Genomic DNA, 57,671 nt, shown 5'->3' with positions numbered 1-57,671 from the left:
TCTCGGTCAGATATAACTCATCCTGATTCGGTCGCCTCGCGTCGGGATGATACATTACAAAAACGCCTAATACCTTACCGTTACTGGAAAAAATAGGCGTAGACCAACAGCTTTGTAGTTGATGGCTTAATGCCAAATCTCGGAAATCCGCCCAAAGGCGATCGCTCTCAATATCTGAGACAATCACGGGTTTACCGAAATACGCTGCCTTACTACAGCAACCAAAACCAGGACCAATCGCGATACCATCAATCGCCTGAGTGTAGCTTTCGGGAAGGCTAGGAGCGACTCCATGTCGTAACTTGTTCTCTTTTTCGTCAACTAGCAGAATCGAACAAAAGCCCTCACCGGATTGGGTCTCGATAAACCGAGCCAAAACATCCAGAACATCACCCAGTGCTGCGCCGGTGGCAATCATTTCGAGTACCTGTTTTTGCCCTGCGATCAGCGCCTCAGCTTGCTTGCGTAGCGTAGCGTGCCGCAGGCTTTCGCTGATGTCTATCATCGCGCCGATCATCCGCACTGGATTCCCCTTATCGTCATGGACGATAAATCCCCGATCGCTCGCTAAGGCATAAGAGTTATCGGCGCGACGGTAGCGGTATTCATCCGACCAGATTTGTCTTCCACTGTCAATTGCAGCATGAATCCCACTGACAACCCGCTCTCTGTCTTCTGGATGTATATTTTCGTACCACCACCTGGCATCAAAACCTACTTCAGTTTCCGCATAGCCGAAGAGTTTTTGCAGGGATTCGTTCCACTCTACGCGGTTTGTCAGTAAATCCCAGTCCCAGATTGCATCGTTGCTGGCTTTAGCGACGAGGCGGTAACGGGTTTCGCTTTCCCGCAGCGCTTCCAGAGCGCGATTGCGTAGCGTAGCGTGCCGCAGGCTTTCGCTAATATTGGCGAAGATGCCAATGCTGCCGCTCATCTTGCCATTGACATCTTGCAGCAGGGCTGTCCAAAGGCTAACGTCAATCAAGGTGCCGTCTTTCTTTTGGCTGCGGAATTCCCTGCCACCGCTACCACGATCTCCTCCGCCATGTAAGTCAGCCTGAAGCAAGGCATGAAACGCTTCCTGTTGATCCGGGGGGAAAATCGGCAGCGGATAGCCGACAACTTCTGCTGATTTCCACTCAAAAAGACGCTCAGCCTCTGGATTCCACAGGGTGACGTTCCGATTAACATCGAGCGTTACGATCGCTAACGGTGAAGTTTCAATCAGCGCTTGCAGCGTTTGATGTGTGGTTAACAGGGCTTCTTGTGCCTGTTTTTGCTCCGTAATGTCGCTCAGGGTGCCGGACGTACCGATAATTGTCCCGTCGGGAGCCAATGTTAATTTGGCGTGTCCTTCCAGCCAGCGATAGTCGCCGTTTGCACTCAGATATCTCGCCTGATACCGATAAAATTCTTGCTGGCGTTCAATGAGGGAGCGAAATTCTTCGCGGTGTTGTGGGCGATCGCTCGGATGAACAAAATCGATTAAATTCTTACCAATACTTTCTTCGAGGGCGAAGCCGGTAATTTCTTTCCAGGCGGGATTAAGAAATGTCCAATATCCGGCTTCATCAGTCTGGAATAGCACCTGTGGCAGGCTGTTCACCAATGAGCGATATTTTTTTTCTCGTTCTCGCAAAACAGTTTCTGCCGACTGGCGATCGCGCTCAGAACGTTCTAGCGACGCCGCCATCGTGTCAAAGGCACCAGCCAATTCCCTGACTCCAAAACCGTGAGACACCCCGCTACGAACGCTTAAATCGCCTTCTGAGAGCTGCTGCATTGCCTTCAGGAGCGCCTTCACCCGACGCAACATCAACACCTCGCTACCCACCCAAGTAGCAGCGATCGCTAACACGGCGACTAATCCCATGCCTGCTAAGTTGCGGTGCAACTGCCGATCGGCAGCAGTAAAGGCGACGGTTTTGGGGATGCCCACTGACACGTAGAGGTTGCAGCGATCGCCCTGATCTCTACAAGTGCCCTCCAAGGGCGCGATCGCATACAAGCTCGTTACACCATCCACTCCGGAAGCCTCCACCATGCCTGCCCTTTTTTGCGTCAGCATCGTTTTAACCAAAGGTGCTTCCGGTGAGGCTTGCGCGACCCAGGTTTCGGGGTTAGGATAGCGAGCTAAAATTATCCCTTGGCTGTTAATCAAGCGCTCTTGGTTAGCGGTAGCCAGCCTAGTTATTTGTAGCGCCTCTGCCTGAATTTGAGTTGTTTGGTGTCGGCGTTCCTCAAAGTTTGTGTATATCAACGCCAATACCAGAACGACAACCAGCAATACCAAGCCGATGAGGCGCGATCGCAGTGAAAATGCGTATGTTTTTGCTTTTCGCAAACCCGGTTCAACAGAGTTCGGTAATTTTGATTGCGATCGCTTAGGCCAGCCCATTCTTCAACAATTTCCTTTTATGCAGGAGCAAGGCTATACCCCAGTGAATGGCTGCCGCTTCGCTAAGGGCTTTTTAAAGAGTGGGGTGAGATGAAACCTAATATAGCAATCCTATTTTAGTTGTGAGATGCTAGTGTTTCAGCTATCCAGCTTTTTTAAAAAAGTCGGGAATCTCGCTTCACAAATTATTTAGGACAACACTATATCAAGCTCAAAAGCGATTCAAGCAATATTCTTTAGAAAAAAAAGCGATTGAGGCAAAGGGACCGAGAAAAGTAATATTTTCACAAGTCTGGGAAGGTGCTATCTTCCCATTCAATCCTTATTTTTGCCTTCTGGTAATCTGTATAGCACTAACCGGCGAATTAAGGGTTCTTTACTATGGCGTTGCCGCAATAAAATAACTTTTACTAATAGCTTCCATGCAGCAAAGGAAAATATAGCGGGGAATACTATTTGAGACGCGAGCGCTAATTTTCCTTGCCGAATCGCTAAAAATCCTGCACGCAGTTTGAAATAAGCTTGCCACTCTTGAAGGTTGGAAATAGTAGATTGGTGTTTTTCACTAACTAAAGCATAGATTTTTTCCATCACTAGAATATTTCTATCTAGTAAATGATTTTGGTTCTGGATCTTTTTGTTAAGAGATTGATGAAAATCCGTTATCCCAAAAAGCTTCCATCCAACTAGCGAAACGACACCATTTCCAGCCATTTTGATAGCGCTAAAAAATTCTCCTTGCTTGAAAGCAATCCGGCTACAGCGGAATTTTAGAGAAATGCGTAATTCTTGAAGTTGTTCTGTTTTAGACCAATTTTTTGGAACAATAGAGTTATGAATAGATTCCGAATAAGGAATCGATTTAGACAGCGAGTCATCGGTATCAGCTTGCTTTTGAGGCAAGAATAATTGCTGAGGATGCGATAGATTGTTAATTGCTAAAAGCTTCCATGCACTCAGTGAAAAAACTGCGGGAAATGCCATTTTGATTGCACTCAGGATTTTTCCTTGCTTAAGTGCCACCAGACTCCAATGTAGTTTAAGATAAGCTTGAATATTTTTAATGGGTGGAGTTTCAGCACGGTGAGTTTCACTCACCAAAGCATAGATTTTTTCCTTCATCAAAATATTAGTATCCATCCTCGTTTTAAGAGGAAACTTTTGATTGTAAGCTCCAGGCCAAATCGTACGATAAGCAAGGCACTGATTTACAAAAACAGCATCTCCAAACTGGGCAATTTTGATCCAAGAATCAATGTCATCAAAGTTCGCATCTAAGCTAGAATCCCAGCCGCCGGATTTCAGAAAAGCCCAACGAGCGAAGACAACTTGAATCGGAGTACCAAAAGGGATAAGTTCTAGTAGCATCCCAAAATGAAGGTCTTCTTGGGGAATAGAGAAAGCTTTGCCGGGACCAATTTGTCGGGTTCTGTAAAGTTCGACCTCGTTGACATCAACCTGCGCCGCCTGACAAGAGGCAATGACAGCGTTTGGACACAGCGCGATCGCCCGATTCATTTCCTCTAGAAAATTCGGTGCTAAATAGTCATCATCATCAACCGGCTTAATCCACTCGCCTTTAGCAAGCTGCACTCCAGCATTCATCGTCGCCGAGTGACCCAGGTTAATCTGATTGCGGTGATAAACGAGGCGTTCGTCACCTTTGGCACGAAGCGCTGCCACTAAATCGCTTACATAGGCTTGGGTGCCATCCGAGGAGCAGTCATCCGCAACAATGACTTCACAGGGGAATGTTTGGGCAAGAGAGGTGTCAATTGCCCGTTTTAGCAAGGAAAGGCGATTATAAGTCGTAATAACGATGCTGAATTTCATCCCAGCTCCGCTTGGGATACTTCAGCCAAAAGTAGCCTATCTTTGTGCAAAAGAGAAGGTGGAGATTACTAGGTTTGCAAAGCTTTATACTACAACGGTCAGCCAATTTTAGCTTTTAGAGGAGCGATCGCTCCTCCATAACCGCTTTAAAATCCAAAATTGGCTGACTAGATATCTAGTGGCTGGGCGCAAAGCAGTGGGACGTAAAGTTGCCATGCAACCCATAAGGGATATGATGCTTCAAGTGCAATCGCGCCACCGGGCCTCGATCGACGTGGGCGGCATCTAAAATAACGACATCAGAGCGGTGGTGAGTAGAGTCGTAAACTAACGTCAGCACCCAACCCTCATCTTCACGGGTAGCACCCGGACGAGGGACAAAGATCGGTTCGCTAACATAGCCTTGGGGTGCTGCACTCCAGAGTTGGCGACAATCTGATTCTAAATCCACCTTGAGGATAGCTTGGAGAGGCGCATTGCCTTGGGCAGCATGAGCTGCACCCAGATATAGATACTGATAAGGGCGTCCGACTCGTTCGGGATGAACGAAGGGAAACTCGCAGCAACGGCTTTCTAAAAGCCTCCGCCGTACCGTTTTATCTTTATCCTTTAAATTAAACTGGAACCGCCACATTTGTCCGGGGGATAGTGCCTGAAAGTCTACCTCCCGATAGTCTGATTCCGGCTCAACCTCTGGAAAAGACTCATAGCAAATTGAGTCAATACAAATTTCGTCCCCTTGCTCAAAGGCATTGGCATGGTGGAAAACAAAACCCGACTGAGTTTCAAAAATTTGCATTTTTTCCCCTGGTTGGGGGTTGCGGGGAATCACCACAATCCGAGTGAGTTGCTCCGGCTGGAACTTGACACACTCACCCGCACCGCGAAATCCCAGCAGGAAAGGCACCGGGTTGAAGGAAACCGGATTTTGGAAGAAGATGCAGTAATTGGGCGTAATCGCAAAATCGTGGATGAAGGCGAAGCCAGGAACGCTGTGAGAGTTCTGCTGCACAACTTTGCCAGCCGCGTCTAATTCATAGATGATGATGGTGCTGGAAAGACCCGGTTTAATGGCAAAGTTCACCAGGCAAGGGGCACCACCCTGGCGATCGCATCTAGGGTCAATGCGAGGATGAGCGGCAAAGGCGTCACCATTTTGCAAAACCCCATCCAAATATTCTTTCCCCAGGGTTTCCAAGGTGTTGGGGTCTAAAAGATGAGGTTCGGCAGCTTCCCAAAGCGCCAGGAGTTTGCCCCCCCAGTAAATGACGTTGGTGTTGGCAATATTTTTGAGTTTCACATCAAAAGCATTGGCTAGCCAACCACCGGGCTTCTGGGTGCCAAAGACGCCGCGATAGAGAATTTTACCGGCTTTCTGTTCTTCCACATAGCCCTGTGTGCGGACAAAGCGATTGCGAAAGTGGGCGCGACCTTCTGAAAAGGCGATCTTGGCAATCATGCCATCTCCATCAAATGGGTGATGGATGCGTTGACCCTTGACATCTAGCAACCCGGGGCCATTCCGAAACAGCGTTCCTTCTAGTTCTGCGGGAATCTCCCCTTCAATGTCATCAATCCAATAATCGAATTCTTGCGGCAAAGATTCATAGCCCTTTTGCCACTTTTTAATGTGGTAGGGAATTTGATCGGGCACCTCTGTGGGCACCGGAAAGCGTTCTGGTGTGGGTATTTGCATATTAAACAGTTCGGCTTAGAAAAACTCGTGACGCGATCGTGAACTAGGACAGACGTGTTAGCGCCGCTGCACGTTAAGTCGCACGGATGAATGATTTGTCGGATGGGATAGCGATCGCTACCCTATGCAGGTGTTGGGTTTCCTGGCGTCCCAACCGACGAAAATCTTCAATTTCATTGCATCCGCCTAGTGAGTGCAGCAGCTTTCTGATTTTCGTTTCCAGTCTGAAACGGGAAGCGGAATCAGCACTGCCTACTCTCGATCCTTCCTCTTTTAGTCGGCGGGTTCTTCTACTGTGGGGATGAGTTCTGGAAGAAAGTCAGGAACAAAAGACCGTTCCCGATGCTGAATGGGGGCTGACTGAATATGTATGGCTGATGACGGTTGCAAGCTTGGCATCTCCCCAGATGGCTCGGTTTCCGGTTTGCCTGCGGGTAGCCAACCAATCAGTGGCAGCGGCAAAAGGGTTGATAGATTCGTAATCACGACCAACTGCCAGAGATGGTCAAAATTCCTTTCGGTGATGCCCAGCCAATAGGTGAGGACGGCTCCCAGTTCGTGGGACAATAACCCTGCCATATTGGTCACCGACATCAGCAGCGCAAACAAAGTTGCTTCTACTCCAGGCGGACATAGCCGCGCCGCAAGTACCAACAAGGGCATATAAGCAATCTGCCCCATCACCGTCAGGATCAGACTGTCTCCCAGGCTGAACCAGCGATCGTCGATGCCTAAAGAGCGGTTGGTATGAGTCACCAGCAGCAGCGTGGTCATTCCGAGTCCCGCGGCGATGATCGTTGTCCAGGTGAAAATGGTGCGAAAGGGGACGGCTTTGAGAAATCGTTGAAAAATTGCAATTCCGAGCAGGGAGGCGAGACTGGTGACGAGACGTACCCGTCCCAAAAATTCTGGCTCAAACCCCAGTTCGTTGGTAGTGAAGTAGAAAAAGGCGCTATCTGCGGTCGGTGTGGCTTGCAAAAGGAACAGAAAGGCGGTTGGGAGCCAGATTGATTTTTGGCTAACCGCTTTTCCCAGTTGTTTGATCTGGTTGGCAACGGTGGAGACATCCGGGCGATCGCTAATTGGCTCTTCTGCAATTAACCAAGCAACCGCTGACACAATTAAGGGGAAACCAGCGGTAATGGCAAAAATAGTATGGCTCCCGAAGTGTTGCAAAAGGAAACCGCTAAAATACGCAGTTACTAAGCCTCCCAGCGATGAGGCACCCCAGGAGAGGGATTGCAGGGAACCGGCATCACTCTGAGACTCTGCCCTGGCTCGTTCTACCACCAGCGAGTCTACAATTACATCGCTAACCGCTACCGAGAGGGACGAAAGCGCGATCGCCACTGTCGCCGCCCAAGCTGTATGCACAATCGTTGCCAGACTAAACCAGGAAATCGCTCCCAATAGTCCAGATAAAATCAGATAGGGTCGCCGCCGGTAGCCAAACAACGGTAGACCATCTGACAGAAAACCAAATAACGGCTTTACCACCCAAGGAATGGCAGCAATGCCCATCAAAGCCGAAACTTGAGCCGGACTTAGCGACAGTTCATCTTTGAGAAAAAAGCTGACTGCTAGACGCGCTAAACCCAAGATTCCCTGCACCAAATAGACCGTTAGAATGGCGCATAACTCAGGAGTCGGCTCATGACCAAAGAACACCTTTTTGATCGCGGAGTTCTTGATTTCGGACATACCAGAGGGGGAAAACTGCATTGATAACTTTTTTTAAGAAATATCAACATTCACCCTATGATAACCTCCCACTTTGGATGTGTTGTCAGTCCAAAGCCGGGATGATTCAGTGGTTGGTAGTCCTTAATTCCTTCCTCTCAAGAGAGTACAGATTAGGCAGGATAGGAACTTCAGAGGCTTCTGGGGAGAATGTGGAAATAACTGCATTCGGTAATCTTGTTGTGGGAAAGAAGTCGTCTATAAACATTGACTTATATAGGGTTGGCGATATTTGTCAGTTGCTTTCCCCTCTCGATCGAACCTATTTCTAGAAATTAGCGATTTTTTCTTTTTCCATGATTCCTGACTGTTTACTAACAATGAGGGGTGTAGCCCATCATTATCTAAATGCCATAATGTGGTAATGCCAAATCAGCAGTCGGTAAATTTACCAGTTTTCAATTCCCGAAATTAGCCCAAAAGCTACAGTAGAAAATGCTATGGCTCTGTCTTTGCCTCTGTTTCTCCCCATGTTAGCTCCGCTAAGGCTAGGGCGATGATGAAAGGCTTTTTTAAGTCCCAGACATCCACGCTATTGGATCTAAGCGATCGCCTCAAGATTGCGTTGTCGGAATTCACGGGTGTGCGAGTGGTAGCGATCGCTAGTCTTGTTGTGAGCGGGTTCGTTTTAGGAGTGCGTCATTTGGGCGGTCTACAACCTCTAGAACTCGTCGCTTTAGACCAACTGGTGCGGTTACATTCCGATCCAGGTCCCGACCCTCGGCTCTTAGTTGTGGGCATTACAGAAGGCGACATTCGCACTCAGAAACAATGGCCTTTATCCGACCGGACAATGGCGCAGCTATTGGCAAAGTTGCAATCATTGCAGCCTCAAGTAATTGGCTTAGATGTGTATCGGGAAATCCCGCAACAACCAGGAAATGCCGAACTTAAGGTGCAACTCCGGGAAAAAAATATCTTTGCCATTAAGAAATTTGGCGATACGGAGCTGGAACTGGTGTCGCCGCCGCCGGGATTTCCAGAGGATCGAGTTGGTTTTAACGATTTGCTGCTCGATCCGGATGGCGTTGTCCGTCGCAATCTATTGTTTGTCTCGGATGATACAAGCACTTATTTCTCGTTTTCCCTGCGGCTAGCGATCGCCTATTTAGAAAGTGTGGGCATCACACCAGAGTCCAGCCAACAAAATTCCGATCATATTCAACTGGCAAAAGCCGTATTTGTCCCGCTCCAGCAAAACTCTGGCGGGTATCAAAATATGGATGCGCGGGGCTACCAAGTTCTGCTGAATTACCGCTCCTCAAACGTGGCGCGGCAAGTTACGCTCACCCAAGTTTTAAAGGGACAGATTGACCCGAACTGGGTGAAAAACAAGATTGTGCTGATTGGCACAACGGCACCCAGCGCCAAAGATACTTTCTCAACCCCCTACAGCCCAGCCGAGAAGGAAACCGCCAAGATGCCCGGCGTCTTGGTTCATGCCCAGATGGTCAGCCAATTCCTTGACGCTGCCACAGGGGAGCGACCCCTATTTTGGTTCTGGGATGAACGGATAGAGGTGTTATGGATTGTCGGATGGACACTGCTGGGTGCGATCGCGGCTTGGTGGTTGCGGCATCCCGTTGTCTTAATTTTGGGCTGCGGCGTTGGGTTGGGGGTTTTGTTGGGCACCTGCTTCTATCTGTTTACTCTGCAAGGATGGGTGCCTCTGTCGGCTCCCGTACTGGGATTTATCCTCACCAGCGGGGTAGTCATTACCTACCGCTCTTATGATGCACAGCAGCAGCAACAAATTATCATGAAGCTTTTGGGACAGAATACTTCACCGGAAGTTGCCAAAGCTCTCTGGAAAGGACGCGATCGCTTGATCAAATCTGGGAAATTACCAGGAATTAAGCTAATCGCAACCATGATGTTTGCAGATATCAAAGATTTCAGTACCATTGCCGAACAAATGCCTCCGGAAGCTTTGCTGGAATGGTTAAATGAAATGCTGGATGTCGTCACCCACGAAATCATCGGCCATGAAGGCATTATCAACAAGTTTACCGGGGATGGCTTCATGGCTGTGTTTGGCGTGCCGATGGATCGCATCCACAAGGAGGAAGTCGCTCTTGATGCCCAGCGCTCGATAGAATGCGCTCTAGCAATCGGCGAAATTCTGGAGGAATTGAACCAAAACTGGAAAACTCGTGGCTTGCCAGTCATCCAGATGCGAATTGGAATTTTTACGGGTCCCGTCGTCGTTGGCAGTTTAGGAGGCAAAGACCGCCTAGAATATGGCGTCATTGGGGACAGCGTTAATACTGCCGCTCGCTTGGAAAGTTGCGAGAAACACCGCCAACCAAGCAACTGCCGCGTCCTCATCGGCAAGGAAACCCTAGTTCATCTTGATAACCAGTTTCTGGTTGAATCTTGGGGACCATTGCCACTGAAGGGCAAACAGCAAATGGTTGATGTCTATCTTGTGGTGGGGCGTCAAAGGGAAAGAGCGTCAGAAGTTTGATGACTAGCAAATTTTCTAAGATACAGCGAGTGTAGATGCTCCTTTGACGTGTTCCGATTAATTAGGTTACAAAAATTAATGAATATTTTTTGCGCTTATTAAAGCAGTGTCATAAATCGTTAAAAATTAACGTCACTATCAGAAGTATGCTGAATGATGAAAAACTCACTTCCCAGATAAATCGGTTACTGTTGTTAGCAGTTATCACACTTTCATCAACATCTACTTCCCGATTCATTGGGTCAGAAAGCAATAAAAACAGAGCGATTTTTTCTGATAAAGAGGCATTTCGATGATTGAAAAAATTTTGTTAGCAGACTCTGGAACTGGACATTCTGAAGAGATGCTCAAGGCTTTGATAGAACTGCCTTCGATCCAACGGGCAGCGGTCACTATCTTGCACGTCGTTCCTTCTCAAATTACCACTGAGTCCATGACTTCAAAGTGGGAAGAGGGAGGCAGGATTCTCGCTACAGCCATCCAGACTCTGAACCTAGACCCAAATCACGTTAACACCATGCTGAGGCAGGGCGATCCGAAGGATACGGTTTGCCAGGTAGCAGAAGAAATAAATGCTGATTTGATCATTATGGGTTCGCGGGGCCTAAAGCGTCTGGAATCCATTTTAGAAAATTCGGTCAGCCAATATGTTTTCCAATTGTCTTCCCGCCCAATGTTGTTGGTGAAAGACGATATTTACGTCAAGAAAATCAACCGCATCATGGTTGCAATGGACGGCTCAGAATCGGCACAACAATGCTTAAATCTGGCTTTGTTTCTGTTGCGAGATAAAAAGGGTGGGCAGTTGGTTCTGGTTCACGTCAACAAAGCTCGGACAGGTTTTGAAGAAGCCGCTAACGCTGAAAAAGATCCTGTACTTGCTCCTGCGATCGCTGCCGCTAAAAAACAAGGCATTTCTTATAAGTGTGTCACCGGAAATGGTAAAGCAGGCCCAGAAATCTGTCGTTTGGCAGAGGAATCAAATGTTGATTTGTTAATGCTGGGTTCTCCCGATCGCCGTCCTTCGATTGCCAAAGGTTTACCAGATTTGGATCGCTTGCTGGGAACCTCGCTATCCGACTACGTGCGAGTTTATGCAAATTGTCCCGTTCTCTTAGGACGCACGGCGACTACCTAAGAAACGCCAAACCTAACCCTAAAAAAATTCCCCTCGCCAGAAGGACATGGCAAGAGCCTTGTCCATACTACAGCGGGGGGATTTTGTTCGATACAGATGATTAAGGATTCTTGTTGCTTTCGCGGCTAGCAGTTTGGATGTACAGAATCAACAAGAAAACTGTGGGAACCAGCACAAACAGGATGCTGGCGACAAAACCAAGATCGTTAACTTGCATTGAACCCAGCCTCTAATTAACTTTAAAGCACCACCCTTAAGCATATCATCCGGTGTCTGTCTTGAGGAGAGTGCGATCCCAAGAAGCCAAAATAGCGATCGCATTTTCCCATGCAAGCGCGATCGCTCTCCTGGAGCAGACATTGAGGCGATCGCGCTCTCACCAATATAAAAAGCGAACCGACAGGTCGGCCCTTCGCGATCGCGCTTTATTCTGAAAGGAAAGAGAAAAGCGATCGCATATTTTACGCAACAACCTTACTCAGACTCGTCACCCAAATAAGCTTGGCGACTGTGCCGAACATGAAGAACGGCTACGACATCTTGTTCGACCACAAATAGAATGGGATATTTCCTTGGTTTTCCGACCCACAATTGCCGAATTTCACGACCAATCATCGGCGCTTCTGGTGCTGCTGTGCATCGGTTGGGTAAAGTTCTGAAACGATGCGATGCGATCTCAAGATGTTCCCTTATTTTTAGGTACGACTTTTTAGGTACGACTGGGTATGCTCACATCTAACCGGGAAGATTCCAATTTATCAAAAGATCAACCAAGAATTTCTCAAGCTAGTGCCGCTAGGAGGATAGTTCTAGGCAGTAGAGCGAGAAAACTTAAACGCAGAGGATGCAAAGGAATCGCAGAGTCCGGCAGAGAATTTATCATTGCCTTTGCGTAACTTTGCGAAATCCTTGCGATCTTTGCGTTAATAAACCTTCAATTTTTTATCGCGGCTTTGTTTTCACACTTATTGGGCCATTTACAAGAGTTTGACAAGCTAAGCGATAGGTTTCTGGCTTTTTCTTCAGTTTGCGATTTTCCACCTCAGTGCGAGGCGAAAGATTTTCCATGCCTTCCACAATTTCCACAATGCAGGTACCGCATTGACCGTAGCCCCCGCAGTTCATCATCTTTCCCCTAAAGGTATAGATATCAATGCCGTTCTGGAGGGCTTTTTCTCTTAAGTTAGCTCCATCCGCTGCGATCGCTTCTTGATTTTCATTGACAAATGTAATATTAGCCATCCGCCTTTTAACTCACCTCGCTTCTATTAACAAATCTTAAGAAATTATACAAATTTAGCAAAGCCCATCTCTACTGAAATGCCAGTGGTGTTTTGAGACACCGTAGGATCGATTTACTTTGATCACCCTATTGGGGCTGATCGAAAAGTTGACTATCTGGGAGATTGCTGATCGCCCGTTCGAGAGCTGCCAGAGAGCGATTGTAATCCAGAACCGCTGTAAGACGGTTTACTCTAGCACGAGTTAGCTCGGTTTGAGCGCTAATGACATCTGTCTGGGTACCAACGCCAGATCTAAATCGTAACTCTGCCAGACGCAAGCTTTCTTCTGCCTGGGTAACGGCAAAAAAGGCAGTTTGAATATTCTCGGCATTCGACCTTAAGTTGAAATAAGCTTGTTCCACCTCCAAGCGAATTTGGTTGCGCTGGTCGGCAAATTGAGTTTCAGCGATCGCTATGTTCGTTTCTTCCTGACTGGCTCTCGCTCTGGCGGCTCCCCCATCGTAAAAATCCCATCGGAATTGCGCCCCCAGGGTTAAACCATCGGCTGGCCCGATATCGTCATTTAATACCCCTAAAACGCTGTAGTTGGCAACGAGGTTGACTTGCGGTCTGGTTGCCGCCAGGGCAATGCGTCTTTGCTCTTGGCTGATGTTCCGTCGAGCCAAGAGCTGTTCTAGCTCAGCGCGATTCTTCACGGCGAGGATAATACTCTGTTCTAGTGTTAGATTCCATTCACCAGCGACCTCAATTTCATCTGCTGCCGCCACCTCAACGGTTTCCCCTAGACTCAACAGCCTCGTTAATTGCCTGCGGGCAATGCTCTGCTGACTCCGGCTGCGAGTGAGATCCTGCACGGCATTTGCCAGCTGCACCTGCGCCCGCAGTACGTCAAATCGCGTTCCAAGTCCAGCTTGTTCTAGCAATTGAGCATCCCGGAGACTCCTGGCAGCATCTGTCACTGCTGCTTGGGAAATCTCAGTTTGGGAATCGGCTTCTTGCAGATCGTAGTAAGCATTGCTGACATCCAGGCGTAGTTGCTCGGACTGGCGTTCTACTTCTAACTGATCGAATCGCAGCTGTTCTTCTGCCGCCCGGATACGTGCCCCGCGCCGCCCGGAGGTGTAGAGTTCGTAACTCACTTGCAGGCCGGTGTCAAAGGATGTCGAAACAGTATTATCGTCGTCATTCCCCAAGAATGGGTTTAATGGCGATGACTGTTGTCGCCGATTTTGTAGCTCAGCATTCGGGGAATCTGACCTAGTAAAATTTGATTCTACGCCGATTGTTGGAAACTCAGCCGCCCGAAATTCTCGCACGGATGCCCGCGATCGCTCTAGGGTAAGAATCGCTACTTGTAAATCCCGATTGTTGCGCCGTGCTAGCTCCAGAGCTTGTTGTAGGGTAATTCGTTGGAAGTTTTGAATTTGCACTTCCTCAGATCTGGTCGGAAATTGTAGGGGATTAGCGCTGGGGTTGAGATATTCAGGGGGTAGGCTTTCCAGCGTGGCGGGTGCTTGTGGCGATTGTGCTGGAGCCGACTGGGAAACGTCTGTCTTGCCTCCCGTTGCATTTGGAGGCCTAGCTCCATCTCGGCTAACGGCTTCCTTTAGCGTCTGGGAAGAGATTGCGGGAAGCGCTGGGGTAGGGGCAACCGACGGGGTTCCCTTACTTTCAGCGGAAGTAGGATTTGGCTGAGTAAGCGGCGGCTTTTCTTGTGCAACACTGACTTTTGCACAGCTCATGGCGATCGCTGCACTCGCACCCACAGCCATGAAACCAGTTCCTACCCAGTGAAACGGATGACTAGAATTTGGCATAAGTTTTTGAATTTGGTCTGCGCTGTTAGAAAAACTTCTTTTCTTTAGCTCAAGCACCTTAAGAAGGATACTGGGTTGCGAATGTGCTTGGCAAACGAATTTTTGTGAATTGGGGCAAGAACCTGAAAATGCAGAACCCTAAGCCTGATATTGGTGCATTCTGCCAGAAATAATTGATTTCCTTAGCCCTAAAGCAGATAGCCTCTGTATTTCCCTTGACATGGCTTTGCCATTATTTGATTGCAGTATTCGATGTCTCTCAAGTGGCGATGATTCCCGCCTCTACCTTGCTTTGCCCCGGACTTCCCAGAGAGGGTTCGCTTCGTTCAGATGCCAGTCGTTCGTTCAACCATTCGATTTCGCTTTGAATCACTGCCTTACATCTGTGCCAAACTTCTGCCTGGTAGGGTTCTGCTGGCAGCGATTCTCTTTCTTGGCTTTCCAGGCGCAGCCGACAAACCATCAAGCGATGCTCCAGCAACTTAATCCGTTTGGCAGGTTCTAAGTGACCAAAAAAGAAAAACTTGATCGTGAAGCGAGAGCGAGCATTCACCCAGCTTTCATGGGGATATTCCATCATTTTGTGCATCCATCGCTCGCGCCCTCGATCCGTAATGCTGTAAATCTTGCGGATCGAACCCGCTTCTCCTTCCTCCTCTACCAGCACTGATATTGCACCCCGTTCTTCCAGGCGCTTCAAGAGCGGATAAATAGCTCCATAGTTGACGCTGATACAACCACTCATGAACAGCTCTAGTTGCTGTTTTAGGCGGTAGCCATGTAGCGGTTCGCGTTGTAGTAAACCTAAAGTAGCTAATTCCAGCATTTATATCAATCTGATACAATTAATAGTTGCATTTGATTTTAATATATGTAGATGTTATCTGCTGTCTCTCTTTCGCAATCATCCGGCTGAGGTGGGGTGGCGATGAGCGCAAGCCGATTAAGAAAACTATATAAGCCAATCACGACGTTGTTAAAAGTCGTTTAAGTACCGCTTTGTAAGCGTAGAGCGGTTTGCTATCAAACTTAAGTAAAAGGAGAGGAAACGACAATGCCCGATCCTGATTCCCCGTCTCCAGTTCCAATTGACGCAGAACCGTCTGCGATCGCAGACGATCGTCAGGCTCTAGAAAACGATGAGTCTGCGTATCAACCAAGGAAAAGACAGCGTTGGTCTGTGGCGCTGGGAATTATCCTTTTAATTGTCGGTGCAGGTTTTGGTTGGCGGTGGTGGCATAGCCGTGCTAATGATGCACCGAATGCGACTGCTGCGGCGGCGGGTCAACCTCAAGGAGTTCCTGTCAAGCTATCAACGATAGAGACAGCGACAATTCAGGAAAGTTCCGAGTTTGTCGGTGCTTTAGAAGCGCAACGTTCAGTGGTATTAAAGCCTGAAATTGACGGACGAGTCAGTCAGATTTTTGTTGCTGAAGGCGATCGCGTTCCGGCTGGGAAGCCCTTAGTCCAACTCAGCCGCGAAAAGAGACAAGCAGAATTAGCTGGCGTCCTCCAGGCTGTTAACGCCGCCCGCGCCACCCGTGCCAATGCCGCCTCGCAAATTAAAGCCTTAGAAGCAGAACGGGCTTCTCGTGTCGCTGAAGTGGAACTACAACAGGAAAACCTCCGCCGCACTTCCACCCTCGTACAGCAAGGCGCGTTGCCCAGAGCGCAACTAGACCAAGTTACCCGCGATATCCGCGCCGCCCAAGCCGCCTTAAATGCTAGCAACCAAGGCATTCAGGCAGCTCAAGCCAGCCTTTCCGAAGCGCAAGCAGGGGTACGGCAAGCTGAAGCCAACGCCAATCTTTCCAATGAAGAACTGAAAGATGCCACAATTATCGCCCCCATCGCTGGCGTTGTCGGACTTATCCCAGTCAAGTTAGGGGACTACGTTAAGAGTGGCGATACGATTGCCACGGTTACTCAAAACCAAGCGCTAGACCTGCGGTTATCTATCCCGCTAGAACGAGGGCCAGATTTACGCTTGGGGCAGAGAGTTGAAGGGAAGGATTCTCAAGGAAAGGTGCTAGGTACAGGTCAAATTAGCTTCATTTCGCCTAGAGTAACGAGCAATTCTCAAAGCATCCAAGCAAAAGCTAGCTTTGACAATTCACAAGGACAACTGCGGGATGGACAATTTATCAAAGCTAATCTGATTTGGCAAGAACGGCCGGGAGTTTTAATCCCAACTAGCGCTATTTCTCGCTTGGGTGGAGCAACTTTTGTTTTTGTGGCGCAAACACAACAACCTCAACCAGGACAACCAGAACAATCAGGACAACCCAAACTTGTGGCTAAGCAAAAGCCCGTGAAATTGGGTCAGATCCAGAAAAATAACTATCAAGTGCTAGAAGGATTAGAACCAGGAGAAAAAGTTATCATCTCAGGCCTTCAGAATTTGTCGGATGGCGCTCCCATTCTTCCGGAGTCTAAGTAATCAGTAATGGGTAATAGGTAATGGGTAGGATAATGGAGAATCTTCTCCAGAAATCTCTAATATCTAATACTTAATACCCACTAATTACCAATTACCAATTACCAACAATATGTTTGCCGATTTCTTCATTAAGCGACCAGTCTTTGCTACAGTCTGCGCCATAGTTATTTTGCTAGTGGGAGGAATTAGTATTCCTACTCTACCTATCGCCCAGTTTCCAGAAATTAGCCCGACTCAAATCAACGTTACGGCTAACTACAGCGGAGCTAGTGCTGAAGTCGTAGAAAACGCTGTGACCAACATTTTAGAAAGGCAAATTAATGGAGTCGAGGGATTAAAATATCTGAGTTCGAGCAGCAGTAACGATGGCACCAGTACAATTACAGCTACCTTTGACTCATCCCGGAACAAAGATATCGCCGCAGTCGATATTCAAAATAGAGTTTCCGTCGCCCAACCGCAGCTACCACAAGCCGTACAACAAACTGGGGTCACGGTAACAAAACAGTCCAGCAACATCCTCTTAGCAATTGGTTTGTACGCCGAAAATAAAGAGTACGACAACATATTTTTAAGCAATTACGCAGACCTCTATTTAACAGATTCTCTGAAAAGATTAAAGGGCGTTGGTGACGTGCAAATTTTCGGTGAACGCCGATATTCTATGCGTTTATGGCTAGACCCGAATCGGCTTGCTAGTCGTAGTTTAACGGCTCAAGATGTAGTCAACGCACTCCAAGAACAGAACTTACAAGTCGGTGCTGGGCGAATCGGTCAGGAACCTGCTCCAGAAGGGCAAATGTATCAAATTGACCTGCGTGCAGTCAGCCGGCTGACAGAAGCTTCTGAATTTGAGGAAATTGTCTTAAAAACGGATACTGACGGCACGCTTGTCAAACTTAAGGATGTGGGGAGAGCAGAATTAGGAGCGGAAAATTACAGCTCTTTTCTGCGATTTCGAGGCAATGATGCTGTAGGTTTGGGTATTTTTCAGCTTCCCGGTAGTAATGCTTTGGATGTTGCTAGAGCAGTGAAAGCAGAAATGGCAAAACTGGCTACCCGCTTTCCGCCTGGTTTGCAATATCGGGTGGCGTTTGACACAACTTTGTATGTTGAACAATCGCTCAAGGAAGTAGTTAAAACACTATTTGAAGCGATTGTTTTGGTCGTCTTAGTTATCTTTGTTTTTTTGCAAGATTGGCGAACAACTTTGATTCCAGCAGTGACAATTCCCATTTCCTTGATAGGAACTTTTGCTTTTATCAAGGTATTCGGGTTTTCGATTAATAGCTTGTCTCTGTTTGGTATTACATTAGCTACTGGCTTGGTGGTTGATGATGCGATCGTTGTAGTTGAGGATATCGATCGCTTGATCCAGCAAAAGGGGATGACTCCTCGTGCAGCTGCAAGTGAAGCGATGCGGGAACTTTTTAGCGCCTTAATTGCAACTTCACTGGTGCTAATGGCGGTGTTTGTTCCAGTTGCATTTTTTCCCGGAACAACGGGAGCGCTGTACAAGCAATTTGCATTAACAATTGCTTTTTCAGTTGCTATTTCTACCTTTATTGCTATTACATTGACTCCATCTCTTTCAGCTTTGTTATTGCGTCAGGGACAAAAGCCTGGAGGATGGCTTGGCTGGATTTTTGACCGAATTAATGGAGCGATCGACTGGACGCGGCGAGGATACAAGCGATCGCTTAACTTCCTGACACGCTTTCGAGGCTTCGTCGTCGGGTTGTTTATCGTTTCTTTGGGAATAACTGCTTGGCTTTATCTGAGCGTACCTACAGCGTTTCTTCCCGAAGAAGATCAGGGTTATTTCATCACGCTTGTCCAAGGGCCAGAAGGCGTTTCCCTGCAATATACAGGCGAAGTTATGGACAAGGTAGAAAAAGAAATTCTTAAAAACCCTGAAGTAGTCGGAACTTTCGTAGTAGGTGGCTTTAGTTTTAGCGGTAATACTTCTAACAATGGGATTATATTTACTACTCTCAAACCTTGGGAAGAACGCCATAAAAAAGAGCAGTCAGTGCAAGCGATTATTGGCAGTTTATTTGGTACGCTATCAGGTATCACCGAAGCAAGAGTCTTCCCCGTTAATCCTCCATCAATTCAAGGTTTGGGCAGTTTTGGCGGCTTCCAATATCAGTTGCAAGACCAACGCGGTAATAGTCCCTTAGAGTCTTTGGTTCAGTCAATGGGTCAACTATTAGGTCGTGCTAACCAGACACCTGGATTGCAACAAGTGTTTAGCACTTTTGCTGCAAATACGCCACAGCTACTAATCGAAGTTGACCGCAACAAAGCTAAGGCGTTGCAAGTTTCGGTAGACGACATTTTTAATACACTGCAAACATTCTTGGGTTCGCAATATGTAAATGATTTCAATTTACAGCAAAGAAATTATCGGGTGTACGTGCAAGCAGACAAACAGTTTCGCTCTAACCCGGAAAATATTGGTAATCTGTACGTCCGCTCCCAACAAAATCAGATGATTCCTTTGAGCAATTTGGTAAAAGTTACTCCAACGACTGGAGCGCAAACTATTAATCACTACAATCTATATCGCTCCATTGAAATCACTGGTTCTGCTGCTCCTGGCTATAGCTCAGGACAAGCAATTAAGACAATGGAGGAGGTATCCAAAGAGGTTTTACCAGTTGGTTTAGGTTATGAATGGTCGGGGACTTCACTAGAAGAAATTGAGTCTGGCGGTCAAGCACCAATAATTTTTGGTTTGGGACTTATTTTTGTGTTCTTGGTGCTGGCTGCTCAGTATGAAAATTATGTTGACCCCTTCATTATTCTGCTTTCAGTTCCGCTGGCAATTTTAGGGGCATTGTTAGCTCAATCGATGCGCGGGTTGTCTAATGATGTTTATTGCCAAATTGGTCTAGTAATGTTGATTGGTTTGGCTAGTAAAAATGCAATTTTAATTGTAGAATTTGCCAACCAACTCCGAGAAAGCGGGATGTCAGCAACCAAGGCGGTGGTTGAAGCTTCCCAAGAGCGTTTGCGACCAATTCTGATGACTACTTTCGCCTTTGTCTTGGGTATTGCTCCTCTGGTAAATCCCGAAGGAGCAGGAGCCGCCAGCCGACGTTCTCTAGGAACTGCGATCGCAGGCGGTACCATTGTCTCCACTGTCTTAAGTTTATTCATTGTGCCAGTTCTGTATATCGTAATTGTGACGGCACGCGATCGCTTAAAAGGTGGTGGAAAAAAACCCGGTGGAAAGTCTAAACTAACTAAAAAACCAGAACCGAGTCGAGAAGCTGATATTTTGCACCATCACTAAGCGCACAAATTCAAACTGGCGATCCTTTCTGGATCGCCAGTTCTGAGGGAATTTTATTCCCAACTCCAATTTTGCACTGTTATCTTTTCTAGCGTTAGGGAAGCTCTGCGCGATCGCCCTACATTAACGATCCTCAAGCTCCCTATCTGCCTGATTAGGATGCGACCTTCGCAGTCGAACGGCGGCGGCGTCTTCCCGCAGCCTTCGCAGGTGGCTCTTCTTCCGGAGTTTGCAGTAAGAAGACGAGCAACGGGCGAGAAGACTGGAATTCGCGGCGGATCAATCGCTGGAGGGCAGACTCCATTTGAGTTTGCAGCCCTATCCAGTCAACTTCTAAAAGTTCATCATCCAAGGTGCGGGCGAATTCTGACCAGCGATCGCTCAAAAGAGATTCTAGGGTTTCGCGGACAATTCCCTGTAGGTGATCGCGTTCCATTGATGTCACGACACCGCGCAGGTGAACTTCCGGCTTAGCACTCAGTTTGCCTTCCCAGTTCACTGCCGCTGCAATCGTGACTATTCCATCCTCAGCCAACTGCTGCCGTTCCTTCAGCACATTGGCTTTCACCACGCCAGAATTATCTACCAGCTCAATGCCAGAAGGAACTTTACCTTTGACGCGGATGCCATCTTCCGACACCTCCACGACATCCCCATTGTCAATAATCACCATATTTTCCGCAGGGATGCTCATGCTCTGGGCAGTCTTGGAGTGCTGAATCAACATCCGATGCTCGCCGTGAACTGGCAAGAAGAATTTCGGACGAGTCAGGGCAATCATCAGCTTTTGGTCTTCCTGACAACCGTGACCGGAAACGTGAATCCCCTTATCACGACCATAGATGACATTCGCACCTTGCATCATCAGCTTATCAATGGTGTTAACCACAGCAACGGTATTTCCCGGAATCGGGTTTGCCGAGAAGATCACCGTATCGCCCTTACGAACTTTAATTTGCCGGTGTTCGCCGTTGGCAATCCGCGTCATTGCTGACATTGGCTCCCCCTGCGAACCTGTAGTTAGAATGAGCACTTTGTCTTCAGGCAGCTGATGAATTGACTGCAAAGGTTGGAAGAGATTGTCCGAACACTTGATATAACCCAAATTGCGTGCTTGGGCAATCACATTCAGCATCGAACGACCCACAACGGATACCACTCGTCCCTGTTTTTGGGCGATTTCCAGAACCATGTTAATCCGGTGGACGGACGAAGCGAAAGTCGTCAATAGCACCCGTCCCTTCGCTTGACTGATAAAGCGGTCAAGATTGGGATAAACTGAGCGCTCAGAAGGGGTAAACCCTGGTACTTCCGAGTTTGTAGAGTCGCTAATCAGGCATAAAACGCCCTTTTCGCCGTATTCAGCCAGCCTCTGTAAATCAAAAAACTCGCCATCTACGGGGGTATGGTCAATCTTAAAGTCACCCGTATGGATGACGACGCCAGCTGGAGTATGGATAGCGACGGTGAAGCTATCCGCGATGGAGTGAGTGTTGCGGATAAATTCGACGAAGAAGGAAGCGCCTATTCGCACCATGTCGCGGGGCCCTACCCGTTTGAGCGTGGTGCGGTTTAAAACGCCCGCTTCTTCTAACTTGCCTTCTAGCAACGCCATTGCAAGGCGGGGACCATAGATGACTGGAATATCAAATTGTTTGAGGTGATATGCAATTCCCCCAATGTGGTCTTCATGACCGTGGGTGACGATCATGCCCTTAATCTTGTGGCGATTTTCTCGCAGATAAGTCATATCGGGCAGGACGATATTGACGCCGTGCATGGAATCGCTAGGGAAAGCCAATCCAGCATCTAATAGAACAATTTCGTCGTTGTATTCAAAAACACAAGTATTCTTTCCAATTTCATGCAGACCGCCCAGGGGAATCACTTTCAGGGCGGGTGCGGATGATTCGTTCTTATTTAGGATGGGTGCGGATGATTCGTTCTTATTCAGGATGGGTGCAGATACTTCGTTCTTAGTCATTTGTTTCCTTCTATTAAGTCAATCAATGTCAATCAATACAAAATCGTTGAAAATTTGCATAAGATAGGGCAGCTTTGGCACGTAAAAAGCCCCAAGTAAAAAGAGAAGGTTGTGTCTTTGGTCTTTTTACTTTGTCTTTTTTTGCCGCTTGCCTTTTTACTCTTGCCTTTGTGGACGTATTCAGTTTTCCAAAAAACCGTCGCCTTACATCAAAGCCATCTGAGTCATTACAGCCTCTACCATTTGCCTATCTGACTCTGAGAGATGGCACAGTGGTGGACGAGTGGCACCTACATCCCAACCTTGCAGTTGTAGAGCCGCTTTGACGGGAATAGGATTGGTTGAACAAAACAAAACTTTAAATAAGGGAAAAAGTTTCAGGTGAATCTCGGTTGCTACCTGAGGTTGACCGTTTTCAAAGGCTTGGATCATCTGTTGGAGCTGAGTCCCTACCAGATGGCTGGCAACGCTAATAACTCCAGCAGCCCCAATGGCTAATAAAGGCAGCGTCAGGGAATCATCCCCAGCGTATATCTGAAACTCCGCGGGGGTGGCGCGTCGAATTTGACTCGCTTGGTCTAAGTTGCCACTGGCCTCCTTGATTGCCACAATACTCGGAATCTCTGCTAAACGAGTCACGGTTTCTGGCTGGAGATTCTGTCCGGTGCGACCGGGTATGTTGTAGAGGATCAGGGGCAGGTCTGGGCAGGATTGGGCGACGCGGAGGAAGTGCTGATACAACCCTTCTTGCGGGGGCTTGTTGTAGTAGGGAACAACTTGTAAAGATCCATCTAATCCTAGTTTAGCGGCTTTTTCGGTGGCTGCGATCGCTTCTTTGGTTGAATTTGACCCCGTACCTGCGATTACCTTCGCTTTGCCAGCTACCGCCCGCTGCACTACCTGAAATAACTCGTATTCCTCATCCCAAGTTAGCGTCGGAGATTCCCCCGTCGTGCCGCATACTACTAAGGCATCGCTGCCATTTTGAGCCAAATGAGCCGCCAGTTGCTCTGCAACAGCGTAATTCACACTGCCATCTTCTTTAAACGGCGTCACCATTGCGGTGAGAACGCGCCCAAAATTTACCACACTCTTTGAACTCCTCCCTGTTTTCGTGATTAGTTTTGTGATGGGTTGTTTGTTGGTAGGGGTACACAACGACTGTGCCCCCTACTGTTGTAAATCGCTTAAAAAACTATTTAGAAAAAGCTGGGGTTGTTGGTTTCAGTAGATGCCGTTCTACCAATAATTCGGCAATCTGGATGGCATTAAGAGCCGCTCCCTTGCGAATTTGGTCTCCACTCAGCCACAGTTCTAACCCACAAGGATGAGAAATATCTTGCCGAATCCGACCCACTAACACTTCATCCCGACCGCTGGCTTCAATAGGCATCGGGAAATAATTGGTCTGCCAGTTTTCGACCAACTTAACGCCAGGAGCATTCGCTAACACTTCCTTTGCCTTTGCTACCGGGAAGGGTTGCTCAAATTCTAGGTTAATCGCTTCTGAATGGGCGCGGAGTACGGGAACCCGCACGCAGGTTGCTGTCACTCGCAGATCGGGCGCACCGAAAATTTTGCGCGTCTCGTTAAGCATTTTCAGCTCTTCCTCACAATAACCCAGATCGGTCATCGGGGAATTATGGGGAAACAAATTAAACGCTAAGGTGTAGGGAAAAATGCCTGGTTTCGGGTCTTCTCCCCGTAAAATTGCTGAAGTGTGGGTTTTTACTTCTTCCATTGCCCTCGCACCCGCACCGCTTGCCGATTGGTACGTAGCGGCAACAATGCGTTTGACTGGCTGCACTTGATGCAGGGGCCAAACCGCCACTGCCAACAAAATCGTCGTGCAGTTGGGATTGGCAATGATTCCTTGATGAGTTGCTGCTGCTTCTGGATTTACCTCTGGAACCACGAGAGGCACCCCAGGATCGAGTCGAAAGGCGCTGGAGTTATCAATCACCACTGCCCCAGCGTCTACTGCTTTCGATGCCCAAGCTTTAGAAGTAGACCCACCGGCAGAAGCTAGCACGACATCCACATTATCAAACGAGCGATCGCCCACTGCCTCTACAGGCAAATCTTCGCCTAAAAATTGCAAAGTTCGACCGGCGGAACGGGGAGAAGCCAAGAGTTTCAACTCAGCAACCGGAAAGTTACGGGATTCTAGGAGTTCTAGCAACTCCGTACCCACCGCACCCGTTGCTCCCAGAATGGCAACGCGATAGGAATCAGACAAAGATGGTTCCTCCTCTTGAATACATAGTAGGTGTCAAAAGCTTTAATGAGAGTGAGCCAAAACAGTTAAATATTTTTTTTCGTGAAATTTGAGCTTGTACGGGAAGACGCTTTTTATTGACTGTTGCTTGTTATATAACGAATATCTCTAAAGAAATTTTACACAGCTTAGCACCGACTTTGTCGAAGTTTCCAGTCCCGAACAAGCTAAATTGAATTCGCAACAGAGCGATGGCTTAGTCAATGTACTATCATCAAATATGTCAACGAGAGGGATAGGTAAGGTTTTATTTACCAAAGCTCCAACTGTTGCAAAACTAGGATATCACGGGGTTGAGACAGAAATTGTATCCATTTGGCTTGAACCGACCATCCGAAAACGTCTGCAATACCCGCCCTCTCGAATTGTTATCAACCTTGTCGCTCTGAGTTTTGAGAGAAGTTAACTGATGAAAGTTACCCAGGAAAAGCTTCCCGCCAGCAAGATTGGCTTGGAAATTGAAATTCCAGCCGATATGTCAAAAAATGCCTACGAGCAGGTGATTCAAAAGCTCGCACGCTCAGCCAATATTCCTGGGTTTCGCAAAGGAAAGGTGCCTCGCCAGATCCTGCTACAGCAACTGGGAACGACCCGAATTAAAGCAACTGCTTTGGAAGAACTGATTCAAGATGGTCTCCAGCAGGCTCTCAAGCAAGAAGCAATTGAGGCGCTTGGTAACTATGAGCTGCGTTCTGACTTCGAGGAATTAGTCAGCCAGTTTAAACCTGGAGAACCTATCACTTTCTTAGCTGCGGTAGATGTCCAACCGCAGGTGCAGCTAAGCGATTACAACAACCTCTCTATCACAGCCGAAGAAGTCCCCTATGACTCCAGTGCGATAGAGAAGTTTTTAGAAGAGCGTCGCGTCGAGCAAGCTACGTTAATTCCAGTGGCAGGTCGTCCGGCACAGATGGGAGATGTGGCGGTAGTCGATTATACCAGCCGCTTTGTCAGCGAACAAGAAGATGAAGCACAGGAAGAAATTAGTGGGGGTCAGGCAGAAGACGCTCAAATAGAGCTGTTAGAAGGGCGGTTCTTGAGGGAATTTATCGATGGGATTGTGGGAATGAATCCCGGAGACAGCAAAGAAGTAGAAGTAAAGTTTCCGGAAGATTATCGCCAAGATTTAGCCGGTCGCACAGCGATGTTTACCATCACGCTCAAAGACCTCAAGGAAAAAGAGTTACCGGCGGTGGATGATGACTTTGCCCAAGAAGTCAGCGAGTTTGAAACCCTGGCTGAATTGCAAGCTGACTTAGAGAAGAAATTCCGAGAGAAGGCCGATCAAGAAATGTCAGCCAATAAAGAGCAAGCACTTGTCAAGGAACTTTTGAAAAGAGTTGAAATTGACCTGCCGGAAACCCTGATTCAGCGGGAAGTTGAAACCATGCTTCGTCAAACCATCATCCAGATGGGGCAGATGGGGATGGATGTCAAGAAAGTGTTTACTCCCGACATGGTAAAACAAATGGGCGTGCGATCGCGTCCGGAAGCCATCGAGCGGATCAAACAAACTCTGGCACTTGAGGAGATTGCTCAGCGCGAATCCCTCAAAACCGAGCCGCAAGAGGTGACAGACAGAGTCAATGAGCTACTCCAGCAGTTCCCCGATCAAGAGATCGACCTAGAACGGTTGCGTACCATTGTCGAAGGCGATTTGCTCAAAGAAAAAGCGATTAAGTGGCTGGAAGAACACGCCACGATTGAACTGGTTCCCCAAGGCTCTCTCGCACCTGAGGAGACGGAGGAACAGGCTGAAACAAACACTCCAGAAGCAATAGAAGCGGCACAAGCGGAAGATTCGGAAGTAGAAGCAACCGCTACTGAATCCGTACTAGAAGCTGAGGTGTCTGAGGTTGAATAAACCTTGTGTCGGGGCAATTTAAAAATTGCCCCAACATCTGCACACGCAGTCCTGAATGGTCAAATACAGCGGATTCGGATATAACGGAAGTATGTGGTGACAAGCCACTCGCCAGTTCACCTGATAGTGCAGCGTTTAAATATAAGTTTCGCTCGTTATGGATTTATCTCTGTCCCGGAATTACGAAATCACAAACCTAAGGAAGAGTAATATTTACTCGCAACTCCCCAGCAACGTCGTCCCTATGGTGGTGGAACAGTCCGGAATGGGGGAACGGGCGTTTGATATCTACTCGCGGCTGTTGCGAGAGCGCATCGTTTTCTTGGGGACGCCGGTTGATGATAATGTGGCTGACTCGATTGTGGCTCAGATGCTCTTTTTAGACGCCGAAGATCCAGAAAAAGATATTCAGCTATACATCAACTCCCCCGGTGGCTCAGTGACAGCTGGGATGGCGATCTATGACACGATGCAACAAATACGCCCTGATGTTGCTACCATATGCTATGGTTTAGCAGCCAGTATGGGTGCGTTTTTGCTAGCAGGTGGAGCGCAGGGTAAGCGTATGGCTTTGCCCAGTTCCAGGATTATGATTCACCAGCCCCTGGGAGGCGCTCAGGGACAAGCGGTTGATATAGAAATTCAAGCAAGAGAAATTCTCTATCATAAGCAAAAGCTGAACGAGCTACTAGCTCAAAATACTGGTCAGCCGTTTGATAAAATTTCGGCAGATACCGAACGCGACTTCTTCATGTCATCTGCTGAAGCAAAAGATTACGGTTTGATCGATCAGGTCATCTCCAGACAGAACCTTCCCCACTCGGAAGCAACTGTTACTTCACTCAGGTAAGAGGCAAGTATGTCTAAGTACGACTCCCATCTAAAATGCTCATTTTGCGGCAAGTCCCAAGAACAGGTACGCAAGTTAATTGCAGGGCCGGGAGTCTACATCTGTGATGAATGCGTTGACCTATGTAATGAAATTTTAGATGAGGAGTTGCTGGACTCTGGGGCACCCGCACCCCAACCAGTACCTCGCGCCGAACCTCCCCAGAAGCGTCGAACCCGTTCGGGGAATATTTCTTTAAGTCAAATTCCCAAACCGAGAGAACTGAAAAAGTATCTCGATGAACACGTCATTGGTCAGGATGAAGCCAAAAAAGTGCTTTCTGTAGCGGTGTACAACCACTACAAGCGCCTGAGTTTTATCCAGTCTAAAGGCAGTGGCAAAGGTGGGCAGGAAGATCAAGTAGAGCTGCAAAAATCTAACATTCTTCTGATTGGCCCGACGGGATGCGGAAAAACCCTGCTAGCGCAAACGCTGGCGAGTATTCTGGATGTACCCTTTGCAGTAGCAGATGCTACCACGCTTACAGAAGCGGGGTATGTGGGGGAGGATGTAGAAAATATCCTACTGCGACTGCTACAGGTGGCAGATCTCGACGTTGAGGAAGCCCAGCGGGGGATTATTTACATAGATGAAATTGATAAGATTGCCCGAAAGAGCGAGAACCCCTCAATTACGCGGGATGTTTCCGGTGAGGGCGTTCAGCAAGCTTTGCTGAAGATGTTGGAAGGGACGATTGCGAATGTGCCGCCGCAGGGTGGACGCAAGCATCCCTACCAGGACTGCATCCAGATTGACACCAGCAACATCATGTTTATTTGTGGTGGTGCTTTTGTTGGGCTGGAAAAAGTAGTAGAGCAGAGAACTGGTAAAAAGTCAATAGGCTTTGTCCAAGGTGGCGAAGGTCAACCGCGAGAAAAGCGGACAGCTGATATTGTGAGGAACCTGGAGCCGGACGACTTGGTGAAGTTTGGGATGATCCCAGAGTTTATCGGTCGGGTGCCTGTGGTGGCGGTCGTCGATCCGCTGGATGAAGAGGCGCTAATGGCAATTCTGACAGAGCCTCGGAATGCTTTGGCGAAGCAGTATCAGAAGCTGCTGAAGATGGATAACGTGCAACTGGAGTTCAAGCCGGATGCGCTGCGAGCGATCGCGCAAGAAGCGTATCGGCGGAAAACAGGCGCACGAGCGCTGCGAGGCATTGTTGAAGAACTGATGTTGGATGTGATGTATGAGTTGCCGTCCCGCAAGGATGTGACTCGCTGCATGATTACGCGGGAAATGGTCGAGAAGCGATCGACTGCCGAACTCATCGTACATCCCTCCTCGATGCCAAAGCCCGAATCTGCCTAAAGCTTGTATTCGCCCTAGGGACAAAAAAGCTGAAAATAATATAGAAACCCGTTTTCTTTCTCGAAGACGGGTTTTTTACATAATAAGCATCACTCAAAACTCAAAAATTTCAACATGGCTCATATTCAAGTTCGCGGCATCGCCCATTATTACGAGTGGATTAAGACACCCAGCGAGGAAGGTAAAAATAAGCCGGTGATGGTCTTCGTACACGGCTGGGGGGGGTCTTCTCGATACTGGGAAAGTCCTGCAAAAGGCCTTTCAGATACGTTTGACTGTTTGCTGTACGATATGCGAGGATTCGGGCGATCGCGTAAACTTTCGCCTGTGGGGAACGGTAGCGCCTTAGCAGAAGAAATCTCGTCTCCACTAGCAGACGAACCTGCGACAGCGGAAGAGTTTACTTACGAAATGGAAGAATACGCAGATGACCTAGCAAGCTTATTAGATGCCTTAGAACTGGAGCGCGTATACATCAATGCTCATTCTATGGGCGCATCTGTCGGCGTCTTTTTTCTAAACAGCTACCCAGAACGAGTATTCAAGGCAATCTTAACCTGTAGCGGCGTTTTTGAATACGACGAAAAATCATTTAAAGCCTTTCATAAATTTGGCGGTTACGTCGTCAAATTCCGTCCCCGTTGGCTGTATCAACTTCCGTTTGTTGACCGAATGTTTATGGCGCGATTCTTGCATCGCCCGCTACCCGGTGCTATCAGTCGTGCTTTCTTAGATGACTTTCTCATGGCAGATTACCAAGCTGCTGTAGGCACCATGATTACCTCAGTTAGCGAAAAAGCTTCTGAAGTGATGCCTAATGAGTTCGTCAAGCTTACCGTTCCAACACTTTTAGTTGCTGGCGAATACGACATTATCATTCCCGCAGCAATGGGGCGACAAGCAGCAGGATTAAGTGAGAAAGTCGAGTATGTTGAGATTCCCGATACCGCTCACTTCCCCATGCTAGAGGCACCGGAAGCTTACCTGAAGGTAGTGCGAGAGTTTCTGGGAACCCCAGCTTTAAATGAATAGAACACGCATTCTGTCTTTTTGGCGATCGCAGGAGATGATTTTGAACAGTTTACCTTAATTTTCAAACTGCATTCTACTGTGCCATTCGCTCTGCCATGCGAGACTTGAACGCTTCCATTAGCTCTGGTGTAGCCTCAGTCGCTTGCCACGTCTCTCGTGCGATTAGGCGATCGCACCAAGCACTCAGCTTTGGATAGTCACTCAAGGATACGCCCCCTCTCGGCAACCAGGGTATTACACTTCCAGCAACAACCTCGGCTAGAGTTAGGTTTGGACTACCAAAGTAAGAGCGATCGCCAGCATGAGAAAACCTCACAGCTTTATGAGTAGGGCTGGCATTGCCAATCTTACACCCTATACTCAATTGAATTTTTATAAAAGTGTCTCAACACTGACGTTTCAATTCAGGAGAGCCAAAATTATTGCCTGTGCCAGTTGAAAGAGCGCGTGTGTAGGTTGAAAATTCACAGCAGGTTGTACTTCATTACGTCGCAACCTGCTGTAGTTGCTGATAAAAACTACTTTCTTCCTAGTATTAGATTACCAACATTTAGTAGGCACTTTTGAGAAACGAAAGAAAGCAAAAAAAGTTAAGTTAACCGCTTTTAATTATTTAATCTACGGATACAGATTCTAGAAAACTCAGCCAGGTTTAAAGCGCAGCAAGCCAATTAGGGCAACGCCTGTAATGGCAGCGACAACAAGCCATGCCACGGCTAAACCGACTACCTCACTAACGAATAAGCGCGTCGCTTCGCGCAATAGTCCGCCAACAGCCCAACCCATTCCTAGCCCCATCGCCCAGCTGACAGAACTGACCAAGATCCATATCCAAGCTTTTTGCGCCTGCTCAAACAGGACAAGCCCTTGCAGCAGTCCCAGCAAAGCGCCTGCCAGTGCCCCATTTAGGATTCCAAAGATTATCCTGGCTTCAAATAGTAAGGTTTTGGGTGCCACCCAGCCGATGGCTCCGATACCACTGCCGCCAATGAAGCCCCAACTCAGTACGCTAGTGAGTACCCACCAACCCGCGATCGCATTTGGCATCCCTTTGCCCACCTCAACTCGTTGTCTGAGAACTAACGCTTGTGCCAAACCAACCGCAACCCCGCCGATTGCACCCTCTACAACGCCAATATCGGGTCTTTCACCCACCTCAATCCACAACAAACTGACTAAAAATCCTACGAGGGTGACAGATACCCACTGGAACCAAAAAATGTAGTAATTGGTAATCGGCGATTGGTCATTGGTCATTGCTAATTGCGGATGGCTAATTGCTAATTGTTCATCACCGATTACCGGATGGCAAAACCTGGGGTCGTGTAGCGCTGGCAGGAAAAAGTGCCCGGAATGCCTCTCGGCGTCGCTTTGGTGGCTCTGGAGACATATAACCCCACAAGCTTTCCCAGTAGAAGAAGGATACCCCACTAAAACCGCGATCGCGCACCGCCTGAACTTGCTGCTGAATCTGCTTCATGTCAACCGGACGACTCACTAAGCCTGATAAGATCCCGACACCCACTGGAATCTGACGACGCGCCATCTGCACAGAGGGTTGCGACAATTCAGCCAAAAAACTTTTTAGGTCATCTCGATACACTTGCAGTACCAACTCCTCCACCAAACCCCGTTGTACCCAAGTCTGCCAATCTTGAAGATAGAATCTGTAGGCAAAAGAGTAGGGGTTAGGAGACAAAGACACCAAGCAGCCAGGTTTGACAGACTTAATAGACTGAAAGAGGCGCTGCATAAAATCAGTTATCTTGTTTGCTCTCCAGCTCATCCACTCAGCATCTTTGGGGTTGGTGGGAGGGTTTTTACCCTGGTGTTCTTGCCGATAAAGCTCGACTGTAAAAGGGTCGTAGCCAAACTCAACTGGCAAGCCAAAGTGATCGTCCATCTGAATGCCAGCTACATCATACTCAGTGACGACTTCAACCATCAGATTTAGGATAAACTGCTGTACTTCTGGATGCAGGGGGTTGAGCCACACAACTTTCCTGGCAAACTGGTTGCGGATAAATTGTTCTACTTTTCGAGAAGCAGGCTGAACATTTGGCTTAGTCGGGTCGCGCAAGCCCTGTTCCAGAATCTCCGGCAAGATATTCTTGGTGCCGTCTTGACGAAGCGAGATCCAGTCTGGGTGGCGCTTCGCCAGTTCTGAATTCGCAGGAGCCATAAAGCCGTACTCAAACCAAGGAATCACTCGAATTTGCTGTCGATTTCCCTGCTTGATTATCTCAGCGAGGACATCTCGCCCCAGCCCCAGAAGCTCTAACCCTTGGTCTTGAGGGCGACCCGTCTTCCGTCTTGCCACAGTGCTGGGGTAAAAAGTGTGTCCCCGATTCCAGACTACAGGGTAGACGGTATTGAAATGTAGTTGAGATAACTGGTGCATCGCCCGGTTGACTCCCCAGGGCATAAATAGCACGGAACTCGCAACATTGGTCAACCAAACGCCCCGCAATTCAGTGGAAGCTACAGAAGGCGGGGAGTTGGTTCTAAATTGGGGAGAATAAATGGAGAACGCGATCGCTAGCCCCAAACAGAGCAAAGAAATGAACCAGGTATGAATCCCCTTCCTTTGTCGGCGGCGCGACCTCCTTAAACCATTGGGCTTTGAACTTGCATAATTTCTAACCACGAAAAATACCTGCTAGATTGCTTCGGTCAATCCAACATCCAAAATGGCATAAGTTGAGTCCACCTCAGCTGGAATTTTTGTTCAAAAATTTGAAATTGAACCGCAACGCTGCCATTTGCTGAGTAAATCCGAATTTAAAATGCCTGATTGGGAACTCTAATATCCAATCACCTAGCATTGAGCCAGTCATGGCATGATTAATCTAATTGTCGCGAACTTGACTGTTCTCGAAACATCGTTATAGTTTTTCAAGCGGCTCGTAAAAAATCGATCTAGTATGAAGCATTTTCTCCGACTAACAGCATTGGTTTTGGCACTCGTGCTTATCTGTTTTTCCCCTTCAGCACTCGCCGCTAGCTCTTCTTCCATTTCCCGTTCAGCTAGTCAAGGGGAACTTACGGGTAAGGATTTCTCCGGTCAAAACTTACAAGCAATTGAGTTTTCCAATGCCAACCTGGAAAATATTAACTTTAGCAATGCCGACTTACGGGGTGTGGTGTTTAATGGTTCAGTGTTGAGCAAGGCGAATCTACATGGAGCAGACTTTACCAATGGAATCGCCTATTTAGCTGACTTCACGAATGCAGATTTAACTGATGCAGTGTTTGAAGACGCGATGATGTTGCGATCGCGCTTTAACGATGCGGACATCACAGGTGCCGACTTTTCTAATGCGATTTTAGATGGTGTCCAAGTAAAAAAACTGTGTGCCAGAGCAACAGGTGTTAATTCAAAGACGAAAGTGGTAACTCGCGAATCTTTAGGCTGTCGGTAAAAACCTGTTTATCTGGATATTCGGGGCTGTCGGTTTTCATACACAAAGTTGCTGACATATCAAAAACCCGTTTTCTCGAAGAAAACGGGTTTTTTAAGCTAAAAAATTAGGTTAGCAGACTATCAGCCACTCAGCAGGGCTTCTACAAATTCGTAGCTAGAAAAGGGACGTAAATCTTCTATACCTTCCCCTGCACCGATGAAGCGGATGGGCAAGCCAAGCTGTTGCACTACCGCTAGAGCCACGCCTCCCTTTGCAGTTCCATCTAGTTTTGTCAAGACGACGCCGCTGAGTTTTGCGGCTTCTGAGAAGACTTGTGCTTGACGCAAGCCATTTTGACCGAGGGTGGCATCAAGCACCAGGAGGGCTTCTACTTGGGCGTCGGGAGCTTTTTTATCGACAATGCGGCGGATTTTGCTCAGCTCGTCCATCAGATTTTTCTTATTCTGGAGACGCCCTGCGGTGTCGATGAGGAGTAATTCTGTACCCCGTGCTTGGGCTGCTGCGATCGCGTCAAACACAACAGCAGCCGGATCGGTATTCTGCCCTGGGTTGGCAATCACCTCAACGCCACTGCGTTGTCCCCAAATCTTTACCTGTTCTACCGCAGCAGCCCGGAAGGTATCGGCAGCGCCAATTAAGCACTTATAGCCGGATTTTTGAGCTAAATGGGAAATTTTGCCAATCGTGGTTGTTTTACCTGCACCATTCACCCCAGTCATCAGCCAGATATTCAGGGTGTCTTTTGTCGGAACAAAGGTGGGGCTGTAGGATTCCTGAATGGGTTGGTCGAGTAAGTCGCGCAGGATTTGCTTGAGGTAGGCGATCGCTTGTTCTGGCGGTAACACCTCATCTCGCAGCCTCTTTTGGAGCGTATTGATGATAGAGTCTGTCGCCTCAACGCCAGCATCTGCCTGCAACAGCAGCGCCTCAATCTCCATCACCGCGTCTTGATTCAACGGCCCTTGACCGACAATTGCCTTCAGTCGGTTGATCAAGCTGCGACGAGTTTTATCCAAGCCTTGCCGCAGCCGCTTCAGCCAAGTAATTTCTTCAATTGAAACATCCTCCACCCGACGCCCTTGAGCTGCCAGCACTTGCGCTGACCACATGAAGCCCTCATCGAAGGTAAGCCCGGGTATCGATCCAGTCTCTACGGTTGCCGCGGCTGGCTGCACGGGTGCCCTGACAGGTTCTGGTTCTTGCGTCTCTATCGCTGTTGCCTTGAGGCGTTCTAGCCGCGCCTGTCGGTCTTCCCGTGCCCAGAAAGGCACCGGGGTAGTGGCAGTCTCATCTGTCTGGGATTCAGTCGCTGCTGGCTCTGGTGATGCCTCTGAGGGTACAGCTTCTAAATCGACGCCGGTTTCGGCGATCGCTGTCTTGACCTCTGGTTCCTCTGCCTCTAATTCTGGGGGGGCGGCTTCTAAATTGACGCCGATTTGGGCGATCGCTGTCTCGACTTCTGGCTCCCCAGACTCATCTGTCGTCGGTGCTTCTGCCTCAACTACGGGTTCAAGCGTTTGAGTCGGTTCTGCTTCTGTTTGTTGGACTGTTTCTACCGGGGATGCTTCTGCCAGTGTCGGAGTTTCAGAAGTTTCCGCTGCCTCAGCTTCAACCGTCGTTGTCGCGGGTGCTTCAACTGATTGAGCCGTTTCAGCCTCCACGCTGACTTCTGCCGTTTCTACTTCTGCCGTTTCTGCAACAGTCTCTAATTTGCTGGGTTTCGCTGCCGAAGTGGCGGGTGACTCAGCCACCGCTGGAGCCGTTTCTCCCTGGGATTGTTGCTGTTTTTGCTGAATATTTTTGTAGGCTGCCTTAGCGTAGCTGAGCAGGTCTTCAGCAACCTGCTGTGACTGAGCCTCTGTTGTTGATTCTGACGTTTGGGTTTCGGCTTCCGGTTGTAGAGACGCAATATCTGGCGTCTCTACATCGGTTTTTTCCCGTTCAACTTGGGAATCACTTGTTTTATCGCTAAACTGACGACGGAACCAATTAAAAACCATTGCACCTACAAAACTCAGCAGCAATTAAGGAGCTATTACTGCTACTAACTATAGAGAACTTTTCTAGGTCGTGGGCGATTGAGCCTTAAGCTGGTCAGTGACTCGGCGCAGGACGCCTTGAATAAACCGATGCCCTTCTTCATCACTGTACCGTTTAGCTAACTCTATCGCTTCATTGACGGCAACTCTGTCTGGCACGCCAATATACATAATTTCTACCACTGCCACCCGCAAGATATCCCGGTCAATCCGAGGCAGGCGGTTTAACTGCCAATTCACCATTGCTTCGTCGAGCTGTTGATCGATTTCTTTCCGCTTGGCGTTTACTTTGGTAATAATTTCTAAGGCGTAGGCGCGAACCTCCTGCTGGTTTGACAGTTGAATAAATTCTGGCAGTTCTAGAGCAGTTCCCACGCGGTTGATAGCTGCCTGAGTTAGCTCAATGGCTTCGTTTATCATCACCTTTGCACTCTGAACATCCGAGGCGCGGGTTTCGCTACTAAGCAAGCGCTCGCTGGAGCGTTGAACTTCTGCTGCGGCAACCTCTAAAGTCTCTTGAACTTCAGAGCTGAGGGCGCGAATGGCAGCAGTGACTAAGCTGGACATTTGCTGGGTCGCCAGTCCTTCTACAGTCCCACTGAGCTGGCTAAGGCTGAGGAGAGCTAATTCACGGGCAATTCGGCGGGGTTGGCGGTTTTGCATGACAAATTCTAATGGGTAATCGGGAATGAGTAATCGGTAATCGGTCGTTGGTCAAAAGCTCATTTGTCATTGGTCATTAGCCAGTAGCAACAAACCAAGGACTAAGGACTAAGAACTACTAACAATTACCGATTGCCCATTACTCATTCCCTCGTGATTTTTTAATCTTCCTCTGTGGGTAAAACCTGCCATCTCCCTTCAGAAACTAAGGGTTCTAGTTGGCGATCGCTACCAGTCGGAACCGGCACTAAGGGTAAGGGATTGGGACTGACAATTCCTCCCGAAACCACGACCTTGAAGGCATCTTCAATCGACATGGAGAGATTCAGCACTTCTTCTTCCGGGACAACCGCATACCAGCCAGTGGTTGGGTTGGGCGTGGTTGGAATGAAAACGCTGAGCATGGGACGAGTCATCTGACATTGAATTTCGCTGCTCATCACACCTGTAACAAAAGCGATCGCCCAGACTCCTCGACGAGGATACTCTACCAAAACAACGCGGCGAAACTTGCCGTTTGTATCCCTTAGAATCGTTTCTAGTAATTGTTTGAGCGTTTTATAAACCGATCCGGCTAATGGAATCGCTTGCAACAGTCGCTCCCCAAAATCTAGAAGCCACCGTCCGGCAATATTGCGTGCCATTAAGCCAATCAGCATAATACACAGCAATGGAACTGCCAGTCCCACCAGCAGATTTAGGACATTCACCAGGATGGGATGCAGGCCATCGAAGGGATTTACCTGCTTTGGAATGCGGGTCAAAAAGTTGATCACCCAGCTGGCAATTGTAATTGTCAGCCAGATTGTGGTAGCCAAAGGAATGACAACCAGGAGACCTGCAATCAGGTCATTCTTTAAGTCCTGCTTGAAGCGTTGGATCACAGATTGCCCAATCTCCTTACAACTGGCGGTGCTTTCTTTATATCGGGATACCAATCTCACTCGGTGAGTGTTGGCTGAAAAAGTTCGTCAATCAACCCCAGAAGACACGCCTGCAAAATTGGAACCGGGCATTCTCTAAAAGATTGCTGCTCCTTCATGCATGACTTACCTGCCGCAACAGCGTAGGTTTGATTCTGGAATTGTTTCTTTTCTATCTTTATTTGTAAGACTTGTGAAGAATTGTTGCAACTCCCCAGGGATCTAGTATCACACTTTACACTTTAGCATTTACAAGTCCGTTACCTTTATCGAGGAGAGGAACTGACTGTCGTCGCATCCACATTCGTATCGTCTGGAGGAATTGGCTGACTTGGGTCATCCAGCGGGGACTGGGGAAGATGCTTAAGCTCCCAGACCTTGAGTAAGATGAGATATTCATAGAATGCCTGCAAAGTACACCAGGCAAATCCTCCTCGCCCGTCCAGAAAGCCACCCAGAAAGAAATACATATATACGAAGCGCACGAGCGGACGGAAGGGCAGCCTTAAAGACAAATCTTTGAGGGCGCGGCGTTTTTCTACTTCCGAACGACCCAAGAATAATTCTCGCCAGTTGACACTTCCTTTGTCTAACTGACGCAGGGTTTCAACGGCTTCGTCTGTAGAATAGCGGTTGTGCTTGTCGATCCAGCGACTCAATCCCTTACTACAGGTGTAGTGGGGATAGGTTTCTTTCAAGAAGCTGGTAGCTCCTTCGCAAACTTCCCGTTCGGTATGACCGTAGTCGCTAAACCAGACTTTGCCCGGTTTTAACAGACGCATCTGGTAGCGGGGATATTGGGTGCTGCGGCGAATCCAACTGCCCATGAACATGACGCGCTCTGCTGCATAGTAGCCGACATATTCAGTCGTTTTAATTGCTTCCAGGCATTCCTGAAACAGCTCTTTTGTCATCCGCTCATCAGCTTCGAGGATATAAATCCATTCGTGTTTGGCGGGGACTTCTTGAAGCATCCAGGTTCTCTGTCGTCCGTGACTTTCAAACCGATGCTTCACCACCCGCACATCGTAGTGACTGGCGATTTCGAGGGTGCGATCGCTACTGTACGAATCCACCACAATCACATCATCCGATAACATTGCCGACTCAATACAAGCGGCAATATCAATTTCTTCGTTATAGGTCAGGATGTAAATTGAAAACATGCGATGCCGTTCGTGAGAGGAAATAACCAATCCCTGCTTTAGGATGCACTTCAGAAAGGGAAATCCCAATCGCGTTGGGTTCCTTGGGGCGTTGTGACTTCAAAGAGTAGAAGTCTGTTCGGGGATGCTTTCTTCGCCGGATGAAGGATGAGAAATTGCAGCCTTCATCCTAGCCTACTCAACAGGCAGCAGCTTCGTCACCACTTCGCTGAGGGAAAAACCTACAGCTTTTTGGCTACTGACCCCTAGCTACTTACCGTTCGCGAGTCCTTACCGCGCCTGAGCTTTCCGTCGGCTTCCTCCCGAACCTGTCAACCCCAGTGCCGCAATGCTAAGGTAGCCAATCGCTAAGAGTAAACTGCTCAGACCATTCCGGATACTCGTCTTCAATAACTCGCCTTGAGCTTGTTTTTGGGCTTCTAGTTTGCCGCCTCGAACTTGGGTTTTAGCTGCATCGACTTGTGCGTTCAAAGCTTTTGGGTCTTGCTTTAACTTTTGTAGTTGATCTTTGAGTGCTTGCAATCTCGCCTGTTGCTCCCCTTGAACTTGACCGCTCTTGAGCGCCTGATCTAGTTCCGCAAGCTTCTTACTATCTTCAAGCAGGGCGGTAACTTGGGCTGACTGGCTGGCGATTTGAGTTTCAACTTGAGTCGCTCTTTGGTTAATTCGGGCGACCGCTTCCTGGTTCAGCAGACGCAGGCTATTGATGTTCAGTAAGGGCACTGGCAGCAGGAAGCTCAAACCTAAAATAACAGAGAGTATCAACGCTCCGATTCTTACTAGATCTTCCCAACCTTTTCGAGCTACTCCAGAGTTATTGTCAATCCAATATCCAGCGAACAGCAGCGCCAGACCTACCATTGGAATCACACCTCTGTCAATTAGCTGCCCTGTAACGCCCTGTTGCCACTGTAGGAAGTTCAGCCGCCACTGGGGATCGTCCACACCGCTAGGTCTATTTGGCGGAATTAGAAAAACCGCATAGTCAACCAGTGAGGACACAATTAGGATCACTCCGACCAACTTGAGGATTTTGGAGGCAACGGAGGAAGGTTGACGGCTATTAGCTGCTTTCATGGTTTTCGTCGTGAGTTATGAATTTTTTACTTCAAACTTAACTGAATAACATACTGAGTGACCTATCTGCCCACCGGATAATTACGCATTTATCAAGGTTTAGAAGACTCAGTAAAGGAAGGGAAGTTTTCTTAGATTCACCCGTTGGCTTCAGGGAAGTTAACCCAGAGGACTTCTACTCAGTTGTCGGTACGCGGTAACTATCTTCAGTTTAAAGCTGCTGATTTTCCAGAGACTTTCTTAGCAAGTTCCACATCTTACATCAACTGGGTCTACCACTGTTAAATAATCACAATTTGCAACTAAAAGTATAAAACTTTGTAAGCATCGCAATCTTTATGTTCATCGTCCAAAAAATTCGCGTCCAGAGCGTGAGGAACTGTTAAAAATCAGTTGTTTTGCTTTTGCTCTAATAAATCTTAGCCGTTTTTTTAAAAGATGGCTATCGAAGAATGCAAGGCTAAAAAAAATAATAATATTTCAGGAAAGCGAGTTAACAGAAAAATAAAATTTATAAGAAAAATACATTGACATCGTCAATGTAAAAATTGCTCCCGCTACTCCTTTAAGTTCGGAGAGAGAAAAGTTCAGACATCACTTGCTTTGCTGCAAATTGCCTTCATTAACTCAATCCGATAAACCAGAATCGGTGCATCCAATCCTTTAAGACTCATCGCGTTACCCAGCCGGGGGCAATCCTTGACAGCACTGGCAGCGTCTGCGTCCATGAGTACAGTTTCGGTACAAGCAATGTCGTTGCCTTGGCTTGTCGCCTGCACCCGTGCTGCTGTATTCACCGTCGTGCCGAAGTAGTCAAGCCGCTCGTTTAGGGTGACACTAATACAAGGGCCGACATCAATGCCAATTTTGAGGATGAGCCGATCTTCTGCGGTTAGTTGCAACTGTTGATTCAAAGCTTCCATCTGCTGATGCATGGCGATCGCGCTTCTCGTCGCATCAGCAGGCGCAGTGAATGCTGCCATCACCGCATCCCCAATCGTCTTGACAACCACACCATTGTGGGAATCTACTACCTGAAACAGCAGATCGAAGTGTCGGCGTACCAGATGATAAGCCCGCGAATCTCCTCGCCTTGCGTAGAGTGCCGTCGAACCAGCCAGATCCGAAAATAAAATTGCTACCCGCCGAATCGTTAAACTCTCATTAGGCGGAATCGTCTCGCGGGGAAAAAAGTCGCGGAAAGTTTGCAGCGTCAGCATCTGGTGTCCGGAAACTACCCCATATTGAGCATCGACTTTAGCGCGGAAATTCGGATCGTCTGCTTCCCTTCCCAAGCGGCGCAATCGTTCATCAATACTAAACGTAATCCGCACCTGCTCATCAGCATCAGTGGCGTGGACAGTGTGACACCTTGGGCAGGTATGGTTTGTCCGCAGATCGTACAGACTTTTCGGATTGAAGTCGATGCCCCGACACATGGGACATTGAATGTCCCAGTTGAGAGATAGGATGCCTTCTTTCAACGCGGTGACTAACACTCGCAGCGCCTCCCGTTCGCTTAAGTGCAATCGTTCGGCAATTCGACGGGGGTTAGCATGGTAGAGTTCTCGGCTGTCGCTTTCCTGCAAAAATGCCGTCAGATGCTGCCGTACTGCTGGTTTAACCCCATAAGCTTCCAATGTAGCGGCAGCTTTGGCGATCGCGCTTTGGCGTCTAGGAAAAAAGTTAAGCACTGCCCGGTTTATCCTCTATATCGCTAGGTTGATTGAGAATTTTGGTAGCGTGCAACCCTGAGTGTAATCCCAATACAATGATGATTAGCGATTCAGTTTTAGCAAGATGAATGGGTGCCAAGAGTTATCTTAGTACCAGCTTAGAACATTACTAGGAAGACCCCTTTGTCTTTGTTTAGAAAAAAACACCAATCACAATTGGTTCTCTCAATACAAAAAACTAAGCTGTGCAAATTCCCCGGCTGCATCCAGACACGATTGAGGAAGTAAAGCAACGGGCTGACATCGTAGATGTCATCTCGGAATACGTCCTATTGCGGAAGCAGGGCAAAGATTTTGTGGGTTTGTGCCCTTTTCATGAGGAAAAAAGCCCTAGTTTTAGTGTCAGTTCCAGCAAGCAGATGTATTACTGCTTTGGCTGTCAAGCTGGGGGAAATGTAATTACCTTCCTGAAGGAACATTCTAAGCGTTCTCTGGGCGAAGTCGTGCTGGATTTGGCGCGGCGCTATCAAGTTCCGGTGCAGATGCTGGAACCAGAACAGCGACAGGAATTGCAGCGCCAAATTACGCTGCGAGAGCAGCTGCATGAGATTTTGGCAGTGACTGCAAGCTTTTATCAGCACGCCCTCCGGCAAGCTCAAGGAGAGGTGGCTTTAGAGTATTTACGCTCGAAGCGGCAACTCTCGGAAGAAACCATCCAACAATTTCATCTAGGCTATGCACCAGCGGGTTGGGAAACCCTCTATCGCTACTTGGTGGAACAGAAACACCACCCGGTGCAGTTGGTAGAACAAGCGGGGTTGATTGTTCCTCGGAAGACGGGCAGCGGTTATGTAGATCGATTCCGCGATCGCTTGATGATTCCGATCCACGACAGTCAAGGGCGCGTCATTGCCTTTGGCGGTAGAACCTTGGGGGATGAGCAACCCAAGTATCTCAACTCCCCCGAAACTGAGTTATTTCATAAAGGCAAAACTTTATTTGCTTTGGATAAAGCTCGTGACGCGATTGGCAAGCAGGATCAAGCCGTCGTGGTAGAGGGATATTTTGATGCGATCGCGCTCCATGCAGCAGGGATTTCCAACGTCGTCGCTTCTCTGGGCACTGCTCTCAGCTTAGAACAAGTGCGGCTGCTGCTGCGATACACCGAATCCAAGCAGATTATCTTCAACTTCGACGCCGACGCCGCGGGGACAAAAGCAACTCAACGAGCGATTGGAGAAATTGCCAATCTCGCTTACCAAGGACAAGTTAATCTCCGAATTCTCAACCTTCCAGATGGGAAAGATGCTGATGAATTTATCCGCAAAGGCGGCACTCAAACCTATCGGGAACTACTGCTCAACGCCCCGCTGTGGCTTGATTGGCAGATTCAGCAAATCTTAATCGGCAAAAACCTCAAACAAGCAGATCAATTTCAGCAAGTTACGGGAGAATTGGTGAAGTTACTCAACAACCTCACCAACGACGATCAGATTACTTATTATATCAATCACTGTGCGGAAATCCTTAGTCAGGGGGATTCTCGGCGGGTAGGGTTGCTATCAGATAATCTTCTCAATAAAGTTGTTCGTCACTGGGAAGAACTCCTCAATCAAGATAGTTCTCTACAAGTGCCGCTGCTAATTAACAATCTTCTCAAGCAAACTAAGCCCCATCAAAATAAACGTTTCCAGTCGCGCCGTACCGGTAGCAATAATAAACGCCAACAGCCAGTTGTACCGGGTTCTTCGGAACGCAGTCTTTTAGAACGAGCCGAAGCTTTACTGCTGCGCTTTTATCTCCATTGCCCCGAATATCGGCAGGCGGTTATTGATGTCCTAGAAGAACGAGATTTATTCTTTAGCCTTCCCCACTACCGATTTTTATGGCTAAAAATATTAGATATACAAAGAAATTCTGAGGCGTCTACAGTAGAAGCGTCAGAACTGATCTCTTCCCTTCAAAACTTGTTAATTGAGTTTCCTGACGATTTAGCTCAGGTTTCTCCGCTGTTCCATCTCGACGAAAATACACAGCAAGATATTCTCACTCCTGAATTGATTAAATCAGCTGCTGCTTGTATGGAACGAGTGATGTGTGAAAACATCGCCCGCCGCTTTTTGGAACTCTGGAAAAACCCCGATACTTCGATTGCTCCTGAAAAGCGGGAATATTATTGCCAGGAATTTTATAAGGCTAAACAGCGGATCAAAGAGTTAGATGGGCAACTGCAATTTTCGTATTTTTATCGTTAATTAAGCTTGCGAAGCGAGGACGGCAACAGACGGCGTAGCTAGGATTGTCAGATTAACGGTTCTAGGAATTACGCCTTGAAGACGATCGCGGGATCGACGCGAGTGACTTTTTGAATGGCAAAGATGGCAGAACCGACGCACATGACAACCGTGATTCCCAAGGCAGCGATCGCAGTTGCCGGAGTGATTAAAATGATGATTCCCTGACTGGAAAATGTCCAGGCTACCACTCCTAAGCAAAGAACCATGCTGGGAATATAGCCTAGAATTGCCATCCACAGCGCCTGTTCGATGATTGCACAGTAGATAACCCAATCGGACGCGCCCATCGCTTTGAGGGTGCCAAATTCTTTGATGTGATCGGATACTGACGAGTAGAGGATCTGACCGACAACGATCGCCCCGACAATTATCCCCACCGCTGCACCAAGACCCAGAAGGAACCCAATTCCAGTTCGCTTTTGCCAGTAAGTCTGAGTCATTTCAATCATTTCGGCGTGAGTGTACGCACGGGTATCTGGTAAAGTGGCTTCTAACTTCTGCTTAAGTGCCTCTAAATCCTGACCTGGCTTAGCTTGAATCAACACATAAGTGATGGGGTCTGATGCGGCTAACGGTTTGGGTACAGAAGTAGCAGTGGGATCGAGCTTCTCATAAGTGTTAGTACATTGGATTCCCCTCGATCCTGATTGCAATCGGCAAGACAAATTAGAAGTCTGACCAGAATTTAAGTAAGCATTGGCACTCTCCAATGAGGTAAACATATAAGCATTTGATGCAATTGAGCGATTTCTTTGGGTGAAGCCAACTAACCGAGCTGGTAAAGTACCTACTTCAGCGACATCACCTATCTTTCGTACCTTTAGGGAGTCCAAGTTAGTTACATCCACCATTACGGTGTAAGGTTCTTTTAGGGCACTCACACTTCCTTGTGTGATATTTGTTGGTACAAACAATTGTCCGTTTGGGTTAAATCCGATGACTCTCACTGGAGCAATCTCACCTGAAGCGTGACGCCATACGGAACCCCTAGCAATGAGTGCTTCGGCTCGCTCTACGCCTGCCACCTCTTGAGCCAGAACGACGTGCGCTTGGGGGATTGGCAATGTCAAGTCAACGTACACCATACTTTTTGATGCCACCCAAATATCGGCTTGGGAATTGTCAATTAATTTAGCAGCGGAGCGACTAAAGCCATTGAAGATACCCGTTTGAATTGTTACCAGGCTAACGGCAAACATAATCCCTGCCTGAGCCACAAGTAAACGAGGAATGTCTTCGAGCAAGTGCTTCCGAGCTAGTGAAACCATAAGAAAAGATTTACGATTACTTGCAAGTTTGACCAAAAGTTAGGCTAAAGACTTAAACGGATAAGTGCTTCTCAAATTAACTCTACTGTGTTTAAAAAGAGCCGAATCCAGGATGATTCTACCGCAAGAGAATTTAATAATCGTCAAATGGGAGCGATTGTTGCCAAAGGGGTAGAGATGGCATTCCCTTCAGGGCAACAGTCTTATCAAGTTCTTAAAGGGATTGACTTAGAAATCTGTAGGGGCGATATCCAACTCTTGATGGGGCCGTCTGGCTCGGGAAAAACTACCCTGCTGTCAATCTTAGCTGGGCTGCTGACACCCTCAGATGGAAAGGTGTACTTACTCGGAGACGAGATTACAGGAATGTCTAGGGCAAAGCTAGCACGGTTCCGACTACACAATATCGGCTTTATTTTTCAGGGTTTCAACCTGTTCGGGGCACTGACAGCATCTGAAAATATTGAAATCGTGCTAAATGTTAAAGGCATTTGGGATAGGGTCGCCCGACAGCAAGCAAAAGTTTTGTTGGAACAGGTGGGATTAGGGGATAAAGCGAACCAGAAGCCGGGTGATTTGTCTGGAGGACAAAAACAGCGGGTAGCGATCGCGCGGGCTTTAGCAGGCAATCCCCAATTGATTATGGCAGATGAGCCAACCGCTGCCTTAGACTCCCATAGTGGGCATACCGTAATTGAGTTATTGCGTCAGCTAGCGAAGGAAGGCGGCTGCACGGTGCTGATGGTGACGCACGATCCTCGGATTGTCGATGTCGCCGACCGAGTCGCTTATCTGGAAGATGGAGTTCTCAAGAAAGAATAGTGTAAATCGGGCAACATTCACGATGCTGCTTGCATGGTTTGGACAATCTCACGCAAGGTTTCTGATACTGAGCGGGGATGCCAACCTAGTTCCTGAAAGGCTTTGGTGGCATCTACCCGGACGCAGCGGTCGTAAATGTAGTGAACGCGCTCCCGACTGAGGGGTGGCTGCCATTTGAAAAGGCGTCCGACTGGATCGAGTAAATTTCCCAAAAATCTCACGACCGGCTTAGGAGCTTCGGCGGGGACAGGAATATTGGTTTCCTGACTGAAAATCTCGAACATTTCGCGGGTAGTCAGCTCACCAGCAGAAATAATGTAGTGTTCTCCAGGTTTGCTTTTTGCTGCTGCTAGAATCATCGCCGCAGCTAAGTCATCCACATGGACAATGCCGGTAATGCGATCGCCTCCTGCCCACACCTTTAGCCGTCCTTTGAGAAATTGTTGCATCACGGGGCCAAAATGGGGATCGTCCGCCCCAAAAATCCCAGACGGCAGAAGACTCACAACCGGAAGCCCTTGCGTCGCAAATCGATCCACCCATTCTTGCGCTTGGTATTTGGTGCGATCGTAGGCAGAGGAAAAGTTAGTCTGTGTCCGCTTAAAAGTTTCATTTACAAGTTTGCCCCCCGTATCGCCAAACACGCCAATGGTGCTGCAATAGACGACTTTAGAAACGCCAGCGGCTTGAGCAGTTTCTAACACGCAGCGGGTTCCTTCCACATTCACCCGCTCCATTTCTGCCTCATCAACGATGCCCAGTTCTACATAGGCAGCCGTGTGAAAAACTATATCTACCCCAGTCATTGCCGAACGCATGGCATTCCGGTCGGTGATATCTCCGTAAACCAACTGCACGTTGCAATTAGAAAGACGCGCTAGATTGCTCGATTTTCGGACTAGCCCCACCACCAAGTCGCCCTGCTGCTCTAAAGCCCGCACTAAGTGAGAACCTGTAAATCCGCTGGCTCCAGTAACTAGCGCCTTCATAATGCTTTTTCGTAAATGCGGTAAGTTTTATAAATCTTGCCCCCCGCTGCTTCAATTAGCTTGCGGGAGGGAAAATTATCTTCATAGACCCAGGAAAGTTCCGCTTGCTTATAGGGTTTACCTTTTTGAATTCCCCCTTGCATTCCCAAATAAATCAAGGCGAGAGGTACCATTTTTCGGCGATATTCCGGCAGCGAACAAATGGCAATTACTCGTCCTCGATCAATTTGACGGCGATACCAAAGGAACTTAAGAATTCCCAGCCAATTTAACTTTCCATTGACGTGTTTTAGAGGAATATTGTAGTCGGGTAATCCCATCCAAAACCCAATCATTTCCCCGTTATATTCGGCAATTGGAAAGACATCCGGATCTACTAAAGTCTGTAGTTCTTTCGCTTCTTCTAAAAATTCTTCCTGGCTGCGCGGGGTTGAACTCCAGTTATTAGCGAAAGCGCGGTTAAAAAGATGATAAAGGCTGATGCAATCTTGCTCAAATCCTTCTCCTTTTGTTCTTAACGGACGAAAGGTAACACCTGATTTACAAGCAATCCGATAAGCTTTCTCAAATTCTGCTGATAAGGGTTTATCTAAAGAAAAATTATAGGCGTAAGCATCCTTAGCTTTATGCCAGCCATCTTTCTCTATAAATTCTGGATAGTAGGACGGATTATAGGGCATCATCACCATTGGTGGCGAGTCAAATCCGTCTACTAAAAATAAACAATTATTGTGAGTTGAGAGGTCGATGGGACCCCGAACAACCGTCATGCCTTGCTCCCGCAACCAGTTGCAGGCAGTCTCAAATAAGGATTGCGCGATCGCAAAATCTTGGACACACTCAAAAAAACCGAATAAACCAACATTTTGTCCTTCTCGTTCAATCAACCGATGATTGACTGCGGCAACAATGCGTCCTACTGCCTGAGAACTGTTTGCTCCCTCAGAGATAGCAATAAACTGTTGAAGTTTCCCATACTGAAGGAACGGATTACTAGGAGTGAACTGCTTGGCAATACTGCTGCGAATTGGCGCTACCCAGTGAGGGTCGTTCGCATAAACTCGCTCCGGAACATCCAAAAACATTTTAGTTTCTTCCGGAGTTGTTACTGCTCGAATTTGAATCTTTTTTGTTTGATTCTCCACCATTTTTATAGTTTTAAAAGTGTTTAATGAAACAACTTTTATTTAACTCTCCAAATTCATTGGTAAAGTCAATCCATTGAATGACTTAGCTTGCCAGAACCTTTTCTTGAGGAGTTTCTGTTCCCTTGTTCGCTAGATATTCGGTAAGCTGAGCTTCGATTTCGTCGCGCACAATTTGACGGTACTCGATAAAATGCTCAATATGGGCGCAATTAATTAAATAAGACTCAAATACACCCGGATTGTGCTGGATGATGGAGAACATTTGACGCCAGAACTGGAAGCGTGTACTGCGCTTCAGCCCCTGTCGCCAACAAATGATGAACAGTGCCTTGATATCTGTGAATCCCGGCATTCGGAACTTCTTCTTGTGAGGAGTCGGCTTCATTTCTAGGAAGTGTCGATGGACTCGTGCCAGATAGCGAGCTGGTTCATACAGTTCCCAGAAACAACTGACGTATTCACGAGCCAATTCTTCTAAAGGACGACTGGGGATAAAATTGGTAAGCGTTGTCTGGTGGATATTCGCCTCTTCACTCCCCTCCAGCAAACGACCCTCTTTTTGAAGTCGATGCCACAGCGCTGTATTGGGCAAAGCCTGAAGCATACTGAACAGTGCTTGAGGAATTGCTGTCGCTTCCACAAAATCAATAATCCGACGACCTGCTCCAGCCTTTTCACCATCAAAACCAATGATGAAACCAGCCATCACGCGCAAACCCGCCCGATTGATTTTCTGAACCGATTCCATCAGGGAATTGCGCGTATTTTGGAATTTTTGAGTCAGAGCCAGACTCTCTGTGTCCGGTGTTTCGATGCCCAAAAACACTGCACTGAAGTTGGCAGCGACCATCAAATCCAGCAATTCCTCATCCTGTGCTAAGTCTACCGAGGCTTCCGTCGAAAGGCGGAAGGGGTAGCCGCGAGCTGCCATCCAGGGACCGAGTTCGCGCAGCAAGAGCTTGACGTTGCGCTTGTTGCCGATGAAGTTGTCATCAACCACAAAAATAGAGCGCCGCCAGCCTAAATCATACAGAGCTTGTAACTCAGCGAGCAGTTGCGCGGGGGTTTTCGTGCGTGGCTTGCGCCCATAGAGAACAATGATGTCGCAGAACTCGCACTGGAACGGGCAACCCCGCGAAAACTGCACCGACATATCGTTGTAGGCAGTTAGATCCAGCAGGTCGAATCTGGGAATGGGTGTGTTCGTGACATCCGGCTTTTCGCCATTGGAACGGAATACCCCCTCGGTTTCACCCCGTTCTAAAGCCTCGACTAAGAGCGGCAGGGTAATCTCGCCTTCGTCTAAAACCAGAAAGTCTACTCCGGCTTCCTGTGCCGCATTTGGAACTGAGGTAACGTAGGGACCACCGACCGCTACCAATTTGCCGCGCTGCTTTGCTTCGCGGATCAGGTGTAGCATATCGGGTTTCTGGACAATCATCCCGGAGATGATGACGAGGTCTGCCCAAGCCCAGTCTGCTTCAGTCTCACATCGAACATTGCGGTCTATTAAGCGGAACTCCCAAGTTTGGGGCAGAATCGCTGCGACTGTAATCATTCCCAGCGGAGGAAGCGATACCTTCCGTCCGATTAGTTCTAGCGCTTTGTCAAAAGACCAGAACGATTTGGGAAATTGTGGATAGAGGAGCAGTACACGCATCACGCACTCCAAAAAAGGGGTTAAGCAAACGGCTAGTCATACGGCAATCTCAGGTTAAGCCTGGTATTGCTATGCACTAATCGTTGGTTTATACAATAAGTCCCGAACGGCTACCATACCTGCCACCAAACGATCCATTTCCTCGTGAGTGTGGAGAGCGTTGACGGTAATGCGTAGGCGGGGTTTGGCAATAAACCAAATCGGAGAGACCCAAAGACCGCGCTCTTGCAAAAGTTGTCTGCCAAAGACCTTGGGATTAATCTCCGACGGTAAAATGACTGGGACAACGTTGGTCTCGCCAATTGCGGCAAAATCATTTTCAGCTAAGCGCGATCGCAAGTATCGGGTATTTTCCTGAAGCTTTTGGACTCGTTCTGGCTGTTGACGAACGATACGAATGCTTTCTAAGGCAGCAGCGGTGATGGGTGGCGGTAAAGAAATGGTTCCAATTGAGGTGGGCGAAACATTCAGCAGCGGTTTTAACTCCGCGACATGACTGCTAATGGCGGCTCCGGCTGAGGCGGCAAACTTAGAGAAAGTTGTCATAATCAGTGGCACGACGCCCCGCTCAATCGCATAACTGGGCAAAATGCCAAAATGCTCGTAGATCCCTCTTCCCGTGGCTCCAATGGCACCGCTGGCATGAGCTTCATCCATCACCAGCACGCTGCCCTCGTATTTTTGCAGGACACTTATCATGTCGAGCAGCGGCGCGATATCCCCATCCATTGAGAATACGGCATCGGATACAACCAGAATGCGATCGCCAGGTCGGGCATATCGATGCAGTTTCCGCGCCAAATCCTCCACATTACAATGGCGGTAAGCTTTTACACGGGTGCGGGGGCTATTGCCAAACACTTTTCCGGAACGAGTCCCGGCATTGACCACGGCTGAGACAATGCAGCCATGATTGAGGACATCGGTGAGAATTAAAGTTTCGCGAGTGTTCTGAAATCCCGGCACGGGAATTGCCAAGTGGCAGAAGGCATCCATTAAGGCTTGCATCGCCATCCAAGCATTCAGAAATAGCTGGGTATGGGGCAGATGCTTAAAGGCTGAAATCTCGTCCTCTAGCTGTCGATGCAGATCGATTCGACCGCTCAAGACGGAGCAGGAGCTGTTTGACGTTCCGTATTTCAGGATGGCATCAATGGCACCTTGCTTAACGGCTTCTTCGTGAACTAACCCTAAAACATCATTGGTGCAGAAGCTGAGAACGGTTTGACGCTCACCCGTCGCCGCGTCTTCAATCTCGACTGTATTCCCCTGCTTCTGATGACAGATATATTCATCGGGGTCAAGTCCGCTCTCGTACCAATGCTGGACATATTCTTTAACAATTTGCACAAGTTGACTCCTCTCAGCTTTTACCAGATCGGCGATCGCCTCTGGCTCAACAGTAATATTTGCCAGACTCAGTTTCTGCTATCCAGGTCTGACGAAACGCCCGAAGGAAGAAGACCTCATAGTGTTTATGAATATATTGCTCCAGCTCACTTGACCGCAGGACTGAGAAAGGGCTAGAGGATACGCCGCTGCTAAGATTGCCTTCATCCGAGTGAATTTTCTTGGGTTAGTTCAGATGGCTCTCTTGCAATCGCCTCACGAGAGAGAAATAGACTTTTCTGAATTCCCCTGATGATTTTGCGATTGACTAGATTTTTGCACAAATTTCTCATGTTGCCGGACAATTAGCCGCTGGATAGCAATAATCGCTGGATTTATTTCTACATAACGTCGCTGGGGATTGGCTAAATAGGTTCGCTGCTCGCTTTCGATCATCTCGATGTCTTGAGCGAGAAATTTCAACAACACAAAGCGCGGGAGCAGGATTTGCAACAAAGGCTTGAGCGGGTTGAGTACCCATTTTGGCAAGCGGACTTTGAAAAAGAAAAAGGCAAAAGAGCGGCTCTCAGTTAAGCCAACGGGCAATCGCATCAAGTATAGGGCGGAAACTCCCTGGAGAACGGTATAAAAATGAGGGTATCGATACTGAATCGAGATCGGTAAGGTGGTGACTTGGTCAGCGCGATCGCTCAATCCGAGAAACTGAGCCATGCGACCTTTGTAGGAAACATTGTATTCGGCGCAGACTGCTGCGTCTGTCTCCCGCAGACTTGTTAGCACCGGATCGAACCAACCCTGCAATTTTTGGTGCAGGAAACCATGAAAAACATCCATCGTGTTCTCATTGCAGATGGAAAAATGTGCCTGGAAGTGGGCACTCACTGGCACCATTAACCAATCTGGCTCGTCAAATTCAGGGATATCCGGCGGCTGACAGGTGGTGGCGAGAGCGCGATCGCCAGGGAAGATCCAGATAAGATTATATTTTTCTTGCACTGGATAACTGCGGGCTTGGGCGCGGGGAAGTTTTTGGGTGTCGGGAAGATAGGGAATGCTGACACAATGACCTTCACCGTCAAATTCCCAGCCATGATAAGCACACGCCAAGTTACACCCTTGGACGGTGCCCTTGTGGAGTGCGATGCCTTTGTGAGGGCAAGCATCCTCTAAGGCATGGAGATTCCCTTGAGTATCGCGAAAAATTGCGATCGCTTGCTGCCAAATGACGACAGGCATGATATCACCGAGCTTCAGTTGGTCTGCCCAACCCACCGGATACCAATGATTCCCATTGATGCCCACCTCTCGAACAGCATTCTGAACGGTCTGGCTGGTTAGCGTTGTAGCCAGTTCCATGAATTGTGCCTCTGTTGCCTGTTTCTGTGACAATATTTAGCTTCCTAGTCGCCGATAAGTCAATATCAATTTGTTTTGTCTTTTGGGATTTTTCAAATGATGAATCACCCATCACCCAGAACAGCCCAAAATAAGTTGATTTCCACCTATCTAGGTTATGATGACCAAAAATTGCAGGTTTCTGGCTTATGTTGGGCGATCGCAGACTGTTAGTGCTGCTGGCAGCAGGCTCCCTGACTACCATGACGGGGGGAGTCATTGCGCCAATTTTGCCAGAAATGGTACAACAACTTCACCTCGATCCTGCATTTGCCGGTAATTTGGTGAGCCTTCATTGCCTGACGATTGCCCTATTCAGCCCACTGCTAGGGATTTTGGCAGATCGAGTTGGTCGGTTACGGGTGCTAATTCCTTCCCTAATTCTCTACGCAGTGTTAGGCACGGCAGGAGCTTTCATGCAAACGCTGACGCCGCTGTTAGTGATGCGGGGGTTGCTGGGTATCGCGAGTGGGGGGATTGCCGCGGCGAGTCTGGGCTTGCTGGGGAATCTGTATGAAGGCGAAGCGCGATCGCAAGCTTTAGGTTACGCAACCAGTACCCTAACTCTGACTGGTATTGCTTTTCCGCTTTTAGGGGGCTGGGTTGGTGCCACTCACTGGCAATATGCTTTTTATCTGTATGGGCTAGGGTTGCCGCTAGCGTTTTTGGTTGCTTTAATTTTGAAAGAAAAGCCACCGAAGCTTCGGGTTAAAGAACGTGCCACGGATTCAAACCAAAAGCTGGGTAAAATCATCGGACAGCCCCACGCCTTGCAGTTGTTACTGACCCTTTGCTTAGCCTCAGTGGCAATGTATGCCGTCGTTATTTACGCACCTCTTTACCTCAAGGCAACGATAGGGGCAGGAGCATCTCTCAATGGGATTGTCCTGGCATCGCGGGCAGTTGGGGCAGCTGCTGTCTCCGCTTTTGCTGCGAAGGGACTCGCCAAGCGACTCGGTTTAAATCGAGCCACCGCAACCGGATTTGCCCTGATGGCATTAACCTTGGCAACCATCCCACTGCTGTCCCAACTCCTCTGGATTTTGATAACAGCGGTACTCTTCGGGGTGGGATTTGGGATTGTGCTACCCAACCTCTATAGCGCTTTAGCCGATCTCGCCCCCTCACAACTCCGGTCTAGCGTGCTGGCAATCGGAACGGGTGCCGGTTTCCTCGGACAGTTCCTCTCCCCGATTCTCCTAGGGCCAGCGATCAATTATGGCGGCTTGCCAGGGGTCTTTTATGGGGCAGCGAGTGTCTCGATGGTGGCAGGATTGCTGCTTTTCTTTGGTAGCAAAGACAAATTTAATCGCGATCCTCTGGAAGTCTAACCTCTTGCTCCACTTCCAGTCCAGCTAGAAAATTCCGATCTTCGCTAATATGAGGAAATTTTAGTTGAGAATCCGGAATTCCCCTTTCTACTTGACGTTGGCGAACTTTGGCAAAGCTGCCAGGAGCCAGAATTCGCAGTCGGGGAGGAGGCACCTGATCCTTGCGTTTGGATTGATAGTAAACGTTAGTTTCCTTGAGTTTACGGTCAAAGCTGGCTAAAAAAGCAAGGCGATCGCTCAAAATATGACCATTAACGAGTTCAATATTCACGAGATAATGGGCGGGGAACTCATTTTCGGACAAAGTGATACAAAAATCCTCTAGTGGCAAGCTAAATTCTTGTTGCAGGCTTTGCATCACCTGAGTGGCATGAAATTCGGTCGTCTTCTCCGTCGTGGAAGACAAGATCCCGCCTCGACGGTGACGAAATACAATCAGAGGAGCCTGCTCGTAAAAACCCAGCACTTCTACAACATCACCAATATCGTAACGGTAGAAGCCGCTATAGTTGGTCATCAGAATCCGGTAAAGTTCTCCCGCCTTCACTTCCGTGGCGAGTAAGGTTTTGGGATGCTCTACTTCCCACTGGTCTTGCGGGATAAATTCAAAAAAGCCTGCTTCAATGGCTAAGATGCTGCCATCGTTGTTGAGGTCGTGGTAAATACTAAAAGTGCCTTCAGCGGAGGCGAAAACGGCACCAAAGCTAGGGATGTCGTCAAAGTAGGTGGGAAATCGCTCAAAGTAAAAATCTGAGGTTCCTCCCCGCGCGGTGGCGGTAAAAGATAGCTCAGGCCATGCTAGTTTTGGGGTAAGCCGTCCCTCTGATTTTAAGATTTCACGCAATTGAGCAGCGCGACCTGGATTTGCTGACCATTGCCGTTCCAATTTGGCTCGAAGTTCGGGTTCGAGTGTTAACCAACTGGCAATGGTTCCGGTTTCGATGTCTCGGATCAAATCTTCCGCGTAGCGCTCTAAATAGTTGCAGATTCGCAGGATGAGCATGGGAAAATTGGCTCCCATTCCTCGCATCGAGCGATCGCGCAGGGCAAATAAGAAGCAAAGATAATGGCGGGTGATACTATCCGCTGCTTGTAGGGTTTCGTAAGGATGGGCAAAGAGTTGTTCGTAGAGAAATTTGCCCATGCGGAGGACGCCTGTACCTCCCGGCCCATATTCAATCCCGCCACTGGTGCGTCCCGTTATTTGGGCGGTGTTGGTGACTAACAGTTTGCCAAATTTTCGATCTTGCGAACGCAGCGCCTCACCTAAAAAGCCGATGCAAGTCAGATTCGCCCATCCCAACGAGTTCTGAAATCGCTGAGTCACCGGGATTAATTTCTGATTTCCCGTCGAGCCACTGGTCGTATTGAGATAAACGACCGGATCTGGCGTTAAAATATTTTTTTCACCTTGGGCAATGCGTTCAGTATAGGGTTCATAGCTGCTGTAAGGCAGAATCGGAATCTGTTGTTGAAATTGCTCGATTGTTCTGATATCTCTCAGTCCATATTTGCGACCTAATTCGGTATCTTTATGAGCTTGCAATAGCTCCTTTAATAACTGCTCCTGTACAGCAGAAGTCCGGCGAGTTTTTTTCACAAAATTCGCCCTGGCACGTTCAGCAATCGTTGTCAAAACTGGTAGCAATAGATTTGCCATTAGTGCATTAGATCCATTAGCAAGAATAACTAGATGTCGATTAAAGCAGATTTTTTCTTTTTCTTCAAACTAAATGCTAAACTTCGCTAGTAGTTATTATTCATAATGTCTTTATTAATGACTAATGAGCGATGAAAACGAAGCTTTTTGGGGACAGTTATAGCAGTTCTATAGGAGTTGTAAATTTTATGAACCGCGTTGGCGAAGCCTGCGCGTTGGCGAAGCCTGCGCGTTGGCGTTAGCCTCGCGTTAGCGATAGCGCTTAGACGCCAAGAGCGATAAGGAAGAGAGAAAAGAGATATCTAAGCTTTCATAAATGAATTATGATTATATATCCAACTATTATTGACTCAAAATAGGTGAGGAGATAGGTATGGAAACCAAATCGGAAAATGTCATAAAATTAGACTTGGAAAAGCGGGTCAAGCCAATCGAACGAGTGGATATTTCATCGATAACACCAGAAATATTTTTTGAAAAATATCAAAAAACCGGAACTCCTGTTATCATGACGGGCTTATTGGAAAGTGAAGGTGACTGGAATCTAGACTATTTATGTGAAAAATTTGGCAATCAAGAGTTAATGTTCCGGAATCCAGGGCGGGAAAGAGAAAAGCAGGAAAAGCGCAAATGGAAAAGCATCGGCAGTGGCGTGAATTTGCAAAGTATGCCATTCACAGAATATGCAGAGATGTTGCGTAACCATAAGGCTCATGAAAATGACATTAACCTAGGAAAATGTCCCCTCAAAAATACTCCGCTTGCAGATACCCAGTCTTTAAAAACAATTGGCTCTCGGCTGGGTTTAACGAAGCCTGCAAGCGAACTGAACATCTATGTAGCTCCGGGAGGTCATCGTTCAGGCTTACATTATGACTCAGTGGACGGCACGCTGATGCAACTGCATGGTGCTAAAAAAATAGTGTTTTTTCCACCCTCACAGACCTACAATCTCTATCCATTTCCGGTATATATTCATTTGCGACACGGCTTGAAATTGCGTTCTTGGTTTAGTCAGGTGGATCTGGAAAATCCTGACTTTAAAACAATGCCAAAATTCAAGCAGGCACTCCAGCATAAATGCGAAGTAATCCTTGAGCAAGGTGAAACACTTTATATTCCTGCCGGTTGGTGGCATGAAGTCATCGGATTGGGCGATGAAATGGTGTGTGCAGTCAATCGTTTCTGGAGGATATATCCTACATCACGAGCCGTGTTCTCTTGGAGTCGATGGCGTGCAGCTTGTGGAATTATATTTGCCTTACCCTATACTTTTTTGAATTTCGCGATCGCTCTCGGCAGCAGCAATAGAAAACAAAAAATTAGTAAGATTTCCCATAGGATATAACCGTCCTAGCTAATCAAATCGAATAAAAAAGGCTTCAGGTGTGTTGATATACAGAAAAAGTGTGAGGAATGGGAGTTTATGACCTTATTAGCAAAACTTTCTGTAGGAATGGCTTTTTTTTGTGTGGCGTTTGTCTTGGCAAGTCTAGTGGAATATTGGCTACATCGCTTGATGCACGTCTCGCCTCGGATTGGCGAACGTCATCGAGATCATCACCGTCGTAACGAAGGACAGGGGGTGTTGTGGGAGTTTCGAGACTATGTTAGAGGCAGTTTGCTAGTAATGTGTTTGATGTTTTTCTACTCGTGGGAGGCTGGAATCGGTTGGTTCCTCGGTGGCTTATTCTATGCTGCATTTTCAGCTTATGCCCATCAGCTACAGCACGAAAACCCAACCAAGTGCTTCTGGATGAAGATGCCGGTTCACTACGTGCATCACAAATATGGAATGTGGCATCACAATTTTGGTTTGGGGGTGGATTGGTGGGATCGGGTTTTTGGCACTTACAAGCCTGTAGAATGGCTGGGCGAAGAGGAACTGAGTCAATCACGGGGTTATTTGCAACTCCGGTGGCGGTAGGCGTGTCCTAGCGGGAATGAGATTGACGCAGGTAGCCGGGAAATAAATTTCCGGCTTAAAGCTAAAGTAAGCTAAAGCTTACTGGGTAAGCCGTTGAACCCGTTAAAACGGGTTTCAGCTTTTAGTCCAAACTTTAGTTTAGGGCTTTGGTTTAAGGCTGACTTAATGACATTCTCCTCGCTGCCATCCCAAGGGCAAAATGTCCAACCTGGGTTAAAGCAACCTAAAAAAATTCTAATTTCTCTCCCTTTCGCAAGAGACTTAGTGATATCGTTCCTACAACGCTTTGAGTTTGACAAATTCGGGTTTCAACCGCAGGAGAATTACTTTGAGCTACTTCCAGGAGGCTAAAGCCCACTTTGTTGCGAGTCATCAGCATCCCATCAACCAGTTTCTGCACCACTTGACTAATGTTCTAGCGATCGCCGCTGTGGGTTTTCTGTTTTATGATTGGCGGTTAACGCTTGTGTGTTTAGTCCTCACCCAAGTATTCGCTTTGGGCGGTCATGCTGTCTTCGAGAAGAATCACCCGGCTTTTGTCAAGTACCCCGGCATTACCATCCTGGTTTCCCTCATGTGGTCTTTTGAGAACTGGTTTGGACTGCGCCAAGTTTGGACATACTTGCATCGCAAGCAGAAAGCGTTGAATTAAATTTCAGCCGCAAGGCGAGTATTCAATTAAAAACATTGTGTCTTCATCGGGGCAGGCTTCTATCCGACGCCCTGAAAACCTGGAATTTATTTGCAGGTAACGATTGAGCAAATTATTAAGGAGTGTTCATGTATCAAGGTCTACTGGTAATTGATGCAGATGCCCATAAAATAGAAAATCCTTTAGTAATGCGGGATTATCTAGAGCCAGAGTATCGCGATCGCATCGGTTTAGCGATTGATAGTCTGGGCGACCAACGGGCGAGAATCGTAGACTTTAATCCGGCAACGGGTAAAAACGACTTTATGCGGATGTTCCCGCAGCCTCAGGGACTGGGGAAAGGTGGCTTTCGCAACCTGCATCCAGATACAACCTTGGGGGCAATGTTCAATCGCGTGCGGATTGAACACATGGATAAAGAAGGCATTGATATCCAGGTAATTTACGGCACGCTCAACTTAGTCTTTTCTAGCTTATTGGATAAGGACTTTGCGATCGCGCTGTGTCGTGCTTACAACAACTACATTGCCGACGACTGCCGGGGTTACGATAACCGGCTCAAACCCATTGGTGTATTGCCTCTACAGGATGTAGATGCCGCAGTTGCGGAAATGCACCGTTGCGTCAACGAACTGGGTATGATTAGCGTCGCCGTTGCCCCAAACCTCCCGATTCCCCATCCGAAAGCGCCCCAAGCTTTCCCCGATATCCGTACCTGTAAAGCGATTAGCCATCCTGACTTCCGCCCGATCCTGCAAGCAGCAGCCGATT

General features: G+C 47.9%; 44 protein-coding genes and 1 pseudogene (1 of these 45 running past the window's edge). 17 read left to right on the top strand and 28 right to left on the bottom strand.

Annotated features, from left to right (window positions below; all coding sequences use genetic code 11):
- The 4 genes and pseudogenes from NDI34_RS02010 to NDI34_RS01995 form a co-directional block, all read right to left on the bottom strand.
- Positions 1-2,398 carry the 5' portion of a PAS domain S-box protein gene (locus NDI34_RS02010; RefSeq protein ID WP_348231698.1) on the bottom strand. It extends 1,595 nt beyond the left edge of the window, so only the first 2,398 of its 3,993 coding nucleotides appear in the window; its start codon is at positions 2,396-2,398; its stop codon lies beyond the left edge, outside the window.
- Between the two features lie 939 nt (positions 2,399-3,337).
- Positions 3,338-4,231, bottom strand: a pseudogene (locus NDI34_RS02005) (glycosyltransferase family A protein); the annotation flags it as partial.
- A gap of 175 nt (positions 4,232-4,406) precedes the next feature.
- A complete protein-coding gene (locus tag NDI34_RS02000; RefSeq protein WP_348231697.1) occupies positions 4,407-5,927 on the bottom strand; it encodes a carotenoid oxygenase family protein in 1,521 nt (506 codons plus the stop codon).
- 273 nt (positions 5,928-6,200) lie between these two features.
- The gene (locus NDI34_RS01995; protein WP_348231695.1) at positions 6,201-7,649 is read right to left on the bottom strand and encodes a folate/biopterin family MFS transporter; all 1,449 of its coding nucleotides are present in this window, start codon (positions 7,647-7,649) and stop codon (positions 6,201-6,203) included.
- 514 nt (positions 7,650-8,163) lie between these two features.
- Here NDI34_RS01995 and NDI34_RS01990 point away from each other — a divergent pair.
- Together NDI34_RS01990 and NDI34_RS01985 are read left to right on the top strand one after the other, a co-directional pair.
- Positions 8,164-10,134, top strand: a complete 1,971-nt coding sequence (locus NDI34_RS01990; RefSeq protein ID WP_242029015.1) for an adenylate/guanylate cyclase domain-containing protein — start codon at positions 8,164-8,166, stop codon at positions 10,132-10,134.
- A gap of 292 nt (positions 10,135-10,426) precedes the next feature.
- Positions 10,427-11,272 (top strand): universal stress protein, encoded by an 846-nt coding sequence (locus NDI34_RS01985; RefSeq protein ID WP_190414684.1) that lies wholly within the window; start codon positions 10,427-10,429, stop codon positions 11,270-11,272.
- Positions 11,273-11,372: 100 nt separating this feature from the next.
- On the opposite strand, the gene psbM is transcribed toward NDI34_RS01985, so the two are convergent.
- Positions 11,373-11,489: a photosystem II reaction center protein PsbM gene (gene psbM / locus NDI34_RS01980; RefSeq protein WP_190414683.1), complete on the bottom strand. Its 117-nt coding sequence runs from the start codon at positions 11,487-11,489 to the stop codon at positions 11,373-11,375.
- A 70-nt stretch (positions 11,490-11,559) separates the two neighbouring features.
- On the opposite strand from psbM, the gene NDI34_RS01975 reads away from it, so the two are divergent.
- A complete protein-coding gene (locus NDI34_RS01975; RefSeq protein WP_348231694.1) occupies positions 11,560-11,706 on the top strand; it encodes a hypothetical protein in 147 nt (48 codons plus the stop codon).
- Positions 11,707-11,746: 40 nt separating this feature from the next.
- On the opposite strand, the gene NDI34_RS01970 is transcribed toward NDI34_RS01975, so the two are convergent.
- The 4 genes from NDI34_RS01970 to NDI34_RS01955 form a co-directional block, all read right to left on the bottom strand.
- The gene (locus tag NDI34_RS01970; RefSeq protein ID WP_190528176.1) at positions 11,747-11,887 is read right to left on the bottom strand and encodes a hypothetical protein; all 141 of its coding nucleotides are present in this window, start codon (positions 11,885-11,887) and stop codon (positions 11,747-11,749) included.
- A gap of 327 nt (positions 11,888-12,214) precedes the next feature.
- Positions 12,215-12,514: a 2Fe-2S iron-sulfur cluster-binding protein gene (locus NDI34_RS01965; RefSeq protein ID WP_348231693.1), complete on the bottom strand. Its 300-nt coding sequence runs from the start codon at positions 12,512-12,514 to the stop codon at positions 12,215-12,217.
- A 127-nt stretch (positions 12,515-12,641) separates the two neighbouring features.
- Positions 12,642-14,333 carry a TolC family protein gene (locus tag NDI34_RS01960; RefSeq protein ID WP_348231692.1) on the bottom strand — a complete coding sequence of 564 codons (1,692 nt, stop codon included), beginning with the start codon at positions 14,331-14,333 and terminating at the stop codon, positions 12,642-12,644.
- 259 nt (positions 14,334-14,592) lie between these two features.
- Positions 14,593-15,159 (bottom strand): PadR family transcriptional regulator, encoded by a 567-nt coding sequence (locus tag NDI34_RS01955; protein WP_348231691.1) that lies wholly within the window; start codon positions 15,157-15,159, stop codon positions 14,593-14,595.
- Between the two features lie 228 nt (positions 15,160-15,387).
- On the opposite strand from NDI34_RS01955, the gene NDI34_RS01950 reads away from it, so the two are divergent.
- Positions 15,388-16,773, top strand: coding sequence for an efflux RND transporter periplasmic adaptor subunit (locus tag NDI34_RS01950; RefSeq protein ID WP_190429053.1), 1,386 nt, complete (start codon positions 15,388-15,390; stop codon positions 16,771-16,773).
- 109 nt (positions 16,774-16,882) lie between these two features.
- The gene (locus tag NDI34_RS01945; RefSeq protein WP_348231690.1) at positions 16,883-20,074 is read left to right on the top strand and encodes an efflux RND transporter permease subunit; all 3,192 of its coding nucleotides are present in this window, start codon (positions 16,883-16,885) and stop codon (positions 20,072-20,074) included.
- Positions 20,075-20,228: 154 nt separating this feature from the next.
- On the opposite strand, the gene NDI34_RS01940 is transcribed toward NDI34_RS01945, so the two are convergent.
- From NDI34_RS01940 to NDI34_RS01930, 3 genes are all read right to left on the bottom strand, one after another.
- Positions 20,229-22,058, bottom strand: coding sequence for a ribonuclease J (locus tag NDI34_RS01940; protein WP_348231689.1), 1,830 nt, complete (start codon positions 22,056-22,058; stop codon positions 20,229-20,231).
- 204 nt (positions 22,059-22,262) lie between these two features.
- Entirely contained in the window at positions 22,263-23,147 is an 885-nt protein-coding gene (dapA, locus tag NDI34_RS01935; RefSeq protein ID WP_190434099.1) for a 4-hydroxy-tetrahydrodipicolinate synthase, read from the bottom strand.
- A 106-nt stretch (positions 23,148-23,253) separates the two neighbouring features.
- Complete coding sequence (locus tag NDI34_RS01930; protein ID WP_190414675.1) at positions 23,254-24,297, bottom strand: aspartate-semialdehyde dehydrogenase; 1,044 nt, start codon at positions 24,295-24,297, stop codon at positions 23,254-23,256.
- 448 nt (positions 24,298-24,745) lie between these two features.
- Here NDI34_RS01930 and tig point away from each other — a divergent pair, with 448 nt between their 5' ends.
- The 4 genes from tig (at position 24,746) to NDI34_RS01910 (ending at position 29,432) form a co-directional block, all read left to right on the top strand.
- Positions 24,746-26,200 (top strand): trigger factor, encoded by a 1,455-nt coding sequence (tig, locus tag NDI34_RS01925; protein WP_190414674.1) that lies wholly within the window; start codon positions 24,746-24,748, stop codon positions 26,198-26,200.
- Positions 26,201-26,357: 157 nt separating this feature from the next.
- Positions 26,358-27,050, top strand: a complete 693-nt coding sequence (clpP, locus tag NDI34_RS01920) for an ATP-dependent Clp endopeptidase proteolytic subunit ClpP (protein ID WP_190414673.1) — start codon at positions 26,358-26,360, stop codon at positions 27,048-27,050.
- A 9-nt stretch (positions 27,051-27,059) separates the two neighbouring features.
- Positions 27,060-28,400 carry an ATP-dependent protease ATP-binding subunit ClpX gene (gene clpX / locus NDI34_RS01915; RefSeq protein WP_190414672.1) on the top strand — a complete coding sequence of 447 codons (1,341 nt, stop codon included), beginning with the start codon at positions 27,060-27,062 and terminating at the stop codon, positions 28,398-28,400.
- 114 nt (positions 28,401-28,514) lie between these two features.
- The gene (locus NDI34_RS01910; RefSeq protein WP_190536534.1) at positions 28,515-29,432 is read left to right on the top strand and encodes an alpha/beta hydrolase; all 918 of its coding nucleotides are present in this window, start codon (positions 28,515-28,517) and stop codon (positions 29,430-29,432) included.
- Positions 29,433-29,505: 73 nt separating this feature from the next.
- Here NDI34_RS01910 and NDI34_RS01905 read toward each other — a convergent pair whose 3' ends face one another.
- The 3 genes from NDI34_RS01905 to NDI34_RS01895 form a co-directional block, all read right to left on the bottom strand.
- Positions 29,506-29,796 carry a glutathione binding-like protein gene (locus NDI34_RS01905; protein ID WP_199291947.1) on the bottom strand — a complete coding sequence of 97 codons (291 nt, stop codon included), beginning with the start codon at positions 29,794-29,796 and terminating at the stop codon, positions 29,506-29,508.
- A 278-nt stretch (positions 29,797-30,074) separates the two neighbouring features.
- The gene (locus NDI34_RS01900; RefSeq protein ID WP_190676968.1) at positions 30,075-30,689 is read right to left on the bottom strand and encodes a hypothetical protein; all 615 of its coding nucleotides are present in this window, start codon (positions 30,687-30,689) and stop codon (positions 30,075-30,077) included.
- A gap of 34 nt (positions 30,690-30,723) precedes the next feature.
- Positions 30,724-32,079 carry a glycoside hydrolase family 10 protein gene (locus NDI34_RS01895; protein ID WP_348231688.1) on the bottom strand — a complete coding sequence of 452 codons (1,356 nt, stop codon included), beginning with the start codon at positions 32,077-32,079 and terminating at the stop codon, positions 30,724-30,726.
- A gap of 277 nt (positions 32,080-32,356) precedes the next feature.
- Between NDI34_RS01895 and NDI34_RS01890 the strand changes: the two genes are divergently transcribed.
- Positions 32,357-32,854 carry a pentapeptide repeat-containing protein gene (locus NDI34_RS01890; RefSeq protein WP_190536536.1) on the top strand — a complete coding sequence of 166 codons (498 nt, stop codon included), beginning with the start codon at positions 32,357-32,359 and terminating at the stop codon, positions 32,852-32,854.
- 122 nt (positions 32,855-32,976) lie between these two features.
- Here NDI34_RS01890 and ftsY read toward each other — a convergent pair whose 3' ends face one another.
- The 6 genes from ftsY to NDI34_RS01860 form a co-directional block, all read right to left on the bottom strand.
- Positions 32,977-34,857, bottom strand: coding sequence for a signal recognition particle-docking protein FtsY (ftsY, locus tag NDI34_RS01885; RefSeq protein ID WP_348231687.1), 1,881 nt, complete (start codon positions 34,855-34,857; stop codon positions 32,977-32,979).
- Positions 34,858-34,920: 63 nt separating this feature from the next.
- A complete protein-coding gene (nusB, locus tag NDI34_RS01880; protein ID WP_190536538.1) occupies positions 34,921-35,559 on the bottom strand; it encodes a transcription antitermination factor NusB in 639 nt (212 codons plus the stop codon).
- 161 nt (positions 35,560-35,720) lie between these two features.
- A complete protein-coding gene (locus NDI34_RS01875; protein WP_190414695.1) occupies positions 35,721-36,443 on the bottom strand; it encodes a DUF502 domain-containing protein in 723 nt (240 codons plus the stop codon).
- Positions 36,444-36,748: 305 nt separating this feature from the next.
- Positions 36,749-37,648 (bottom strand): glycosyltransferase family 2 protein, encoded by a 900-nt coding sequence (locus tag NDI34_RS01870; protein WP_190536539.1) that lies wholly within the window; start codon positions 37,646-37,648, stop codon positions 36,749-36,751.
- A 270-nt stretch (positions 37,649-37,918) separates the two neighbouring features.
- Positions 37,919-38,725: an HpsJ family protein gene (locus NDI34_RS01865; protein ID WP_206754045.1), complete on the bottom strand. Its 807-nt coding sequence runs from the start codon at positions 38,723-38,725 to the stop codon at positions 37,919-37,921.
- A gap of 587 nt (positions 38,726-39,312) precedes the next feature.
- On the bottom strand, positions 39,313-40,419 hold the full coding sequence (locus NDI34_RS01860) for an adenylate/guanylate cyclase domain-containing protein (RefSeq protein WP_190536540.1): 1,107 nt from the start codon (positions 40,417-40,419) through the stop codon (positions 39,313-39,315).
- Positions 40,420-40,646: 227 nt separating this feature from the next.
- On the opposite strand from NDI34_RS01860, the gene dnaG reads away from it, so the two are divergent.
- The gene (dnaG, locus tag NDI34_RS01855; RefSeq protein ID WP_348231686.1) at positions 40,647-42,656 is read left to right on the top strand and encodes a DNA primase; all 2,010 of its coding nucleotides are present in this window, start codon (positions 40,647-40,649) and stop codon (positions 42,654-42,656) included.
- A 68-nt stretch (positions 42,657-42,724) separates the two neighbouring features.
- On the opposite strand, the gene NDI34_RS01850 is transcribed toward dnaG, so the two are convergent.
- Positions 42,725-43,966 carry an FtsX-like permease family protein gene (locus NDI34_RS01850; protein WP_348231685.1) on the bottom strand — a complete coding sequence of 414 codons (1,242 nt, stop codon included), beginning with the start codon at positions 43,964-43,966 and terminating at the stop codon, positions 42,725-42,727.
- Between the two features lie 147 nt (positions 43,967-44,113).
- On the opposite strand from NDI34_RS01850, the gene NDI34_RS01845 reads away from it, so the two are divergent.
- Positions 44,114-44,788, top strand: coding sequence for an ABC transporter ATP-binding protein (locus NDI34_RS01845; protein WP_348231741.1), 675 nt, complete (start codon positions 44,114-44,116; stop codon positions 44,786-44,788).
- Between the two features lie 17 nt (positions 44,789-44,805).
- On the opposite strand, the gene NDI34_RS01840 is transcribed toward NDI34_RS01845, so the two are convergent.
- The 5 genes from NDI34_RS01840 to NDI34_RS01820 all read right to left on the bottom strand — a co-directional run bounded on the left by NDI34_RS01840 (position 44,806) and on the right by NDI34_RS01820 (position 51,291).
- Positions 44,806-45,777: an NAD-dependent epimerase/dehydratase family protein gene (locus tag NDI34_RS01840; protein ID WP_348231684.1), complete on the bottom strand. Its 972-nt coding sequence runs from the start codon at positions 45,775-45,777 to the stop codon at positions 44,806-44,808.
- Positions 45,774-46,925, bottom strand: coding sequence for a hypothetical protein (locus NDI34_RS01835; RefSeq protein ID WP_348231683.1), 1,152 nt, complete (start codon positions 46,923-46,925; stop codon positions 45,774-45,776). The genes NDI34_RS01840 and NDI34_RS01835 overlap by 4 nt, the downstream gene beginning before the upstream one ends.
- Positions 46,926-47,007: 82 nt before the next feature.
- Positions 47,008-48,585 carry a B12-binding domain-containing radical SAM protein gene (locus tag NDI34_RS01830; RefSeq protein WP_348231682.1) on the bottom strand — a complete coding sequence of 526 codons (1,578 nt, stop codon included), beginning with the start codon at positions 48,583-48,585 and terminating at the stop codon, positions 47,008-47,010.
- Between the two features lie 69 nt (positions 48,586-48,654).
- On the bottom strand, positions 48,655-49,935 hold the full coding sequence (locus tag NDI34_RS01825) for an aminotransferase class I/II-fold pyridoxal phosphate-dependent enzyme (protein WP_348231681.1): 1,281 nt from the start codon (positions 49,933-49,935) through the stop codon (positions 48,655-48,657).
- 255 nt (positions 49,936-50,190) lie between these two features.
- Complete coding sequence (locus NDI34_RS01820) at positions 50,191-51,291, bottom strand: aromatic ring-hydroxylating dioxygenase subunit alpha (RefSeq protein WP_348231740.1); 1,101 nt, start codon at positions 51,289-51,291, stop codon at positions 50,191-50,193.
- A 188-nt stretch (positions 51,292-51,479) separates the two neighbouring features.
- On the opposite strand from NDI34_RS01820, the gene NDI34_RS01815 reads away from it, so the two are divergent.
- Positions 51,480-52,661 carry an MFS transporter gene (locus tag NDI34_RS01815; protein WP_190414658.1) on the top strand — a complete coding sequence of 394 codons (1,182 nt, stop codon included), beginning with the start codon at positions 51,480-51,482 and terminating at the stop codon, positions 52,659-52,661.
- Here the strand turns inward: NDI34_RS01815 and NDI34_RS01810 are convergent.
- On the bottom strand, positions 52,636-54,321 hold the full coding sequence (locus NDI34_RS01810; RefSeq protein WP_348231680.1) for a GH3 auxin-responsive promoter family protein: 1,686 nt from the start codon (positions 54,319-54,321) through the stop codon (positions 52,636-52,638). The two genes, NDI34_RS01815 and NDI34_RS01810, sit on opposite strands and share 26 nt — an antisense overlap.
- 373 nt (positions 54,322-54,694) lie before the next feature.
- On the opposite strand from NDI34_RS01810, the gene NDI34_RS01805 reads away from it, so the two are divergent.
- The 4 genes from NDI34_RS01805 to NDI34_RS01790 form a co-directional block, all read left to right on the top strand.
- Positions 54,695-55,669 carry a cupin-like domain-containing protein gene (locus tag NDI34_RS01805; protein ID WP_348231679.1) on the top strand — a complete coding sequence of 325 codons (975 nt, stop codon included), beginning with the start codon at positions 54,695-54,697 and terminating at the stop codon, positions 55,667-55,669.
- Between the two features lie 78 nt (positions 55,670-55,747).
- On the top strand, positions 55,748-56,248 hold the full coding sequence (locus NDI34_RS01800; RefSeq protein ID WP_190414655.1) for a sterol desaturase family protein: 501 nt from the start codon (positions 55,748-55,750) through the stop codon (positions 56,246-56,248).
- A 328-nt stretch (positions 56,249-56,576) separates the two neighbouring features.
- The gene (locus tag NDI34_RS01795) at positions 56,577-56,900 is read left to right on the top strand and encodes an Mpo1-like protein (protein ID WP_190536549.1); all 324 of its coding nucleotides are present in this window, start codon (positions 56,577-56,579) and stop codon (positions 56,898-56,900) included.
- A gap of 128 nt (positions 56,901-57,028) precedes the next feature.
- Positions 57,029-57,671 (top strand): amidohydrolase family protein (locus tag NDI34_RS01790; RefSeq protein WP_348231678.1); only part of this gene is annotated, 643 nt, incomplete at its 3' end.

Source organism: Trichocoleus sp. DQ-U1, assembly GCF_039961925.1.
In the GTDB taxonomy this organism is placed as follows: Bacteria; Cyanobacteriota; Cyanobacteriia; order Cyanobacteriales; family FACHB-T130; genus FACHB-T130.
The sequence above is the reverse complement of the archived record's forward strand: the minus strand, read 5'-3'. Positions and strand labels throughout refer to the sequence as shown.

Coding starts and splice junctions, on each gene's coding strand:
- NDI34_RS02000 (WP_348231697.1), bottom strand. CDS start 5,927: ATGCAAATACCCACACCAGAACGCTTTCCGGTGCCCACAGAGGTGCCC.
- NDI34_RS01995 (WP_348231695.1), bottom strand. CDS start 7,649: ATGCAGTTTTCCCCCTCTGGTATGTCCGAAATCAAGAACTCCGCGATC.
- NDI34_RS01990 (WP_242029015.1), top strand. CDS start 8,164: ATGATGAAAGGCTTTTTTAAGTCCCAGACATCCACGCTATTGGATCTA.
- NDI34_RS01985 (WP_190414684.1), top strand. CDS start 10,427: ATGATTGAAAAAATTTTGTTAGCAGACTCTGGAACTGGACATTCTGAA.
- psbM (WP_190414683.1), bottom strand. CDS start 11,489: ATGCAAGTTAACGATCTTGGTTTTGTCGCCAGCATCCTGTTTGTGCTG.
- NDI34_RS01970 (WP_190528176.1), bottom strand. CDS start 11,887: ATGATTGGTCGTGAAATTCGGCAATTGTGGGTCGGAAAACCAAGGAAA.
- NDI34_RS01965 (WP_348231693.1), bottom strand. CDS start 12,514: ATGGCTAATATTACATTTGTCAATGAAAATCAAGAAGCGATCGCAGCG.
- NDI34_RS01960 (WP_348231692.1), bottom strand. CDS start 14,333: ATGCCAAATTCTAGTCATCCGTTTCACTGGGTAGGAACTGGTTTCATG.
- NDI34_RS01955 (WP_348231691.1), bottom strand. CDS start 15,159: ATGCTGGAATTAGCTACTTTAGGTTTACTACAACGCGAACCGCTACAT.
- NDI34_RS01950 (WP_190429053.1), top strand. CDS start 15,388: ATGCCCGATCCTGATTCCCCGTCTCCAGTTCCAATTGACGCAGAACCG.
- NDI34_RS01945 (WP_348231690.1), top strand. CDS start 16,883: ATGTTTGCCGATTTCTTCATTAAGCGACCAGTCTTTGCTACAGTCTGC.
- NDI34_RS01940 (WP_348231689.1), bottom strand. CDS start 22,058: ATGACTAAGAACGAAGTATCTGCACCCATCCTGAATAAGAACGAATCA.
- tig (WP_190414674.1), top strand. CDS start 24,746: ATGAAAGTTACCCAGGAAAAGCTTCCCGCCAGCAAGATTGGCTTGGAA.
- clpP (WP_190414673.1), top strand. CDS start 26,358: ATGGATTTATCTCTGTCCCGGAATTACGAAATCACAAACCTAAGGAAG.
- clpX (WP_190414672.1), top strand. CDS start 27,060: ATGTCTAAGTACGACTCCCATCTAAAATGCTCATTTTGCGGCAAGTCC.
- NDI34_RS01910 (WP_190536534.1), top strand. CDS start 28,515: ATGGCTCATATTCAAGTTCGCGGCATCGCCCATTATTACGAGTGGATT.
- NDI34_RS01900 (WP_190676968.1), bottom strand. CDS start 30,689: ATGACCAATGACCAATCGCCGATTACCAATTACTACATTTTTTGGTTC.
- NDI34_RS01890 (WP_190536536.1), top strand. CDS start 32,357: ATGAAGCATTTTCTCCGACTAACAGCATTGGTTTTGGCACTCGTGCTT.
- ftsY (WP_348231687.1), bottom strand. CDS start 34,857: ATGGTTTTTAATTGGTTCCGTCGTCAGTTTAGCGATAAAACAAGTGAT.
- nusB (WP_190536538.1), bottom strand. CDS start 35,559: ATGCAAAACCGCCAACCCCGCCGAATTGCCCGTGAATTAGCTCTCCTC.
- NDI34_RS01870 (WP_190536539.1), bottom strand. CDS start 37,648: ATGTTTTCAATTTACATCCTGACCTATAACGAAGAAATTGATATTGCC.
- NDI34_RS01865 (WP_206754045.1), bottom strand. CDS start 38,725: ATGAAAGCAGCTAATAGCCGTCAACCTTCCTCCGTTGCCTCCAAAATC.
- NDI34_RS01850 (WP_348231685.1), bottom strand. CDS start 43,966: ATGGTTTCACTAGCTCGGAAGCACTTGCTCGAAGACATTCCTCGTTTA.
- NDI34_RS01845 (WP_348231741.1), top strand. CDS start 44,114: ATGGGAGCGATTGTTGCCAAAGGGGTAGAGATGGCATTCCCTTCAGGG.
- NDI34_RS01840 (WP_348231684.1), bottom strand. CDS start 45,777: ATGAAGGCGCTAGTTACTGGAGCCAGCGGATTTACAGGTTCTCACTTA.
- NDI34_RS01835 (WP_348231683.1), bottom strand. CDS start 46,925: ATGGTGGAGAATCAAACAAAAAAGATTCAAATTCGAGCAGTAACAACT.
- NDI34_RS01830 (WP_348231682.1), bottom strand. CDS start 48,585: ATGCGTGTACTGCTCCTCTATCCACAATTTCCCAAATCGTTCTGGTCT.
- NDI34_RS01820 (WP_348231740.1), bottom strand. CDS start 51,291: ATGGAACTGGCTACAACGCTAACCAGCCAGACCGTTCAGAATGCTGTT.
- NDI34_RS01815 (WP_190414658.1), top strand. CDS start 51,480: ATGTTGGGCGATCGCAGACTGTTAGTGCTGCTGGCAGCAGGCTCCCTG.
- NDI34_RS01810 (WP_348231680.1), bottom strand. CDS start 54,321: ATGGCAAATCTATTGCTACCAGTTTTGACAACGATTGCTGAACGTGCC.
- NDI34_RS01805 (WP_348231679.1), top strand. CDS start 54,695: ATGGAAACCAAATCGGAAAATGTCATAAAATTAGACTTGGAAAAGCGG.
- NDI34_RS01800 (WP_190414655.1), top strand. CDS start 55,748: ATGACCTTATTAGCAAAACTTTCTGTAGGAATGGCTTTTTTTTGTGTG.